This window comes from Natrialba hulunbeirensis JCM 10989 (assembly GCF_000337575.1).
GTDB classification, from domain to species: Archaea; Halobacteriota; Halobacteria; order Halobacteriales; family Natrialbaceae; genus Natrialba; species Natrialba hulunbeirensis.
Genome location: NZ_AOIM01000040.1, coordinates 1 through 51,155, shown reverse-complemented (window position 1 = coordinate 51,155; position 51,155 = coordinate 1). Strand labels below are relative to the sequence as shown.

The window sequence follows — 51,155 nt, the reverse complement described above, 5'->3', positions numbered from 1 at the left end:
CTACAACGGCGCGAAAAACGTCGGACTACGATACATGCGAAAGCGACAACACAGACTGCGTTCCTCGCCCACGTCGGGGAGCGCAGACGCACCAGTAGACGTGCGTATAAATGGTGGGATGGTGAACGGCGACGGCTATCGGCTAACTGCCGAGAGTTGATCGCTGGGAGTCCACATCAAAGCCCCACCCTCAACCAGCGAACCGCGTATGCGGTGAGCGAAGTAGGGTGGGGTCGTTTACTATACCGGGTCGTGCAACGAGAACAGTGTCCAAACTGCCTCGAAGGTGCTGCTGTCGAGCACAGTCGCGAAGTAACGGAATCCGGCCTCAAACGGATATTCGAGTGTCAACACTGCGGAAACGACTGGGTCGTCGTCTTTTGAGTGCGCTCGCCGTCTCGCTGTCTGCTGGGGGAGAACGCCAGCGGCCGGCAACGGCAAGTCAGACACGTATGCCGTTCTCTCTCGAAATGAACGGACGATGTATCAGGACTTGCTACTCGCAACCGACGGCAGCGAGGGCGCGACACAGGCAACCAAACACGCGATCGAACTCGCCTACCGACTCGAGAGCACGCTGCATATTCTCTCGGTCTCCGAAGAAGGCCCACACAGCAGCGAAAAACGCGACGAAATGCGGTCTGATCCGCAATCGGAAGCCGAATCGGCAGTCGCCGACGCAGAACACGCAGCCACCGACGCGGGTATCGAGACGACGACGACTGTCCGACAGGGTGTCCCGCAGGAGGAAATCGTCGACTTCGCCGACCAGCAGGGGATGGACATGATCATCGTCGGCACCGTCGGCCGCTCGGGACTCGACAAACTGGTCGTCGGCAGCGTCGCCGAGGAGGTCGTCCAGAACGCGACGGTTCCGGTCATCACTGTCAGAGAGACGGACGCAGAGTAAGCCGCTCTTACTCGAGCATACGGAAGTGATAATTAACGTGCCCGAGGCGAACGCTCCGGTGTGACCGTGCGCGCGGGTCGCTCGTGCCCACACGACGGTCGCCGCCGTCCAACCCGGCACGCGCGGCCAGTTCGTCCTCCCAACGCAACGCCACGCCCGGTGGTGAGTCGGCGATGAGCGACCGCAACCGCGACCGCAACCGACCAGCTGCAGCCACCACCGACGGCCCCACGATTCTCGTCGTCGGCGACTCCCATCGACTCGACCGCACGGCGGACACGCTCGCCTCGGTACTCGAGTCCACTGCAATGAGACAGGCCCCGCGTACCGACGTGGCACGCGAGTATCTCGCGACCACGACCGGCGCGCAGGCGGCGGCCGACCCGCCCAGCCCGGTCCACTGTCTCGTCTGCGAGTTCAGCACCGACGCGACCGAGGAGTCGCGGCTTGCCGAACTCACTGCACTCGAGAGCGACGACGCGGGGGACGGATTCGTGACCGACCTGCCGCCGATCGTTGCGCTCGCGGCTCCCGACGACGCGGAGGCGGCGCTCGACGCCGGTGCGACCGACGTGTTCACGCCGGCCGATCCGGCGGCGGTGGTCGCAGCTCGCGTGAAGTCCGTGGCCGATCGGCAGCGCGCCGTCTGGGAGGCGGAGCGAACGCGGCGAGAGCAGCGCTCACGCAGTGAACGCACACAGACGATTCTCCAAAACACGACCGCACCGATCCTGGTCCTCACGGAGACCGGCGAGATTCGAACGGCGACGCCAGCTATCGAATCACAGACCGGCCACGCGCCGCCGGTACTCGAGGGCGAACGACTCAGCGCGTTCGTCCACCCCGATGATCGCGAGCGGCTTCGCCACGCTGTCGCGGCTGTCGCCGACGGCTCGGTGGGTGCAACTGAGCGCGTCCGGCTCCGGCTCAGAACCGCTGGCGGCACCTGGCGCGTCGTGGAACTGGTCTGCGTCTCCCGCCTGTCGGACCCGACACTCGAGGGTATCGTCGCCACGGTCGAGCCGGCGCGGCTGGCACACGACGGTGACGACCCTGCCGAAACAGACGAGCGCACAGCACTCGATGGCCTCCCGGTCGCCTGCTGCTCGCTCGGCCCCGACTGGGAACTCCAGTGGGCGAACGACGCCGCCCGGCGGTTCCTCCGCGGCGCTGGGAACGAGCAATCAGACGGGGTACGAGCGCGGGGGGCACTCGAGGACACGGTCATCTGGGACCTCCTCCCTGCGGCGCTCCGGGAGACGTTCTACGAACGGTTGCACGAAGCCAGCGCGACCGAGACGCCGGTGCAGTTCGAGACGCCGTCTCCGGCCGAGTCGTCGGTGGTGGACCCCGCGCCAGCGTCGACCGAGGCAGACAATCAGTCCAACGACACCGGTCGACTTCTCGTGACCGCGGCTCCAGACCGGAACGGAGTCACACTCAGTATACACGAGTCGCGTAGCGATACTCTGGGTGAGACGACCGCGCCACCGCTTCCCGCTGCGGACCGCGAGCGGCTCGCACTCCTCTCGGAACTCGTCGACGCGCTTCAGGACGGAGTCGCCGTTCTCGACGATGACACGGTCGAGTTCGCGAACACGGCGCTGTGCGAACTCGCGGACACGGACTCGCTGGCGGGCACCGCAGTCGAAGCCCTGTTCGATGACGACCTTGCCGCAGCAGTTCTCGAGCGGGCGAACGCGCCGGTTATCCGGTGGATGGACGCGGTCGAGGGCGAACTGCTCGGATCTCGCGGCGACCGCCAACCGGTCGACGTGCTCGTGACGCCGCTTTCGGCGGCGGACCGGACGCTCTGTGTCGTTCGTGACCGCCGCCAGTCGGCCGCTGGCTCCCTCTCGCGCCTCGCGGCAATGCTCGACTCGCTCGACGCGGTCGACTCACGAACGGCGGTGTACCAGACGGTCGTCGACGGCGTTCGGGCAGAAGCAGGCGGCGAGTTCGCTGGCTGGTATCGACTCGAGAGGGCCGAGGAAGCCGAGGAGGCCGCGGAGGCCGCGGAATCGGCGGGTGCTGACACTCCGGACGATCCACGGTTTCGGCCCGTTGCAATCGCGACCGGTCCCAACGTGCCCCGGATCGATCCACCGCCAGTTGAGCGGGATGCGCTGGCGTTCGTGAACGACGAGGGCGACGAGAGCGACGAGGATGGCGAGGGTGACGAGGGTAGCGAGGACGACGATGAGAATGAAGGCAGAGAGGACGATGAAAACGACGAGAGCAGCGAACCCACCGACCCACCCACCGTTCGACTCGTCGACGACACCACCGCATCGTCCTTTCTCTCCCGGTCCGGACTCCGCGCGGCACGCGTCCTCGCCGTCCCGATCACCGACGAGGATGTCGTGGTAGTGACCGGCAGCGACCCGCTCGCGTTCGACGCGCTCGACACCGAACCCGTCGCCTCCCTGGCCGCCGCCGGGAGCGTCGCACTCGAGTCCACCCTCGCGCGCGAACGCAGTCGGGAGTCTCACCGCGAGCGCGAGCGACTCGCGGGCGCGCTGTCGGTCGCCGACGCGGTCATGGCAGCAGAACGGGAACTGCTCGCGGCTGAGAGTCGAGATGCCGTGGAGCAGCGGCTTTGTGAGGTGGTGGGCAAGTTGCCAACGGCGGGTGAAGTAGGTGTGGGAGAGGTGGGAGAGATGGGGAAGATTGGCGAGAGAGCTGAGATGAGCGAGGAAGATGAGTCAGACAAGGTGAGCGAAGCGAACAATATCACGCCTGCGTCCACGCCGGCACCAGTATCCGAATTCACTGCTCCGACCACGACCCCGTCTCTCGTCTGGTTCGGTCGCATCGATGCCGGCTCCGAAACCGTCACCCCGCAGGCCTGGGCCGGCGACCGCGCCGCCGTCCTCGACGCCGGCGGCGACGCAGACCGGCCGTCGCTCACCGTCGACTCGAGTACCGTGCTTCCAGCCGCGCGGACGGGTGCGACCCAAACGCCAACCGTCGTCGATGATTACACGGCGCTCGCCGATTCCGAACTCGACTCGACGGGGCGGGCGTGGTACCGGACGCTTCGTGACGCCGGTGTCCGCTCGGTAGTGAGTGTCCCGGTGGAGTACGGTGGGATCAGCTACGGCACGCTCACGGTCTACGCCGACCGGCCGGACGCATTCGACGAACGCACACGCCGCGCGTACAGCCATCTAGGCGACGTTGCGGGCTACGCCATCGGCGCACTCGCGCGAACGCAGGCGCTACTGACGGATCGCGTCACCGAACTCGAGGTCGTCCTGCGCGAGTCGAACGATCCGCTGGCACAGGTTGCCTCGCGGCTGGGGCGTGGACTCGACGTACGGGCGGTCGTCCCACGGTCCGGTGGTGGATCGACCGTCTACTGCACGACCCGGAACACGGACGCCGACGGCGAGACGGATGCAGCGCCGACCGGGGATAGTGACAGTGTGGACGTGGCCGAAGACGGGGACGCGAACAGGCGTGTGAACGCGGACGAGCCGCTCTCACCGCGTCTCGAGTCGGCTACCGACCTCGAGGGCGTCGCGAGCGCGCGCCTCGTTGGCGACGAACCAGACCAGACCGACCACGGTGACGACAGTGTCCAACCCGGCTCGCCGCTCGAAGTCGTACTCGAGTCGGAGTCGCTCGCGGACGTGCTCGCGGCACACGGTGGTGTCCTCCACTCGGTGATGCCGCTCGACGGCCGGACGCGGCTGGTGCTTACGGTTCCGGGGTCCGATTCGGCGACGACACCGGTCAGATCGATCGTCGAGCGCCTCGAACGGGAGGCTGTGAGTGCGCGATTGCTCGCCCGGCGCGAGCGAGATGCACGGCCGCGGTCGGTGCGTGCGTTCGATGCCGAACTGCGAGAGCGACTCTCCGACCGGCAGTGGCGGACACTCGAGGCGGCGTACTACGGCGGCTTCTTTGCGTGGCCGCGCGAGAGCACCGGCGAGGAGATCGCAGACTCGCTTGCCGTCTCCCAGCCGACGTTTAGTCGTCATCTTCGAGCGGCACAGCGAAAGCTGTTCGAACTGTTGTTCGATCAGTCGGCGTGACGGTCACGCGGGCGTCCGCATAGGCTGGGAGAGACCGCGCGAGAGTCTCCATTTTCGAGGTGTAATACTATATTACCGGGTATAATCCCTGGTATCGCCCGTCTCAGACAGGATCGTGTCGCGGATAATTTCCTGTTTCTTTCACCGGCGAACAGTCACGGTAATCGACGGCTGAATAGGTATAGCATCGGAATTCTGGTCGATGTGGGTATCTAGCTCCCACGTCCATATTGGTCGCGTCGAATTTCGTAGCCAATGAGTGAGCGTCCGGTAACGACAACTTACGGCAATCATCCACACGGATGGGGGAGTGATGCGTGAGCCTCGATCTCACCGACACCGAGCCGTCGGCTGAGACCGAGTCGGAACCGAAGACGACGACCGACAGCCCCACGTCGCCGCCGGACGAGAACCGACGCAGCGTCCTCCGGTCGCAGGCGGACGGCGGTGTCGTGGCACAGCTTCGCCTCGAGCACGCCGACCTCGTCCTCCGGCCGACGCTCCGGCGGGCACTCGAGAACACCGTCGAACCGGAGTACTGGACGACGACGGACCGCACGGTCCTCTTCGTCACCGTCTACGGGTCGGAGTTCGACGGCTTCGAGGGCGCGCTCGCGGAGGATCCGACGATTACGGATCCCGTACTGGTCGATCGCTACCCCGACAGGCGAGTCTACCGGGTCACGCTGACCGAGCGCGCGCTGACGTTCATGCCGATCGCGACCGAGACGAACGGCCGGGTACTCGAGATCACTAGCACGCGCGATGGCTGGCTCGTCCAGTTGCGATTCCCCGACCGCGAGTCGCTCGTCGCGTTCAACGACGAGTGTCGCACGCGCGGTATTTCCGTCTCGGTCGAGCACCTTCGCGTCTCGGACGACGAGGACGACGGCGTCGTGGCACTCACGGAGAAACAGCAGGAACTCCTGCTGGTCGCCTACCAGGAGGGGTACTTCGACGTGCCGCGCGGGATCTCACAGGACGAACTCGCAGACCGGCTGGGTGTCTCGAAATCTGCGGTTTCACAGCGCCTTCGCCGTGCGATCGGCGAACTCTGTGGCGCGACAATCGCGTAGCGACGCTGCGTGTCGGTGGGTGTTCGTACGGATACGCTCCTTGTTGGTGATCAGCAGTCAGCGGTTAGTGGTCAGCGGTCAGCGGTCAGCGATCAGCCATTAGTGACGACCATCGACGAGCGAGTGCGGAAACAGGAACAGGTGGTACTCGAGTACGAAAGTGCGACGATGCGACGATACAACGATGTGATGATCTGACGATGCGACGGTACGGCGGTGAGAAGGCCGTTACTCGTCGTCGTCGCCGTCGTCTCGCATCTCGCCGAGCTGGGAGACGAGCTCGTCGGTGGAAACGTCAGACTCGAAGGACATCTGACCGTCGTGGTCGTTCTGATGGACGTTGACTGCTTCAACGTCTTCGTCGTCGTCGGTCGTCTGTTGCTGCTGCTCGGATTCGTCGTAGCTACCAAAACCCATAGGATACCTGGGTCGGGAGCGCCCATAGGTGTGGCGGTTCGAACCTGCTCTGCAACGGGTTCGCACGTGCTTTTCGGCTGAATTGTTGGCTCACTTCAGTCGGAGGTACTGGCGGTCATACTCCGGTTCGCCCTGCCGTGGGTGGATCGTGATGAACGACTCTGGCGGTAACTCGGCGAGACGCGCGGGCAGGTTCTCGAGTTCGGAGTGCCAGCCGACGTCGCCGCGGCGCGGGGCGATGGAGATGATCAGGTCGTCGTCTTCGGTCTGGCTCTCGAGTCGCGGCAGGAGTCGCCCCCAGTTATCGATCTCGTCGAACTCGGCAGGGGTATCCTCCTCGACGAGGCCGAACAGCTGTTCGTACTGGTGGGCAGCGCCCTCGACGACGATCACGTTCAGTTCGGCACCGAGAGTGGAGGCAAGCCGCTTGACGATGTGGACCGCCTCGTAGAAGCCCTCGTGGTGGTCCGCACCGAGCGGGACGACGACGAAGAGCCGACGTGTCGTGTTGATCGGATGGCCGAGTCGAGAGATCAGGACCGGAAGCGTCGTCTGCTCTAAAACCTGGTCGATGATACTGCCGAAGATTCGGTGGCGGAAGCTCTCGCCTGCGTCCCAACCCATGAGGATCTGATTCGCCTGCACCTCGACGGCCCCCTGGACGACACCGGAGGCGACGTTGTGGTTGACACGGGTCTCGGTCTCGACGGGGACCTCCGCGGCGCTGCCGGCGGCCGCGAGCTCGTCGAGTTCGGACTGGACCTCGGCAACCTGTTGCTCCGTCGGTGACGAGCCGTCCGGCTGGACGACGGTCATCACGTTGACCGGTTCGGTCCCGCGGTCTCCCTTGAGTACGAACGCGAGTTCGAGGAGCCGTTGCTGGAGGTCAGCGTGGTGTGAGAGCGGCAACAGGATCGAGGGATCGCGGCCGTCGTCACCGTCCTCGCCGACCTCGCTCTCGTAGGCGAGACTCGTCGCGGCGCGTTCGGTGATCCACGGGCTCAGAATCGCCGTCACGAGCAACAACAACACGACGGCGTTGAGAATCTCGGAGGTAAACAGCCCCATATCGAAGCCGATGAGAGTAATCGCGAGCGCGGCCGCGGCCTGGCCGGTCGACAGTCCGAAGATGACGTTTCGCTCGTTTGGCGTGTAGCCCTGGATCGTCGAGACGAGCAGTGCCGCTGCCCCCTTCGTGGCGACCATGATCCCGACGATCAGGGCCGTGATCTGTAGCGTTTCGGGACCGGCCAGAATCACGGTCGGGTCAACGAGCATCCCGACGTGAAGCAGGAAGAAGGGGATAAAGAAGGCGTTCCCGACGAACTCGATCCGGTTCATCAACGTTCCGCCCTGTGGAATGAGCTGGTTGATTGCGATCCCGGCGACGAACGCGCCGAGGATGGCGTCCAGTCCGAGAATCTCCGCGAGCGTCGCCGCGGCGAAGATGGCGACCATGACGAAGAGGAACTCGAAGTAGCTCTCCTGACTGAAGTTCTGGAAGAACCACCGCGAGACCGGTGGAACGACGAGCCAGGCACTCCCGAACAGGAGGACGATAGAGAGAGCGACCTCACCGAACAGCAGGAACGAGAAACCGTCCTCGACAGCGCCAGTCACAACCGCAAGGACCACGAGCGCAAGCGTGTCGGTGAAGAGAATACCGCCGAAGACGGCCGCAACGGCCCGGTTTTTCGTCACACCGAGCCGGTTGACGATCGGGTACGCAAGCAGCGTGTGCGAGGCGAACACTGCCGACAGCAACAGTGCACCTTCGAGATCGAGTCCGAGAATCGTATGCGTCGCGAACGTGCCGACAGTAAACGGGATGAAGAAACTCGCCAGCCCGAACAGTGTCGCGTTCTCCGGCGCCTCCTTGAACGTCCGAATATCGAGTTCCAATCCGACAGTAAACAGGAGATAGACGAGACCGACCTCACCGAGCAGTTCGATCGCGTCCGAGTGTTCGACGATCTCGAGTGCATCCGGTCCGATGAGGGCACCGAAGAGAACGATGCCGACGATGCCGGGCTGGCCGAGTCGTTTGATAAGCAGCGGGCCGACGAGGAACACGATCATCGCGGCCGTGAACACGAAGATCGGCTCCTCGAAGGGAATCGACACCGGTTCGACGACGAGTGGTGAGAGCATCGATAGATCGACTGGGTAGCGTGGGGCGACAGCGACTGCTCGGTAGTTCCGGCAAGTTATGCAACTTTTGTCGGCGTTCGGCGGGAAACGGCGTACTCACTGCGACAAACTGGTGGGGAAGCTAATAAAATGCAGGATTCCGTTCGAAGAATATCGATACGTGACCAGTTTTCGGACTGGATACGGATTCGAAACTGGATAGTCGACATATTTCGTCGACGATACCGCCCTAATCGTCTCTTTTTTCAGGCAGTTACGGCTGGTACGTAGCGGTGTGTGGTCCGGGACGGGCCACCAACTGACACCGTCTCGAGACGGTCTGTGGGCACTCCATACCGTCGGTTGGGCAACGGATACAGCGTCGTTCGGCGCGCCATACTCGAGTCGCCCGCCCGCGTTTGGTTGACATACTCCCGAGAGTGGATGAATTTGATGTGGATTATCGCAGTGATCAGCAGCGAAGAGAACGATTCTCAGGAAGTCGTTCACGAACGTAGAACAATCGGTGGTGAGCCGCTGTGAACGGTGTAGTGGGGAAGTGATAGCAACCGTCTCAGGGGGCTCGTTCAGTAGTCAATCTATAGTAATGGGTTCGGCTTGCTTGAGAAGCAACCATGTCCGCGCACCGTTTCAACGCCCGCCAGGCCGGGACGGGTGGTCGCCCGATCCGCCGTCGGTTGTCCGTCCAGCCTCGGTCCTGTGTCCGGTCCGACTCCCGGTCTCAGTCCCGCGCTGTCTGCACTGCTCACGAGAGACGAGACAGTCAGGAACCGCTCGACGCAGCCACGCACTCGCTGACGATGAACAAGGTGATCGACTAATGTGTGGAATTATTGGTCACGTCGGCACCGACGACGCACTGGATACGCTCCTGACCGGCCTCGAGAATCTCGAGTATCGCGGCTACGACTCCGCCGGTATCGCCGTCCAGAACGGTGCTGGTATCGCCGTCCAGAAACGCTCTGGCAAGGTCGAGGAGCTCAAGGACTCGATCGGTGACAGACACATCGAGGGCAACGTCGGCATCGGCCACACCCGCTGGTCCACCCACGGACCGCCGACCGACGAGAACGCCCATCCACACACAGACGGCACCGAAGACGTCGCCGTCGTCCACAACGGCATCATCGAAAACTATGCCGACCTCAAAGCGTGGCTCCGCGAGCGCGGCCACGAGTTTACGAGCGACACCGACACCGAGGTCATCCCCCACCTCATCCAGTACTATCTCGACGAGGGCATGGAGAGCGAGGCCGCCTTCCGGCGCGCCATCGACGAACTCGAGGGCAGCTACGCCGTGACCGCGATGCTCGACGGCGAACACGTCCTCTACGCGGCCCGCAAGGGCTCTCCGCTCGTCGTCGGCGTCGAGGACGAGGAGTTCTTCCTCGCCAGCGACGTGCCGGCGTTCCTCGAGTACACCGACACCGTCGTCTACCTGGAGGATGGCGACGTGGCGATTATCGACGAAGCGGGCGTCGAGTTCACCGACCTCGCGGGCGACCCGATCTCGCGCGACCTCGAGACGGTCGAGTGGGATCCCGAGCAGGCCGGCAAGGGTGAGTACGACCACTTCATGCTCAAAGAGATCCACGAGCAGCCGACCGCGCTCGCCCAGGCCATCGAGGGGCGAATCGATCCCACCAACGGGCGAATCGCGCTGGAAGACTTCCCGCCGGGAACGTTCGACGGCGTCGAAAACGTCCAACTCATCGCCTGTGGCACGTCCTACCACGCAGCCCTGTACGGCTCGCTCGCGCTGAATCAAGCCGGAATCCGTGCGACGGCGCTGCTCGCGAACGAGTACAGCGTGACGGCACCGCCGGTCGACGACGAGACACTCGTGATCGCGGTCACCCAGAGCGGCGAGACGGCCGACACCCTGAGCGCGCTCCGACAGGCGACCGACGCGGGTGCCGATACGCTCACCGTCACGAACGTCGTCGGCTCGACCGCTGCCCGCGAAGCCGATGACACCCTGTTCATCCGTGCCGGCCCCGAGATCGGCGTCGCAGCGACCAAGACGTTCTCCTCGCAGGCCGTCATGCTCACGCTGCTCGCCCAGCGGATCGCCGCCGACTCACGTGGTGCGCCCCCAGCAGACCTGCAGTCGTTGCTCCCCGACCTGGCCCAGATGCCAGGCCAACTCGAGGACCTGCTCGCTACCGACGACGCCGCCACCATCGCACGCCAGTATCAGGGCAGCCAGTCGTACTTCTTCATCGGCCGCGGCCTCGGCTATCCGGTTGCACTCGAGGGCGCGCTCAAATTCAAGGAGATTACCTACGAGCACGCGGAGGGCTTTGCCTCGGGCGAACTCAAGCACGGTCCGCTCGCGCTGGTGACGCCCGATACGCCGGTGTTCGCGGTCTTCACCGGCGAGGAGGACGAGAAGACGCTGAAAAACGCCGAGGAAGCCCAGACCCGCGGTGCGCCGGTCATCGCGGTCTGTCCGGAGGGACACCGCGCGGTCGAGGTCGCAGACGAGCACCTCGAAATTCCCGCGAGTGACGCCGAACTGGCTGGACTGCTCGCGAACGTGCAGCTCCAGTTGGTTTCCTACCACGCGGCGGCCTTGCTCGATCGGCCGATCGACAAGCCGCGGAACCTCGCCAAGAGCGTCACCGTCGAGTAGGCGGGGCGCTGGTTAGTGCGCTTTTAGCTGACGGACGGCGCTACGGGACCGTAGAAACCGATCGCCACCGGAGCCGAGGCCACCCCCGTAGCCCCCGCTCCGTGCAGCGCCGGGTGATCGTGACCCGCACTCGAACGATGTCGAACTCGAGTCGGCTGGAAGAGCGACGATCGAGCAACGGTGTGGTACTGACCGACACTCCTCCACAGTGACTAGCCGGAGCGGATTACATAAAATCGGTCCCTGGGAACGTCGGCTTCGGTGGTTTCAGGGGTTTCGGTGATGTTGGCGGAAGAACAGGTCCGCGTTCGCCTTACCGATCTCGCTCGACCACTTCACCCGGCCTCGACGTCGCACCGGCGTCGAGTTTCAGGCCAGGCGTCAGACTCGTGTTGATACCGGTCTTGACCTCGTCGCCGGCGACGACGCCGAACTTCCGGCGTCCCGTCGAGAGTCGCTCGCCCTTGACGGTGAACTTGATCGCCTCGTCGTCGTGGCGGAGGTTGGCGACCGTCGTCCCCGCACCGAAGTTGACGTTGCGGCCGAGCACGCTGTCGCCAACGTAAGAGAGGTGGCTAACGGACGTGCCACGCGAGAGCACGCTGTTTTTGATCTCGACCGCGTTGCCGACCGACGCCCCCTCGTCGACGAGCGTCGCCCCACGAACGTACGCGTTCGGTCCAACCGTCGCACCCGAGCGGATCAGCGCCGGTCCCTCGATCACGACCCCCGGCTTCACCGTTGCACCTTCTTCGACGACGACATCGCCCTCGAGTTGGGCTGCATCACTGACCTCGCCCTCGATGCGCCGGTTGAGGTCGCCGAGCTTCCACTCGTTGGCCTCGAGGAGTTCCCACGGGCGGCCGACGTCCATCCAGCGGTCGGTCGTAACCGGCGTGACCGCGAACTCGTCGATGACGCGGGCGAGTACGTCCGTGATCTCGTGTTCGCCGCGTTCGCTGGCGGGGACCTCGAGCCACTCGCGGGCGCGCTCGGGGAAGGCGTACGCGCCGGCGTTGGCGAGGTTCGTCGGTGGATCGGCGGGTTTTTCGACGATATCGACGATGGTGTCGTCCTCGGTGCTCAGTACGCCGTAGTTGCTCGGGTTTTCGACCTCGACGGCACAAACGGCCGGGCAGGCGTCGAAGAGCGCGTCGATCGCGGCGGGGTCGTAGAGGTTGTCTCCGTTGAGAACCGCGAAGGAGCCGTCGAGATGTTCGCTGGCAGCGTTGACGGCGTCCGCGGTGCCGTCCTGGCCCTCCTGGACGGCGTAGGTGATCGGGACGCCGCGGTAGCTGTCCTCGAAGTGCTCTCTGACGGTGTCGGCCTCGTATCCCACGACGAGGACGATTTCCTCGGCCCCGGCGTCGATCGCGGCGTCGACAGTGTGGGCGACGAGCGGTCGGTCGGCGACTGGTAACATCGGTTTCGGGACGGATCCGGAAAGTGGCCGAATCCTGGTGCCCTCTCCCGCTGCGAGAACGACTGCTTTCATGACCCTGACCTACGGCGATGCGGGGGATAAATATACAGCATCTAATCGACCGGCTGGGGCGCGAGAAAAACCGTTCACGTGAGGCGGAGACGGTCAATACGCCCGTCGTTGCCGTCGTTGTACTGACCGCAAGTCGTTCCGATTGGGTGGTGGAGTCGTTTTCGTCGAGTGTCGTGTGCGACCATTGTGGCCCTGACGGTGATTCGGTCAGCGGGTGGATCCGACGAACGCCTCCCGGTCGAGAAATTCCGCCAAAATCACCCGGTAAAACGAGCCATTACGTTCAGGAAATATTGAATTTCGCGACGTAGAACCGGTTACAGTGTCGATTTCCACAACCAGATGGAGCCGGGTAAATTCGGCATAAACGCCGGTGTTACCGTCCAGAAATCGAGTTATGCAGTCTATATTAAATACCGTTCTGTGGCTACGGCCTGATGATGTCGACGGAACCAACTGATGCGAAGTGGACGCCGATGACGTCTCGCCAGCAAACGAGCGCCCCCCGCTGTGTCAACTGCGGCAACCAGGTCACCCGTCAGTTCGCTCGTGTCTTCGGAGACAATCGCGATGTCGTCCACGCCTGCCCAGACTGTGCGACGTATCGCGAGATGAAGACCTCCGATTTCATCCCCGAAGAGGAGCGGTAGACGTACACATCGGTCGAAAGACCTAACAGACGCCAGAAGACGCGGCTCCGTGGCAGGATCGCCCGTCTGCGTTCCCGTCCCATCACCCGGCTGGGAAACTCGTGCTCATCGACTTACCCATTCCGTCTGATGGACGGTCACTGCCCCTTCACCGTTCTCGCTTCCTCCTCTCCCGTCCTCCACTGCTCTCGTTCTCAGTTCACACGCTCGACTCCCACCGCCGCTGCACAGTTCCACTCACACCCCAAGACGAGTCGGCAGGCCGAGCGAGGCAGAGACCACGAGGATCAAGAAGAGCTACCAGCCAAGAAACCGGCCGAACACACCGCTGTCCCGCTACTGCTCGGCTACCCCGACCGCGTCGATCGCCTCCTCGACCAGTGCTTGTGCCTCGTCGAAGACGCGCTCTGCGGCCGCTGCAGAGCGGGCTTCGGCCGTCACCCGAACGAGCGGCTCCGTCCCGCTCGCACGGAGCAAGAACCAGCCCTCGTCCGTTTCCACCCGGACTCCGTCCAACGTGTCCACATCGTCGTAGGCCTCGGTCACGCGCTCTTGTACGGCTGCCATCACCGCTTCCTTCTCCGCTACCTCGATCGACGTGCGCCGGATCGGATACTGCTCGATTTCGCCCGCAAGCTCGGAGAGTGGCCCCGCTGTGTCGACGAACTCCACCAGCTTACAGGCCGCGAGCGGACCATCCGGACAGAGCGTCTCGTCCGGCCAGATCCAGGCCCCGCTGGGCTCGCCGCCGAAGGTCACGTCGTCCTCGGTCGCGCGCTCTGCCACGTAGACGTCACCGACCTGCGTCCGCGTGACTGACGCACCAACGGCCGCGAGCACGTCGTCAACCGCGAGACTCGTATCGACCGGCGCGGCGACCCGGTCGCCGTCGCTCGCCGCCTTACGCGCGAACAGCGCGAGCAATGCGTCCTTCGGGACGAACGTCCCCGTCTCGTCGACCGCCATCATCCGATCCGCGTCGCCGTCGTGGCCAATCCCGAGATCCGCGTCGGTGTGTTCGACCATCGCGGCAAGGGACTCGAGTGTCTCTGCGTTTGGTTCGCTCGGCCGACCGGGGAACGAGCCGTCGGGCTGGCCGTTCAGCGTTTCGACGGTACAGCCGAGGTCCGCGAGGACGGACGCAGTAATTCCGCCGGCTCCGTTGCCGACGTCGACGATGACGTGTGGAGTGCCCTCGATAGTGACCGCCTCTGCGAGCTGTGCTGCGTGGAGTTCGGTCGCGTCCTCGTACTGGCGGCGCGTGCCGAGTTCGTCCCAGGCGGCGAGATCGTAGTCAGACTCCTGGATTCGGCGTTCGATTTCGTCGCGCTGGTTGGGGCCGAACGCCTTCCCGGAGGGCGTCCAGAGCTTGAGGCCGTTGTCCGTCTTCGGGTTGTGCGAGGCCGTCACGACGATGCCGGCGTCCGCGTCGAGGTGCTCGATCGCGCGGGCGACAGTTGGCGTCGCCGCAACCCCAACCTCGATCACGTCCGCGCCACACTCTCGCAGGCCGGCCGCGACCGCGTCGACCAACAGTCTGCCACTCTCACGGGCGTCTCGTCCGAGGACGACCGTCTCGTACCCATCCGAGGCAACCGCTCGACCGACGGCGAGTGCGAGGTCTGCCGTGACCTCCTCGCCGACCGTTCCACGGATGCCACTCGTTCCGAACATACCGGTCGTGACGCGATCCAGCGCCTTACTATGTTGTGGTTAACAGCGCTCGCTCACACAAACTACCGGTATCAACCGTTTGGCTGTGAAGAACGGAGAGCCAACTTTCGGTTAGCACACCCCTATGATTCTGAACCGTCGAAACGGTATAGAAGCGCCACGAGGTACGCCGAGGCAGTTGACTATGAGTGCCACTGACTCCGAGCCCGACGCCGAACCAGACCGAGACCCAGAGCCGGAACTCGAAGCAGCAGCTGACTCCGAATCAGAGTCCGAACCGAACACCCCCCTCACCGACCTCCCTCCAAGCGCCAAACTCGTCTACAAGGTACTCGAGTACGAGGGCTCGCTCACCCAGGAGGAACTCGCCGCGGAGTCGCGGCTGTGCTCGCGGACGGTTCGGTACGCGCTCGGCAAGCTAGAAACTGCGGGGCAGGTCGATAGTCGGGTCTGTTTGCAGGATGCGCGGCAGTCGAAGTACCGGATCGTCGAGCAGTAGGTGTGTGGGACGTCGAACAGTCGCGTCGAACGGGTCACCGATACTTTCGGTACCGATCCACCACCAGATCGAACCCGAACGCCCCCGACGTGATCACGTAGTTCGTCACCAGCCGGGGGTTGAACTTCGCCTTGTAGCGGTTGATACTCGGTACACCTGCCCCGACGAGGTCGTAGTACTCGAGTCCGTCCCGGAGGCCGTCGCGCATGACGTGCCAGTCGAGGAGGTCGTTGATGGCGAGGTCGGTGCTGACGGTGGTGTCCGCATCGGGTCTGACGCCGCCCTGCCACCGGTAACGGGTCGTCTCTGATTCGACGACGAGGATACCGCCGAGAAACTCGCCGTCGACGCGACAGACGTAGGGACGAATCGAGCCGTCGGGAAGCGTCCGGTGTAGTGACCGGGCGAAGTCGGGGCTGAGGTGGAACGCGCGTCCCTGATTCTCGTAGCGGGCGGCGACCTGGTCGACGATCCGTTCGACGTCGTCGGTGTCGCCCTCCGCGATGGTGTAGGCGTCCGCGTCGGCGTTTCGGATGTTGCTCCGTGCATCGCTGCTGAAGCGGTCGAGGAGGTCGTTCTCTGTCCCCTCGAGGTCGACAATGTACGTGTACTCCGGCTCTACGTCGTACTCGTTCCAGACGAACGGGCGAACGTCGGCGAACTCGGCCGCGACGAACCGTGTGTACAGCGGCGAGAGTTCGGTCTCGAGCCAGTCAAAGCAGCCCTCGAGGAAGCGCTCGATCCGCCGGTCAGCCTTGCGCTGTTTGAGCTTGTCGACGTTCAACAGCGCGGGGCCGAGGTAACACGACCACGACTGCGGGGCAGGCGAGAACGCGCCCGTAACCGGTCCCCTGGTGAACTCGAAGATCGGAAAGATGCCAACCGCCTCCTGGCCCTTGAAGCCGACGAGGAGGTGCGGCGTCGTCCCCGTATCCTGCGCCTGCAGCCGGATCGCAGCTGCGCGAAAGAACGGGTTCGTCCCGTCCGAGCGCTCGACGTACCGGTCCCACTCGTCGGCGTCCTGCCACGGGTCGAGTTCGGTGACCTCGATACTCATAGATACCCCAGGTCAGAGAGGCGGTCCTCGACCGCCCGGTCGTCAGTTACGGTGATCTGGCCGGGTTCGTAGGCCGGATACTCCGTGCGCGAACTCTCCTCGATCACCGGGAGCGTGGTCCCGTCCATCCCGGCGTCGACGGGCACGTCGAACAGCGAGCAGATCGTCGGCGCGATATCGAAGATCGTCGCACCCGCGACGCCGGCGCGTTCGTCGAAGGCCTCGCCCGTCGCCGCGACCACGCCCGTCTGCTTGTGGTTCCACGGCTCCATCGGCTCGCCGAACTGCGCCTGACCGAGGTCGGCGACGACGGCCGTATCGAAGTCGGCCGGGACGGTGACGATGTCTGGCGCGTGCTCGACGTATGGGCCGTCGAAGTAGGCCTCCCGCGGCGCGACGGCGTCGAACACCGGCTCGCCGTCCGGCGTTCGCACGTCCGCCAGCGCGTCGATCACCTCGTCTCGCACCCGCTCGTACTCGTCAGCCGGCACCTGCCCGTTCGGCTCGCGCCCCTCGAGGTTGATCCGTAACCCGAGCTCGCTCTTCGAGCGCATGTAGACCATCGAACTCGGGAAGTCGACCTGCTCGCTCGCCGCCCGAATCATGTCGTTTGGCACCCGCTTCCCGATCGGTTCCTTGAGGCCAACGTACTCGAGTGCACTCGCGACCCGCTGGGTCGTGATCCCCACCTTGGCCGCGGCGTTCATCGCCCGTTCTACCGCGCCCGCCTCGTGGTCGCCGGCGTCCTCGCCCTCGAGAAGGTCGTTCTCCCAGGCGGTCGACCAGTTTGGCATTCCCTCGCCGCCCTTCTGACCGGACAGATAACCCTGATCGCGCAGGAACTCGTTGACCCGGAACTCGGGGCCGGAGACGGGACCCATCCCGTGGTCGCTGACGACCAGAATGTTGTCGGGGTCGGTCTCCTCGAGTGTCTCGGCGAGCTGTCTGTCGACCTCGCGATAGACTGCTTCGATCGCCTTCTTGTCGCCCGGACGCTCGTGGAAGACGGAGTCAGTGAGCTGGAACTGGAGAAAGCCGAATCCGGGCTCAAACCGTCGACAGAGGTAGCGAAACGCCTTCCCGCGGAGTTCGAGGGTCCGTTCGTAACCCTCGATTGACCGATCCGGTTCGGGACCGCTCTGAGGGTAGATCTGATACTCACCGCAGGCGAGTTTGACGTCCTCGAGTATCCCTTCCGGATGGCAGTCGGGGTCTTCGGGTGCGGTCATCCCCGGAATCAACGCGCCGTCGAACTCCCGCGCGGGGTGGGTGACCGGCACGTTGACGACGACACTCGAGATGCCGTGGTCGGAGAGCAGTTCCCAGACGGGGCGTTCCCGGACGTGCGTCGAGTTCACCACGTCCCAGTCGTAGCCATCGAAGGAGAGGAAGTCGAAGACGCCGTGTTTGCCGGGATTCTTCCCGGTGTACATCGACGGCCAGGCGCTTGCCGTCCACGGCGGAATCTGAGACTCGAGTGGCCCGCTGGCGCTGTCTTCGAACAGTTGCTGGAGCGTCGGAACCTCGCCCTCCTCGAACAGTCGGTGAAGAATCGGTCGGCAGCCGGCGTCGAGACCGACGACCAGCAATCGAAGCCCAAGTTCGTCTGTCGAATCGTCCATGGGTGACATGTTTCGGGAGTCGGGCTTTGTTATGCGAGCGCTTGGCCGGCTGTAAGCCCGGTCTGCAGCAGCCAACGGTCGACAGTCAACGGGCCGATCCAGCGCCGTAAGTTCTGCTTTCGCGACCACTGTCGGCTGTATCGGCCGCATCACTAAGGCCCTCATCGGCGACCATGTGTGCGTGATGTGTGTATCGGTGACAAGGGCTGCGAGCTGGCTTCCGAACCGATGATTAGCGGCACGCCATCGCTGCTCGTGGCGTCGCTGCCGACCCAGCAGCCAACCGGCATCGAACCGTTCGTCGGTCGCTACGCCGACGACTTTCACTTCTACGGCTCCGGGAAGGTCGCGCTGCGCGACGGTCTCGCCGGACTCGTCGACGCCACCCGACAGCAGAACGTCCTCGTCCCGGCGTACCTGCCGGATGGTGTCGTCGAACCACTTCGTGAACTCGGACTCGAACCGCGCTACTACGCCGTCGAACCGACACTCGCTCCCGATTTCGTCGATCTGGAACGGCGACTCGACGACGATACCCTCGCCGTCATGTCGGTGAACTACTTCGGCTTTCCCCAGCCCGGACTCGCGGAACTCGAGTCCATCGCCGCCGACGCCGGCTGCTATCACATCGACGACAACGCCCACGCGCCGTTGAGCGTCGACCACGGGACGCTGCTCGGTACTCGCGGCGACATCGGCATTACCAGTCTCTGGAAGCTCTTGCCGATTCCGAACGGCGCGGTGCTCTACTGCAACGACGACTCGGTTAGCAACCGGTACGAGCCCTCGTCACTCGCGGGCATCCGCGGGAACGTCGACACCGCGGACTGCCGATACATCCTCAAATCGGTACTTCAGGAGTTCCTCGACACCGCACCGCCCGTTCGCCACTCGGTCGACGCGCTGCTCGCCAGACGGCGCGACGACTCCGACACACCGGCCGTCGGCACCCCTGCTGAGCGGTACGAGGCGTGGAAAACACCGATGTCGAAGCTCGCAGCCTACCTTGCAAGCGATATCGACCCGACCGAGATTCGGCAGACGAGACGGGAAAACTTCCGTACCTGGCGGCGCGTTCTCGACGGATACGACTCCCTCGAACCCGTCTTCGGCTCGCTTCCCGACGGCATCTGTCCGCAGGCACTTCCGGTTCGAACCGACGACGCCCGCGCGTTCATCGCCGAACTCGAGCGCGTCGGCGTCGACGGCGTCCACACCTGGCCGCGACTCGCCGGCAACGTCCTCGACAACCCCGAATACGGGACCGCAACGCGACTCTCGCGCGAAATCGTGACACTGCCGGTTCACCAGCACGTCGATCCGGCGGAACTCGAGTCGGTCGGTGGCGCGCTTCGCTGGGAGTGAGTGGGGTACGGTGGGTAGCGGGTAATCCGCAGTGGGTGGTGGATGATGGATTAGGCGCGGTGGGGTTCCTGTTCGTGCTCGCGCTCCGTCTCCGACTCTGTCTGGCCACTCTCTCCCCTCGTCTCACCCTCATCTGTCGCCAACGCGTGCAACTTCGCCCGCACCGGACCCGCGAGTTCGTACGACCGCACGTCCGTTCGATCGAGAATCGACTCCGTCCGCAGTTCCGAAAGCAGGCTCTGGACCGCCACCGTCGACCGGTCGACCCTGCTCGCGATCTGTTCCGTCTCGAGTGCCCCTTCGCGCGCGAGCACCTCCAGCACGTGGGCGGCGGTTTCGACGGTGCAGCGCGAACCCTCGCTGGCACGGTGGAGCCGGTCGCCGATCCAGGTAGTCTCGAAGAGAGTGACGACATCGCGCAGATCGTACTCGTCCTGATCGTTGGCGACGATGAAGCGAGTGTGGGCGTTGTCACTGGCGTCGCCCTCCGCCTCGTCCTCGCCGTCGACGGTCACGTAGCCGAGTTCGACCGGCGTGCCGCCCGCCTGCACGATTGTGTCAGTCGACGACTCCGCTTCAGCGGCGGCGTCGGTGTCTGAATCAGCAGCGATACCGTCAGAAGCAGCCCCAGCAGCAGTCGCGTCGCGCTCTAGCGCTCGTACTCGCGACCGCAACCGATCCCGCTGGGACCGCAAACTCGCGACCGTCTCCGAACGCGACTCGAGTGTCCCCTCGAGCGACTCGATGCGTTCCTCGCGGGACTCGAGTTGCTCGCGTAGCTCGTCGCGCTCGGTCTCCAGCGCATCTCGCTCGTCCGCCAGTTCGTCCCGTTCATCCTCCAGTTCGACCACCTCCTCGTGCAGCCGCCGCAACTCCTCATCGCTTCCGCCGCCGAGCTGCGTCTGCACCGTACTCCGACCGCTCAGCGCGTCGGCCATCTGCTTTGCCGCACTCGAAACGTCGCGGGCCGACTCGAGTTCGTCCTCCAACGTCTCGATTCGTTTCTCCTTCTTCTCGAGTTCGGTCTCGAGTTCGTGGATGCGGTCCTGTTCGCGGTCCTTGCGCTCCGAGATATCCTGTAAGTCGCCGACGAGCGCGTCGGAGACGGACTTGAGTTCGGGGCGCTCGAAGTCGTCGAGTCCGGGTGTCGCACCGGCGTCGAAGGTGCGTTTGCGGCGGAACTGAACCTTGCGGACATCGATATCGGTCCAGTCGGTCTGGACGAACGCCTGGCCGTCGTCGAGGTCGGAGACCATCTCCGAGTACTCGGTGTCGATAATCCGGCCGACGACCTTGGTGTCGTTGTCCCAGGTCAAGCGGTGCCAGACGAGCCAGTTCGCCTGCGTGATGAAGTCCTTCTTGACGTCGGCGGGGCGCTGGCTGATGCCGAGGATGCCGAGGCCGTGTTTGCGCCCGCGCTTGCTGATCTTGATCAGGAGGTTGCCGGTCTCGCCGACGCCGCCGCCCTCGGGGATGTACTCGTGGACCTCCTCGACCACGAGGAGGAACGGCTTCTTGAGTTTCTTTTCCTTGACGAACAGCTGGCGTGCGATCTTGCGCAACAGCTCGTTTGCAACGTCCTCGTCCAGATAGCCCGAAACGTCGAGAATGACGGGGACGTTCTCCTCCAAGGCGAGGGTCGCCATTTGTTCGGCGTGTTCGGGCCCGATCTGGATGTCACACTCCTCGTCGGCTCCGGCGTGGAGCATCTCGTACTCCTCCTTGAGGCCGTAGTACTCCCCGTCGGTGTCGACGATGAGGAGAGGGAAGCCAGCCTCGAGCAGTTCCTCCGCGATGACGGAGGCGGTGTTCGACTTCCCGGACCCGGACTTGCCGGTGACGAACCCGCGGCCGGTCAGCAGTTCGACGACCGGCAGGTGTAGATCCGTGCCGTCGGCCGTTTCGCCCACGAGCACCTCGCGTTGCTCGCTCACCGCCATCCCACCCCGACTGCGCGCGACTCGGTCATTATCAGTACAGTCCGAACACGCGACCTTGAATATTGGCCTCTCCGTGACAGTCCGTCTGGACGACCGATTCTCGCCACGCTGGCACCCCGAATCGTGGTGTGTTCATACACAACACACCTGAGAAAGGATTATGTCACTGCCGCTCAACGTATCGATCGTTCCGATGATCCCGACCACGCCACCGTGCACTCGCCATCCGGCAGCCGTCGCTGTCGGCAAGGCAGTGCTTGCGTCCATCTCCAGTGTCTATCTCACTGGAAATGGATCTCTTGGTGGTCGTGGACGGGACCGCTGACGGCACCACGCCGTCGATTCGACCCCGTCCGCACCGCGCACGTGTTCGCCGGTCGGGGTCGCCGCGACTGTTTCTGTGTCTCCTTGGATGGAGACCGTCGGTCTCCGTGACGCCGACCAGCGACACTGCGCGGGGCACACCGCTCCCGCAGCATACTGGGCTAGCACCGATCGTCGCAGGGACTCGGCAGCGACGATCCAACTCGAGTTCGACTCTCGACGGGAGCCTCATGAACAGTACCCAGACTGCAGTCGTGGCAACGCTCACCGTTCGCGTGCCGATCAACGCGGCCGGCAGCCTCGCCGACGGCGCAACTGCCGTCGTCGAGCGAATCGACGCCGTCGACCGACTCGAAGAGGCGACCGTTCGGGGACTCAATCCGGCGCTGAACGAGACGACGGTCGACCTCCGTGTTCGCCTCGTCCTGGCACCGACGCCCGTCGACGAGCGTCCCGACGCCACAACCGTGCGAACCGAACTCGAAGATGGCGTTGGTATCAAAGCAGTCGAAGACGTGCGGACGGAAATCGTCGAGACGGCAGACGCGGATAGACCGCCAACACAGACCGCTTCGGTGGTTGATTAGCCGTCAGTGGCGGTGTCCGAGCCGCCAGCGGTATCGCTATCGACAGCAGCATCAGACTCTCCACTGCCATCGTCGGCAGAACGATCTCCGCCGCCAGCATCGACATCCCGCTCGACAGTCTCCTCACGCACCGTCATCCCCTTTCGGCCGAGATGCTGCAACTGCCGCCGAGCGAAATCTTCCTCGCGCGTCCCGCGCGTCGCGAGCACGTAGACGAGCGCGCCACCTGCCGGCCGCATCGTCCGCCCCGCGCGTTGCGTTCCCTGCCGGCGTGAGCCGCCCAGTCCGGAGGCGACAATCGCCAGATCCGCCGTCGGCAAGTCGATCCCCTCGTCACCCACGCGCGAAACGATCAGCAGGTCGCGCTCGTCGCGACGGAACTCCTCGAGTAGCCGCCGGCGTTCGTGGTGGGGAGTCTCCCCACTGAGGAAGGGGACGTCGAGCGCGTCGGCGAGGTCGCGGCCCTGGTCGAGGTAGTCAACGAAGACGAGCGCCTTCGAGTCGGCGTGTGCCGACAGGAGATACCGCACTTCGTCGACCTTCCCGCGATTTCGGGCGGCGATCCGGTATCTCTCGCGGCCGTCGGCGGAGGCGTAGGCGTTCGACTGCTCGTCGTCCCCCCACGGCACGTAGCGGATCTCGAGTTCCGGTTCGGCGACGAAGCCGGCCTCGAACAGGGCCTGCCAGTCGGTGCCGATCGGCGGCCCGACGAGCGTGAAGATCTCGGTCTGGCGGTCGTCCTCCCGGATGGGGCTGGCCGAGAGGCCGAGTCGGTGCCGGGACTGCAGATGCGTACTCCGCCGGTAGACGTCCGAGGGCACGTGCTGACACTCGTCGAACACGACGAGACCCCACTCGCGGTCGTCGAACAGCGACCGGTGGCGGTCCATCCCCGCAATCTGGTAGGTCGCGATCGTGACGGGGCGGACGTTCTTCTGTCCGCCGTGGTACTGACCGATCTGGTGCGGCCCGAGCGAGGTGTACTCCTCGATGGCTTCGGCCCACTGGCGCGCGAGGTCGCGGCTCGGAACCAACACCAGTGTTTCGCCGCCAACGTGGGCCATCGCTCCCATCGCGGCTACTGTCTTCCCGCTTCCCGGCGGGCCGACGAAGACGCCCTCGCCGCCCTCTGCGAAGCGGTCGACCCACGTCTGCTGGTAGTCGCGCAGCGAGACACCGAGTTCGATGTCCAGTTGCTCACCGGATGCCAACTCGCGGTGGTCCTGTACCGGATAGCCCGCCTCGTAGAGAACCCGCTTGATCGCCGCCTCCGAACCCTCTCGGACCCAGTCCTCGGTCTCGGAGATAGGGGCGTGGACGTGTTCTTCGTCGAGTTTCTGGCGGGCGACGTTGCCCATCACTTCGGGACTCTTGGCCTCCAGTACGGTATAGCCCTCCTCGTGCGTCGTCAGGCGGAACTGGTGGGCCCGGTCCCACTGGCTCTCGACCCAGTCCTCGAGTGCCCCCGAGCGCTGGCCAAGCGCCTGGCGCATGGTTCGGGCGAGTTCGTCGAAGGAGTCGTGTGGGGCCTGCCAGACGTCCTCGGGCCTGACAACGTAGCGATAGCCCTCCTCGCCGTTGCCGTCCGCGAGGTGAGCGAACTGCGCGAGTTGAGCGCGGGTGAACTGATCGGGGCGGTCGACGATAATCTCCCGGCGCTTCGGGAAGACGACCACGCGCTCGCGATCGGTCAGGTCCTCGAGTTCGCTCGGATACCAGACGACGGGGTCGGTCGAGACGGAGAGACGCTCGAGTGCACCCTGCGCTGAGAGCGCGTCGAGTTCCTCGCTAATCGCCTCGTGGGGCCGGTCGAGCGCGCGGGCGACGGCGCCGGCGGTGAGGACGGGACGGCCGGCTTGCTGGCAGGCGTCGTGAAAGGACTCGAGTGAGAGCGACTGGCTGGTCGTCCCATCGGCTGGGGGTGACTCGCCGGTGCCCCCGTCGTCGGAGGAGGTGTTTGACGGGGTGTCGGAGGAGTCATCAGGGAGATGCTCGCCGCTTCGTGTCGCTGACGAACGTTCGTCGGTCACTGCAGGGCCGTAACGGTGGTGGGAGTAAACCGATTTCGCCTTGCCTCGCCTCGCCTCGCCTCGGATCGTCGAGTCGATGCCGTGAACGCACGCTGGTAGCAATCCGTGACAGTGCAACACTATATGCTTCGCGGCGTCGTATTTTCCCGCATGTTCCGTGCGATCCTCCCCGAGGGACAGATCATGTGCGAGGACTACGACCGAACGGACGACGGGCTCAGGTTGTACGACGGAGAGGGCGAGTTCATCGCGTTCGTCCCGTACGCGAACCTCCACGCGTTGCTCAACGAGGACGTCTACAACGAAAGCGAGCGGTCGATCATGTAACCGGCGACTGATCGATCGCATCGAGCTGTTCCCGGTAGCGGTTTCTGACGGTCACCACGGTCGTCTGCGCTGTGTCAGCGACCGCGCGCTGCGGGATGGTTTCGTCACAGAGCAAGCCGGCGGCGTAGATCGCTGCCGCGGCGAATCCGGTCGGTGACTTTCCGGAGTGGAGTCCCAGATCGGTCGTCTGGTCGATGATCTCGACCGCTCTGGTTTCGACCTCCTTGCTCACGTCGAGTTCCGAACAGAACCGCGGCACGAACTGGCGGGGGTTCGTCGGTTCGAGATTGATGTCGAGTTCGTCCGCGATGTAGCGGTAGGTGCGGCCGATCTCGCGCTGATCGACCCGCGAAACGGAGGTGACCTCCTCAAGACTGCGCGGAATGCCTTCCTTCCGGCAGGCGGTGTAGAGCGCACTGGTCGCGACGCCCTCGATAGAGCGCCCGCGAATGAGGTCCTGCTCGAGTGCCCGTCGGTAGATCACGCTCGCGGTCTCCTTGACCGGCTTCGGGACGCCGAGGGCGCTGACCATGCGATCGATCTCAGAGAGTGCGTACTTGAGGTTGCGTTCGCCCGCGTTCTTCGTGCGAATGCGTTCCTGCCAGACGCGCAGACGGTGGAGTTGGCCGTGCTTATCCGCCGACATTGAGTGGCCGTTTGCGTCCTTGTTGCGCCAGTCGATCGTTGTCGTCAGCCCCCGGTCGTGCATGGACTGCGTAAGGGGTGCACCGACGCGGGAGAGTTCGTCGTGTTCCTGGGCGTTGAACGCGCGCCACTCCGGACCGTAGTCGATGGGGTCCTCGGTCAGTACGAGCCCGCACTCACCACAGACGCGCTCGCCTCGATCCGGATCGTGTATGACGGTATCCGTTTCGCAGTCTGGACATAATCCAGGCTCCGATTCCTGGACCTCGCTTCTGGTGTGGTCGATGATGGACTGCGTCATCAGTAGTGGACGGAAGCCGTGCAGCCACTGTAAGGGGTTCACATGGTTTCGAGAGAAACCCCGACTTACTGCGTCTCACATCGTGTCCCGGCGACGGCAGGGGCGAGGATAAAGCCACTCCACGCACGCCGTCGCAGCGACCGGGCGACAGCGACGAAAACGGATCGCTGCCTGAGCAGCGAGGGTCCCCGCTCGGGTCGGGTCACTCATTGGCGATCCGGCGAGCACTCGAGTGTACAGACAGACCATCGGAACGGTACCAAGGTGAGAAACGGAGCCGAGACGCTTGCTCGCACGCGATCAGGTCTGCGAGTAAGACAACTGTTCTCCGTGTAAAGGTCGCTTTCGGGACCAAACCGTCAGGAGAATTTATGTCGCTCGAGCCAAACGTTTCGTAGCAGTGCTGTGTCGACGATCCGCATACCGACATCGTCCTGTGAATCGCCAGCGGCGTCGTAGCAACGGCCGTACGCTATCGGTACACGCGCCCAATCTCTCGATACTACCGGGGTCGCCGCGTGCCGTTGCGCACCGAAACACCCAGCAACAGCGACGCGACGGCCGCCGTGCGGGAAGTCTGTCCGTACCTACTTTGCAGCCGGTGCGAAACGTGGCCGTGCTTAAGAGTGTCTCTGTTGGTGTACAACTTGGTGTGTCAATCGTGACTGCGAATCGCCGTCTGAGCGTACAGGGGTCGCTGTCGGTTCGACAGCCTGGTGGTGGTTTCACCACCCAAAGCTGGCTCCCCGAAACCAGGGCTGTTCCGCCGGGTCGAACAGCCGGAGGGACACGATAATGTCCTCCGTCGATACCTCGCTTCCGGACGAACTCTCTTCTTCCGTAAGCGATACCGAGACCGATGATCAGCTGTCGAAAGACGTCATTTTCGAACTCCTGAAGAACCGCCGTCGCCGGGAAGTACTGACGTACTTACTCGAGGCCGACGAGACTGTCACCCTCGGCGAACTCGCCGAGCAAATCGCTGCCTGGGAGAACGATACCAGTGTCAACGCGTTGAGCTCTGATCAGCGAAAGCGCGTCTACGTCGCCCTCTACCAGACCCATCTCCCGAAGATGGACGATGCCGGAATCGTCGAGTACGATCAGGATCGTGGGCTGATCTCGCTGTCGGACAATGCCGACCTGCTGATGATGTATCTCGATACGGATGCACATCGACAGGACCGCTGGGACCGGTGGTATGCCGGCCTGAGCATTGTTGGCGGCGTCCTCATTGCTGCGGCACTACTCGGTGTCCCCGGACTCACTGCCCTCCCGACGCTCGCACTCGCGGGCGGTGTCGTACTCGCCTTTTTCGCGCTCTCGCTGGCTCACGCCGTGACGAACCGCGAGCACGAGCGGACTGTCGACGGGAAACTCTCGCGCATCGATTGACGGTTTCATCCACACGGCTGCCGCCGTGGGCTTTCGCCTCCTGATTCTGTCCGACGGCAGCGTTCAGTTCGACAATGAGCGTGCTGACTGTCACAACTGCTGATCTGTTCCGTCGACGGGTGTTCTCAGATTCGAACAGGATCAAGAAGGACTTTTATTCACCCCGCTCATAGCATGAGCTGGCTCCCGGCGACCGTCATCCAGTACCGGGACAGTTCGCGTGCCAGCTTGCTGTTCCACGCGCGGGAGCCATCTTCTCACGAGGTCGGTACGTCGGCGCTGTCTCTCTGTGACGGTGAGTTACAGCAAGAGCTGTATCGGTTGCCCGAACTGCACCGGCTCAACGAGCGCCATCAACTCACCGAACTGCATTCACTGAATCGAACTCGAGAGCGATGCGTCAGAGACGCCACGCTCACCCGTTACCGTTCCCGTTCAAAAAATACGCAAACCGCAGTTGAGCGCTGTTCGAACTGCTGTCGGCTATTTACTGGTTACGCGCGTTGTACTGCACGTCGACGGTTGCAGTCCCACACAGCGTGAAGTCGTCGATCGGCCCTTCGAACCAGTAGGCGTCGAGTTCGTCGTCGACGACGCCACGGACGAAACGGTCGTCGATGATATCATCATCGTCGATCGTCGCCGACTGGTAGTCCGACTTGACGACCGTTCCATCGATGCGGAACGAGTACGTGCTCGGTTCGTCGCTGTCACCGCCGTCGATGACGAGTGCGTGTGGCAGGAGTTCGGTCTCGCCGTACTCCGACGGGTCGATCTCCTCACCGTCGAGGAAGACCGCCGCCTCGCCGTCGGTAAACGTCACGTCCGTCAGCGCACCCGAGAAGCGGAACGTCTGCGTGGAGTCCGTCACCGAACTCTGGACTGTCGAACCGGAGACCGTGGTTGCTTGGTCGTCCGGATCCTCGTCTCCGTCGAACTCGATCGTGCCGTCGACCGTGATCTCGTAACTCGTTGGTGCGCCACGGCCCTCGATCTCGAGTACGTGCGGGAGATCCTCACCGTACTCGGACGGATCGACTTCCTCACCGTTGACGAAGACCGTTCCTGGCCCGTCGACGGTCAGCGTGAGCAGGTCACCGTCGAACCGGAAGGCGTCCTTCCAGTCGGCGACGACGCCGTATGCCACGCCGTCCTCGATACCCGCAGCCGCATCGATCGTCGCTCCCTCTGCCGTCGATGGCTCGACGTCGCCCTCGGCTTCGAACTCGTAGCGCGTGACATCCGAATCGTCACCCTCGACGAGCAGGAGGTTCTCGAGTGCGGGTTCATCGTCGTCCTCGTCCGCATCGTTGCCGTTCACTCCATCTCCCGTCTCGCTCGTCTCACCCGATGCGGCGTCGACGGCCGACGTCGGGGTCCCCTCGGGGACCGAGAGGTCGGGGGAACTCGAGACGTTCGAGCGATTGAGGCCGCCGCCCTGAACGCTGCCGCTGATTGCACCGCCGGACATCTGGGCGGTTGCGTTACCGCGCAGGATGATCGCGTGCGGGTAGCCCCCGCTTGCGAAGTGTGAATCCTCAATCGAGACGGTGCTGCCGGGCCAGACCCAGACTGGCCGGCCGCTGTCTTCGGTGTACCCACCCCAGCCGGGACCGTAATCGGTGTTGTCGTTGTACGCGACCGAGTCGACGATGGCGTCGTTGCCGCCGGCGACGCGGTAGGTGCTGACGCCGTTGTTCTTGCCGTAACAGTGTTCGAAGCGCGCGGAGCCGCCCGAAGCTGTGTTTGAACAGTAGAAGCCATTGTTTGGCCACCCCTGGACGTTGCAGTGGCGGAATGTGACGTCACAGGAGGCGTCGCGGTGGTAGAACACCGCGCCGGGTCCGTGGACGAAACTTTCGCCTTCCTTGGTCGACCCATCGCCGAGGTAGACGTTCTCGATCAGGACATCCCCACTCGGTGCCGTGATCGAGATCATGAACCCGTCCCCACGGTGGAGTCCCTCGAATCCAACGTTGCGGATTACGGAGTTGCCACCCTCGACGAGGAGGACGACGCTGTTTCCGTTGGTCAGGTCGATCAGTTTGTTCTCGAAGCTTTCACCCTGTCCGATACGGATGACCTGTCCGTTGGCGGTGATCGTCTCGTAGTCGTCACTGTTTGCCGCGCCGGCGGTTGCGCCGAACGCAGTCGCTGCAGTCGTTGCCCCGGCCAGTTTCATATACGAACGACGGTCGAGTAATCCACTATTACTCTCGGTCGTCGCGTTGTTCCCGGATGAACCGTCATCCGGTACCGAACGTTCACGTGCCATGTACTACGGGTAATACAGAACTACCGCAATAAACTTTCCCTTTCCCAGGATCTAAAATTTACAGACAGTAGCTATGATCTGATTATTCGTTCACAAAACTATCTATGTTCGCGACCGGAACGAGACCGTATACGGGTATCTCTGGCAAGTAATAGGCTATTACCCGAAATCGCCGTGAATCTAGCAGCAACATTTGACGGGTAAATCAGTATTACCCTCAAATCCTAACACGTTCTGCACAATCAACTACCGTCTCGGTCGCGCGACCGACACACCCCATTCAGACAGTAGACGAGGTGGAGGAAGCAACCACGGTGTGAGATTGATGTACTCATTTGGAGTCCGATACCTCAGCGAGAGGCCCAGCGCGTGCAGAGGACGGAGCCCAGCTCCCGGTATTGATCAGGGGCAGGACCGGGGTCAGGACCAGGTCCAAGTCCAGCGTCACGGGGAAACGACCCAGTCGCTCGTACAGCCGTGTGAAAATGGAACGCAAAAGTGGACCGCAGCGTCGGGAGGGCCGTCGGTCAGCGGTGTATCGATCGGCGGTCGACACCGGGCAGCTATCGACAGACGCCAGCCCGGAGCGACCCGCCGTGGAGGGTCGCCGTCAGCGGGTTCCAGACGGTGAGCCACTCACCTCATCCCACAGCGGGCGAGTGGTTCGGAATCGTCGGAACCGCGGGGCCGGCCATCGCCGCCACATCCCCTTGGCAGCGGTGGCCAACTACCTGTCGCGCGTTACTCGTTTTCGTCTCTCGTCTCAGTTGGCGTCGCCGGCAGCCGCTTCCTCAGCACTCGTCGGCGTTCCATCCGGAATGAACGCGGACGGATCGGTGCCAACGTCGTCACCGAGCTGAACCGTCGAACCAGCGTTTTCGCCAACGCCGGCCTGCTCGTCGTAGTCGGTGTCGGTCACGACGACATCGGTCGGGTTGCCGTTCGCACCGGCGTCGATCGCGACGTTCTGCCCGTTCATCTCGAGTTGGCAGTTGTCGACTTCGATCGTCCCGGGTGCCCAGGCCCAGATCCCACGGCCCTGGTAGCCCTCCTCGTTGATGTAGACACTCGAGTTCGTGACTTTGCTTCCCGCCGTCGCGAGACGGAAGTGGGAGACATAACAGTTCGCAGCGAAACAGCGGTCGATGTGGACCGTGCCGCCGCCGGCATTTCCGGGTGCGGACGCGTAGATTGCGTTGTCCGCGAAGCCCTGAATGTTGACGTTCTGGAAGTCGATGTGACCAGCGTGGTCGGGATCAACCCAGAAGGCGGTCTGACCGTGACCGCTGGAACTGCCGTTGCGGTCGTCGGAGCCATCACCGAGGTAGACGTTTTCGATGGTACTCGAGCCACCGGAGTCGGAGATACCGAACGTCGCGGAGCCGGAACCGGAGGTGTTCTCTCCGGTGAAGCCGACGTTCCGGACGGTCCAGTCCTCACCGTGTGCGGTGACGATGATGTCCTGACCGGTCGTCATGTCGATAAGCTTGTTCTCCCAGGTCTCACCGGAACCGATCGTAATCGTCTGGTTTTCGGCTTCGATGAGTTCGTAGTCCGTCTGGCCCGTTGCCGTACCGGCTACGCCAAGGGTCGTCGCTGCGGTTGCGACCGCTGCGATGGATTGGACGTAATTGCGGCGGGTTAAGCCTGAATTACGGCCGGTAGTCGGAGTATTCTCCGTATCGGACGGACGGGAATTCTGCGCCATACACTACCGTAACATCACCTTATACTCATAAACCTTTCCTTGGAGTTGGGAGTTAAATTTATAGATAGTATTACGAACAGTACTGTATCGATCACAATGAAAGACGATTCGCTCACGAAAATACGAACGAAAAACGGTACAAACGGTTCCCGTAATCCCCTGTTTCCGAATAAATAGCTGTTTAATCGAGGAGTGACGGCCGCTATCGGCTGTATTGGTGGCTGCTGTCGACTGCCGTTCGAATCGGGATGGGCAATCGTTTATCGCCGAAACGGTCGGTCCAGTTCCTGGTTACCCACACCACATCGGATCAATATGGGAACTCTCTCACTCGAGACGCGAGTGAATGGTGATTACAGACGACAGTGAATCGAAGACGAGAGTGTCAGCCGCTCCAACGCGACCTATGCTGGCGCGTCGCTCCCGCCCGATGCGTCCACGGCGTACATCTCGAACTCGCTGTTCGAGATTACTTTGTTCACGCCCGGCTGCTGTGAGGCGTCCTCGAGTGCGGCCTCACTGTAGTGCAGTTCCTGATAGACGTCAACCTCTCTGGTGACGTCGTACTCAGTGACGATGAAGTAGTAGTCGAGATCGTTGTAGGCGCCGGTGTAGTTCCCGGCCTCCCACAGTTCGGGATCGACCTCACCGCTTGCCGTGCCTGCGCCCGAGAGTGGCGCATCACGTTCGAGTCCGTACAGTCCGTGGTCGTACCGGAACGGATCGTAGCCGAGTCCGACGTGTGGGCGGTCCTCCGCGCCGTGGTCGAAGGCGGTTTCGTAGCCGCTGAACTTCTGGTCGGTCACGTGTTGGCCTGGGTTGTAGATGATCGGAGACGCGTACACCGTCATCAGCCCGAGAACGAGACACGCACCGAGTGCGACCGCAGCGATTGCGTTCGAACCCGGCATCGTGATGTATCGCGAAAGACCACCAATCGCGTGTGCGATGGCAATCGCCCCGAGGATGGTCAACAGGACGTAGATGAACCCGACCTGCCGGAACGCCATCGTCGGCGTCCCGACGAAGTAGACGAGGAAGATCCCGCCGAGCGGGACGAGTGCGAGCGCGAAGTAGGTGACGAGCGTCGACGTGTCGCGATCGGTAGTGGTCCAGCCGAGCCACATAACCAGCACGAAGAGACCGGCGGCGAGACCGATTACGGCGGCGTCAAGAAAGAGCAGGACGAACATTTCCCCGAGGCTGCCACCAATCTCCGTGAGCGAGCCACCGCGCTGGTCGACCGTCTCACCACCGCCGATATCGGCGGAGAACATACCGTAGACGAGTCCGGAGACGGCGCTCTGGAACCGTTCGTTCGTCACCGCCCAGAGTGTGAAGATCGCACCGAGGACGACCGCGTGCGTGTATGTCGTCGGGTGCTCAACGACGGGGTGGTCCTCGTAGCGCCAGCGAGCGAGGTACTGCAGGCCCGCAACCGTCCCGACGAGGACGACGACGTTGATCATCTGCTGTGGGTGGACGAGCAGGAGTACGATCCCCGAAAAGTAGATGAGCAGACTGAACGGCGAGAGGCCGAACGGCAACTGTTCGATCGTCGACCGGCGGTGTAAGTAGGCGACGAACGCGAAGATGACAACCGGCACCAGAAACAGCGCGTTCGAGTTCGTGTGTACGCCCATGTGCGTCGCGATGTTGTTGATCGGCAACACCATCCAGGAGACGATCGCGGCGACGCCAACCGCGAGTCCGTTGCCGGTCATATCCCGAACCACGAGCGGGACGAACACCAGGAACGGGATAAACAGGATGACGACACTGAGCAACAGTGCCCGTTCGATTGGAATGCCTGCGAGGAAGTGAATTACCGTCGCAATCGAGTGAACCCCCGGATAAAACAGCTCGTGGGGCTGTAACCCACCATCGACGATGTCCCGCGTCCAGCCGAGGTGTGTAAGCGCATCACCCATGCCGGAGAACCGATAGTCTCGGATCAACGGCAGGCTCACGATTGCCGTCACCGTCGTCGCACCGAGCGCGATCGCAACACCCTGCTGGCGGCCACGACAGACGAGTGCCAACACGACCGCAATCGCGAGCGCGATCGCGAACCCGATCCAGGTCGCAGTTGGCGTTCCCGCAAAGATCGACGGCTCGTACCCTGTCGCCGGGTTCGCGCGTGCGATGACGAGTCCAACGGCGAGAGCGAGAAAGCCGCCCGCGAACGTGGTGTTGAGAACCGATCTGTTCATCGTATCACACCCAGAACAGGTTGATGCCGCGTATCGATACGCATCTCTTGGCGTTCCCACACCGAATTGGCGGTTTGTTATACGGAACTTATCAACGACAGTGGGTAAGAGACGATCAGGTCCGCATATCGAGAATTGTACCGTGGGGAGAACCCGTGAGCGTACTCGGTTCAGACGCCGGGTACGACGCTCATACAGTCCTCTTGGCGACAGAGACACGCACAAAACCGAACGGCGAGAGCGCCACCAGCCGAACAGGACTGCCGATCGAACTGACACTGTACGACCTCGTTGTCCCAACCCAGAGGGTCGGCTATGCATCGATTTCACAGTTGGCGACCGATCAACGGTTCTGATGGTTTTTGTAGCCGCTCGTGGTCGGTCGACGCGATACACTGCTATGTCAGCCATCACCGTCGATCCCCCAACCGTCTCCGGCTCGACACTCGAGTGCGACGTGCAACCGTCGTCGGATCTGCGGCGTTTTTTCACGGACGAACCGTTCCGCGTGAGCTACGATCGGTCGCTCGAGAGCGTCCCGGAGGGAATTCTCGTGATTCCCGTCCTGGCGCAGGTCTGTCCCGTCGCCTGGGCAAACGGCGCGGACGTCTACGTCGAGGAGGTGGACGCGACGTTCGCGCGCGCACTCGAGGACGTCCAGGAGTCACTGTGTGCGATGCACGACTTTCTCGAGGGCGGGGAGCTGTACGCGAAACGAGTAACGGAACAGGAGCCTTCGGCAGCCGAACCCGGTGTTTCGAACGCCGACAGCGCCCTCCTCTTCACTGGCGGCGTCGACTCCACCTGTTCGTACGTCCGCCACCGCGAGGAGACTCCAACCCTCGTCAGCATCCGCGGCTGGACCATCACCATGGACCCCGCCGACGATCAGGACTGGAATCACCTGCGCGACCGTGTCAGCGACTTCGCCGCCGAGCGCGACCTCGACACTGCGTTCATCGAAACCAACGCTCTCTCCGCGCTCGACCACGCCATGCTGCTCGCCCACTACAAGCGCTACGTCGACGGCGCCTGGTACAGCTCCGTCGGCCACGGGCTGGGCCTCCTCGGCCTCTGTGCCCCCATGGCGTACGCCCGCACCATCGACGACCTCTACGTCGCCGCCACCCACTGGGACGGCATCGAACTCGAGTGGGGCTCGCGCCCAGATATCGACGACAACGTCCGCTGGACGGGGACGCAGTGCCACCACGACGCCTACGAACTCACGCGACAGGAACGCCTCGACGCGATTGCGGAGTACGTCGCAAGCGACGCGCCCGCACTGGAACTGCAGACCTGTAACACGCGGATGGACGGCAACTGCGGGCGCTGCGAAAAGTGCTATCGGACTGCTGTCGGCTTGCGGCTGTCGGGACTCGAGCCGACGGCGCACGGCTACCCGTTCGATGAGTCGGACTACCGCGAGCTGCGGACGGCACTCGAGCAGGGGCAGTGGGTGTTGGGCCAGGACGAGCGGTATATGTGGGAGGATATCCGCGAGCGGGTTCGTGAGACCGACCGCGAACCCGAGTCGGCGGCCGAGCGCGAGTTTGTCGAGTGGCTCGAGACGGCGGATTTGAACGCACTCGTCTCGGAGTCGGGGCCGCCGCTCTCACATCGGGTACTACGCGCGGGCGCGAGGAATGCGCCGACGCCGGTCTACAATGCAGCGTATCCGGCCTGGAAGGCGATGAAAACGGGGTTGCATCGAGTTCGAATGGGGCGATAGGGGGAGAGGGGAGCCGGCGCGTAGAATTTTATTCCAGACGGTCATAGCATACCCATGGAGTCTCCGCCCGAGAACTCGGCAGGTTCGACTCAGAACGAGATGCTCGATCTCGTGTTGTTGGCCATCTTCTGGCTACTCTTCGCGCTGCTTACGGCGACCGTTGCAGTCGTCGTCCTCTCGATAGCCGGCGTGGACGGAGATGCCTACTTCGCGGAAGTGTACGTTGGGATGGTGCTTCTCGGACTGGGCTGGTACGTTCTCGCCGGCAGACCGATCCGTGCGTGAGGGAGTACGCGCTACACACGGGCTCCGCCCGGCCTAAACCGGAGAAAAAGGGTTGTTACCTGTCCAGTTCCTCGTCAGGATCATCGTCTCGGTTGACCTCACCGGGCGTGATTTCGATGGGGTGTACCCCGCTTTCACCCTCCCTTGCCGGGTCGCGCTCGCCGCGGCCGCCTTCCTTGTCTCCGCCAACCGGAATCTTCGTCCGCAGCGAGGAGGCGAACGACTGCACCTGATCCGCGACCGTCTGGACCTCCGACTGGAACTCCTCGACGGAGCGCTCGACGTAGTGCACGCGATTGGACGGAATCCGGCGAACGATGTCGTTCCCTTCGTCGTCCTCGTCCGTCTTGATGATCCAGTGATCCTGGAAGTACGCAATGTGCTCGTTCGGGACCGTCTTGTTGACCGCGTCTTCGTCCGGTTCGTCGTAGACGATCGTTGCCTCACCGAGGTCGCGCTCGAGTTCGAGATCCTCGTCGACCATAGCGGATGAAGGGACTCGAGTAGGGTAGCCGCTGTGCTTGCAAGGCGCTGTCCCTAGAGAATCCGGACAGTTGCGTCGTGAGGGTGGAACGGAGCGTGGAGAGAACAGTACGGTGACAACCAGCGCCCTTACTCTGTTTCCTCCCGTTCCGCAGAACACCCAAAGCTTCGCCAGATGCTGAGTGTCGATCCAAGGTCCATCCGCGGGTCGCCGATTAGCCCCCGCATCTCGACACAGTCATGCTCGTACTCACGCAGGTCTATCGTCCGACCCTCATCTCGGGACTGCGTGTCTAACCAGGTACGGATCATGTACGCACCAGCCTCGGTTGGGTAGTCTTCGAACGCGCCGTCGGACCAGGTGTCGTTCCCCCAACCGGCCGTGTCTTCATCGGCTGACGGAACTTCGACTGAGTCGTGGTACACACGCTCATCATCGTCGGTGATCTCTACGGAGACTGTATGGGATTTCTGAACGTAGTTCACAACCTGAAGCTGTTCCAGTCGCATCTCGTTCGGTGAGCGCTCACCAGTGAGACAGCCAGCAAGTACCAGCGGCGAACAGACACCAACTGCTCGAAGCGCCTGCCGTCTGGTGTGCGGGGACATACAGGAAAAATAATCGATCGGAGGTATAAATTTCCCCGTCACCAGGTGGGTAATGGGCGACGAGACCGCAGGTAGCAGTGATCGAGAGACGAGTGTGCTACTCCATGTACCCAAGCCCCTTCAGCCGGTCCTCGACGTCGGTGAAGTCCTCGTCGACCGAATCGGCTGTCTGGGGCTGGTCGACCGACGTTCGCTCGACTTTCGTCTTCGACGGCGTCGCCGACGCGTCGAACGCGTCGAACAATACCCGCCCGTCGACGTTCTGGGGAACCGGCTCGCCGATTCCGTGTAAGAGCGTCGGCGCAACGTCAACCACGCGCGCGCCGCGGAGCGTGGCCCCGGGTTCGATCGACGGCCCGCGGCAGAGGATGATCCCCTCGTTTCGGTGGCTCGCGGCGTACGTTCCGGTATCACCGAACGGCTGGTCCGTGATCGCGTTACGACAGTCGTAGCCGTCGACGCCGTTGACGACGAGATCCGGCGAGTTCGGATCGGTCGGGAACAGTTCGTCGCCGTCGTCGACTCTGAGCACCGGCTCGCCGTCCTCGTCGGTGATCGACTCGAAGAGGTCCACCAGCTCCGACTTGACCCGCGGCACCTCCGACGGCGAGACGATACCGTTCACGAAGCGCTCGCTGTCGTTGATGTAACAGTTTCCGGCACCGTGGACGAACGCCGTCGTCTCCTCGTAGTTCACGTCGTAGAGGGCGTGGTCGCCCGGAATCTGCTCGGCCACCGAGTCCACCAGCTTCCGTGGCAGCGTCGAGACGAGCAACTCCTCGGAGATGCCGACCTTTCCGAGGAGATCCGTAATGCGGTCCCGGGAAATTCCCAGGCTCGCGAGCGCACCCCGCGTCCCCTCGTCCTCGCGTCGCACCAGGTAGCCCTCACGCTCCAGAATGTGATTGACGTAGACGAGTTCGTGAATCGGCCCGAAGCCGTGGTCCGAGACGACATAAAGGTCCGCCTCGTGTCGGTCGGTGTACTCGAGTACCTCGCCGAGGATCTCGTCGAGTTTCTGGTAGTGGGCGAGGATCCGGTCCATATCCCAGATGAGGTGCTGGAACCGGTCGGGGGCGGTGTAGACGAAGAAGAACAGCCGCCAGTCGTCGCCGGCGCGGTCCATCTGGAGGTCCATGAGTTCGCGCCGCGTCGCGAGCATGTCGTCGACGGCGACCTCGAAGTCGTCGAGCCGGTCGGCGTACTCGGGGTAGTCGAGACTGATCTCGTAGTCGGGGATCTGGGATTCGATCTCAGATTGGAGGTCGGTGGGGGCGGCGAACTGCTGGTCAGTCGAGGGCGTCATCATGCCGGTGACCATGCTCCCGCCGTCCTCGGGATCGCGTGCGGGGTAGGTCATCGGCACGTTGCCGACGTGGGCCGGCGAGAGCAGTTCCCAGAGTGTCGGTTGCTTGATGTCGTGGCTCGTGTACATCTCGTGTGAGTACTCACTCGAGAGGTTCTGGAAGCCGTAGACGCCGTGTTTGTCCGCCCAGACACCGGTCGCGATAGAGGGCCAGGCGAGTGGCGTCGTCGGTGGGCGGGTGCTCTCGAGTGTGCCGCTTGCACCGTCCTCGCGCAGTTTGGCGAAGTTGGGCAGTTTGCCCTCGTCGCTCCATTGTTCGATCAGTCGCCACGGGACGCCGTCGAGTCCGAGCACGAACGCTTGCCCGGAGGGGTGAGTAGATCCGCTCATGATTGTCGAGAAGCCTGCTGTCGTGGAGGTGGCCCGATGAGCGCTTTGTTATAGGGAACGTTCACGGACCGATCAGACGAAAATAACGTTGTTCGGTGACGTTACCGGCCTCGAATCGGGACCGTGCGACGACGTCGAGCAACGCAGACGGGACAGGTGTGTAGGCGAGTGTGGACGGTGTTTGCCCTCCATACCGGCCGTAGCCTGCCGACAGCACGACAAAAGCAACCAATAACAAAACCGGCAGGTCGAATCCGTCCGGCGTATGATACGATCGCGTGGTCGTGGTGGCACAGATGGGTAGCGTCGTCTGCTCGCTGGATGCGGAACTCGGGTGGGGGTTTCACGATCTCGAGCCACTCCCCACAGAACGCGTCGAGGCCGGACGGCGCGGCTGGTCGACGATGCTCGAACTGTGTGAGGAATTCGATATTCCGGCGACCTGGGCCGTCGTCGGCCACCTCATGCTCGAGGGTTGTGACGGCGTCCACGAGGACCACCCCGCACCCGACGGCTGGTTCGAGCGCGAACGAACGGACTGGTGGGACCGGCCCGACCTCCGCTTCGGCCGTGATCTCGTCGACGACCTCCTCCAGTCCAGTGTCGACCACGAGTTTGCCAGCCACTCCTTCTCGCACGTACTCTTCGGTGCACCCTCGACCGACCGCGAACTCGCCGTTGCCGAACTCGAGTGCAGTCTCGAGATCGCCGACCAGTGGGGCCAACACGTCGACTCGTTCATCTACCCGCGAAACGACGTTGGTCACCGGGACGTGCTCGCCGAGTTCGGCCTCAACGCCTACCGCGGCACATCACCGACGTACGACGGCGTCCGCGGGCTGTTCGACTCGACTGTCCGCGACCAGACCATGCTCGTCGAGCCAACCGTCGACGAATACGGCCTGGTGAACGTCCCCGCCTCGATGTTTCTCTTCGGCTTCGAAGGCCCCGCACGAACCGTCGCCGAATCCATCTGGCAGGACCCGATGGTCCTCCAGGCCAAACGCGGCATCGACGAGGCCGTCCGAAACGACGGGCTCTTCCACATGTGGCTCCACCCGAACAACCTCACCCACCCCCGTGACGACCACCGAATGCGGGCCATACTCGAGTACCTGTCCCGGCGGCGAGCGGAGACAGATCTTACGGTGGAAACCATGGGCGACGTTGCTCGGCGGGTGCGCGTTCCGCGCGGCGTCGACGGCGGGACGGTTGCCGCAGACGGTGGAATCATGGGAGACAATTGATGCGGCCAGTTTGATAGCGCGTTCGCGCTCTCGGCCATCTGGTATCCAGTGCGTGCAGAGAGTACGACGGCGATAACAAAGCCCGCATACGGCCGGGTATTGGCTACGATGCTCTCGTCAACAATTGGCCGACTGACCGGCTCCGACGACCTCGCGCTCGGGGTACTCGGCGTCGGCAACATCGGCATGGTCCATCTGAAGTCTGCGCACTCGATGCCCGGCGTCGAGGTTCGCGCGGTCGCCGACGCACTTCCCGAGAACCGCGCCCGAGCAGAGCGCGCCGGCGTCCCCCAGACGTACGACGACTATACGACGCTCCTCGAGCGCGAGGAGCTCGACGCTGCCGTGATCGCACTGCCGCCATTTCTCCACGCCGACGCAGTCGAGCGAGCCGCCGTAGCTGGCGTCGACGTCTTCGTCGAAAAGCCCCTCGCGCGCTCGACCGAGGAGGCAGACCGCATGCTCGACACCGCGCGCGAGGCCGGCATCGCCGTCGGCGTCGACCACACGCTTCGCTACCAGCCCGACATGATCGGCGTCAAGTCCGAGTTCGAGGACGGCACCGTCGGCCACGTCCCGTACGCCTCGATTACCCGGCTCAACGACGGTCCCCTGGGACGCCCGCCCGTCGAGAACGCACCCCCTTCGTGGCCGCTTGACCCCGACGCCGCCGGTGGCGGCTCGCTGCTCGAACTCGGCATTCACTGTTTCGACGTACTCGAGTGGCTCTTCGGCGAGCTCGAGGTGCAGGATGCATCGACCGATTCGACGCTCGACATTCCGGTCGAGGACGCGGCGACGGTACTCCTGCGAGCCCCCGAGACGGAGACGTCGATCACGCTGCACTGTGGCTCCTACCAGTGGGAGCAACTCCCCGAAGTGAACACCAGGCTCCGGCTCGAGGGGATCACCGGGACGATCAGCAACCAGGATCACCTCCCGCAGAACTTCTACGCGGGTGCGGCGAAATCAGCGCTGACCAACGTCCTGCGCCGGTTCACCGACGACGAGCCCGACGTTTTCGGCCCTACGTTCTATCTGCAGGCCCACTACGAGGCGCTCTCGGCGTTCTGTGAGGCGATTCGCGAGGGTGAGCGGCCACCAATTGACGGCGAGGACGGCCGGCGCAGCCTCGAACTCGCCGAAACTGCCGCCGAGTTGGCCGCCGAAAAGAACACTGCAGAACTCGATCCAGTGGAGGTGACCCGGTAATGGATCGGTCGAACACCGTCCGTGCCACACTCGTCGACGCGAGCGACCACCGTGGCGGCTGGACCCCCACCCTCGACGCACGCCTGTCCGCACTCGAGTCCCCCGTCGGCGAGGCACTCGGTCCGGTACTCGAGTCCGTCGCGGACGAGCCCGACCGGATCACCATCGTTCCCGACGCGCACTACCCGTTTCACCCCTCGTCGGGGATGGTCACGGACCCCGCCGTGGTCGGCGCGGTGCTCGAGCAGCTCTCCTGGCGGACCGACGCCACTCTCGCCGTGGCCGGCGCGAGCACGGAATACATGCCGTTCGAGCGAACGGCAGCGTATCTCGGCTATCCCGATCTCTGCGAGCGAACCGGCGCGGAACTCGTCGACCTCGCGCCGGAGAGCGGTGACGGGGACACCACGAGACACGTCTTCCCGGTCGACGACCGCTCGGTCGCGGTCTCGGTTCCGGAACGACTCCGCGAGGATACCGTGCTGGTAGTTCCGTCGCTGCGGCCGACCGACGAAGGGCACGTCGCCGGTGGGATGCGAACGCTCGGCGGCTTCGCGGACGCGGTCGCCGAGCCGGCAGCGACCGCCGTCGCCGCGACACGCGCGATCGAACCCGCCTGTTGTCTGCTCGACGCGACGACGGTCTACGGTGACGAACCCTACGCGGCCAACGCGCTGTTCGCGGGCCCGACGCCCCTTGTCGACGCGCTCGGCGCGTCGCTGTTCGACACCGGATTCGACGACCGCGCGATCGAACTCGCCCCCGATGCGACCGAGACGGCGACCGGCGTGGAACCCGACTCAGGCTCGGCACCCCAGATTCGCGTCGACCCTGTCGGCCGCGCGGCGACCGATCCCACGGTCGATTTCGAGGCCCAGCTCGACACACTCCGAACGCGCCTTCAGGGAGGGACGCTGCCGTCGTCGGACGACACACACCCCGCCGTCTCGATCGCCTACCGACTGTACGCTGCCGTCGGCGGCGACGCAGTTCCGCCCCAACTCGAGTTGCGGGGTGGTAGCTAATGGCGACGGAGACCCCATCCGGGCCAGACACTGGCTCCGAAACGGGACGGGCGAGCACGGCGAGCGCGACGAGCACCGACGACAGCGGGCGTGTCGCAGCCGTCACCGGCGCGACTGGCTTTCTCGGCACCGCGCTCTGCGAGCGTCTGCTCGCCGAGGGCTGGACCGTTCGCGGTCTCTCCCGCCCGACATCGGATCGCGGCGATCTCGACGACGTCGAGTGGTACGTCGGCGATCTCTTCGAGCCGGAAACGCTGCGCTCGCTGGTCGACGGAGCCGACGCGGTCTTTCACCTCGCGGGGATCGGCCTCTGGAGCGCCGACGCCGAGACCGTCGAGCGAGTCAACCGCGAGGGCACCGGGAACGTGCTCGACGCCTGTCGTGCCGGTGACGTGGGCCGACTGGTCTTCACCAGCACGGCCGGCACACGGCGGGCTGTCGAGGACGATGAGTTCGCAACTGAGACAGATATCGCCGAACCGATCGGAGCCTACCAGCGCTCGAAGGCGACCGCCGAGCGCTTCGTCGACCGGTACGCCGCCGACAGTAACGGTTGCGATGACAGTGGCGGTGACGGCGACGCCGTCACCGTCCACCCGACCTCGATTTTCGGCCCGGGCGACGCCGATTTCACGGCCCAGCTGCTCTCGATGGGGCTCGATCGAACCATGCCGGCGTATCTCCCCGGCGGGCTGAGCATCGTCGGCCTCGAGGACGTGATCGACGGCATTCTCGCCGCCTACGAACACGGCGGGAACGGCGAACACTACATCCTCGGCGGCGAAAACCTCACCTACGACCGCGCCGTCGACCGGATCGCCACCTTCGCCGGTGGCTCACCCGCCCGCCTACCCGTTCCGGCGGCTGCCATCCACGCTGCAGGCCCGGTCGCCGAAGTCGTCGGCACCGTTACTGATCGGCAGGGGTTCCCCTTCGACCGCCAGATGGCCAGACTCGCGACCGACCGAATGTTCTACAGTTCCCGCAAGGCCCACGAGGAACTGGGCTACGAGTACCAGCCGCTGGAAGCGCATCTGCCCGCTGCACTCGAGTGGTATCGAACCGAGTGCCAGTGACGGCCCACTGGCGCTCCCGGTGGGACGGTCAGTGCGAACATGAACGGGCATAGAAAGCGGTGTTTGGCGGGGTAGTGGCGTTCTACGGACGGACCAGTACCCTTTTCGTTGGCGTCTCACAACCGTCTACTATACGATGGTCGTGCGCGAGTACTTCGACTCCGACATCCGGTTCTACTACGCGGTGGGAGTGTTCATTATTCTCGTCTACTGTCTCGCGATCGCCGGCGCGGCACTGTTGGACCTCGCGATCGTCGACCGACGGCTGCTGCCGCTCACCGCCGGCTTCTTCATGTTCATGTTCGTCTACTTCATCTCGATCAGCATCCAGTTGCTCGAACCGGATGACGTGTAGTCGAAAACGGTCGCTTCACTCAGTATCCTCCCCGCCTCACGCAACCCGCTCGTACACCTCGAGCAACCGGTCTGCCGTCCGATCCACACTGATCTCCCTTGCCGCCTCTCGCCCGTCCGAGCGCTCGCCGGACTCGAGTACCCCCCGAAGTCCGTTGATCAGCGCTTCGTCACTGTCCGCGACGACGGAGTTCGAGACGCCATCGAGACGCTCGCGAACGTCACCCACGTCGACGGCAACGACGGGGAGGTTACATGCGAGAGCTTCTTTCACCGAGTTCGGCGACCCCTCACTGTGAGAGGTCAACAGCAGGGCGTCGGCGGCGTTCATGTAGTCCGGCACCGTCTCGTGGGGCACGTCGTAGACCGTGTGCAGGTGTACTGGATCGTCGAACAGGCCGTTGACCGCGTTGACGACCCGTCGCGCACGTGGGTAGTTCTTCACCTCGCGCTCGGGGGTGTAGGGAAAGAGCACGTGGTAGGCGTCGGGGTCCCAGCCAACCGCCTCCTGGGCCGCCTCCTGGGGCACGGGCTGGAACTTCTCGAGGTCGATGCCGTCCGGAATCACGGCACACTCTCGGCCGAGGTGGGTTCGCATTGCCTCGGACATGACGACCAGTTCGTCACAGAACGGCGCACAGGCGCGACTAACGGGTTCAACCGGCCCATACACGTCAGACCCCCAGAGAGAGAGCACGACGGGTGTGCGCCGCTGTGCGACCGCCATCGGCCCCGTCAGGCCGTAGTGGGCGTGGATCAGATCGTAGCCGTTGCCCGACTCCTTCAGGACCGAGGGGAAAAATTTCAGGTACTCGAGTGGGCTTCGGGACGTCCCGCCGTCGACCTCGCCGGCGACCGAGAGCGTCGAGAAGGTGACGCCGCGACGTTCGAGCGCGCGCATCTGCTCGGTCATGAACGGCGCCTCGGCGTTCGTCGTCAGCGTGAGGACGTGCATCTCGGGAGTAGAGAAAGGCGCCCTCGGCGTTTTGTTATCCGCAACTTTTTCTGAACGGTCGGTTTGAGTGAAATGTGCAGAAATCGGCAACGACAGACGTCCTACTGTACTTGTACGATTACAAAGCAGCACAAGCGTCTACCTCTGTGCGATGCGAATTCTCGTCTTTGCGAACACCCCTGCGCACGTGCACCTGTACCGTCACGCCGTCGATCGGCTCGAGGCGGCCGGCCACGACGTGCTCGTGTTGACCCGGGAGTACGCCTGTACGACCGACCTACTCGAGTTCTTTGGGCTCCCCTATCGCCGCTACGGTACCCACGAGACACGCGCGCCGTCGAAGCCGGAACTGGCCCGCGAACTGGGCGAGCAGTTCGGCCGAATCATCTGGGAATCGCGACGGTTCGATCCCGATGTCGTCTTCGGCCGCGGCCCCTACGCCGCGCTGGCGGGGACAGTCACCCGCACGCCGACTGTCCTCGTACTGGACGACGAACCGGGCGATTTCAACCACACCGTCTCGCGGCCGTTCGCCGACTGCATCATTTCGCCGGACGTCACGCGCCGCGATCTCGGCGACGACCACTACACCTTCGAGGGGTTCAAGGAGTGTGCCTATCTCCACCCCGACGTTTTCGAGGCGGATCGGGGGATTCACGAGTACCTCGCGATCGATCCCGACGAGCCGTACGCGCTGGTCCGATTCAACGCGATGGACGCGCTCCACGACGCCGGGATCGAGGGCTTCTCGCGGGCACAGCGGCGGGACCTCCTCGAGCATCTGAGCGAGCACGCGACCATCTTCGTCTCGGACGAGAGCGGAACAATGGACTTCAGCGATCTTCCGGCCCGTCCGTATGACCTCCATCCGGCGCTGATCCACGACGCGATGGCGGGTGCGGACCTGCTCGTGGCCGATACGGGGACGATGGTCAACGAAGCCGGGCTGCTCGGAACACCCGCGCTGCGCTTCCAGGGCACCGACGACCACGAGTACGGTGAGTTCGCCGAACTCGAGCGCGCGGGTCTCGCAGAGCAGTTCGACGACTACGCGGCTGTCCGCGATCGGGCTGTTGAGCTAGTGACGACGGACGCAGCCGCCGGCGAACGCTGGCAGCAACGGCGAGCGGAGTACGTCGGCGACCTCGTCAACCTGACCGACCTCATCGTCGCCGTCGCCGAGGCCCGCGGTGAGGTGGGGGTACTCGAGCCCGACGTGCGCGAGGCGTTGCAGCCGCGGGCACCGATGCAGTAGCACGGTGTAGAGACGGAGCTGAACGGTGGGCGGTTGCCAAAGAACGAATCCACGAGCCCAACGACGGGGGAGAAAACGAGTTACTCGAAGGAGCGTGCCGGACTCGGTTCGGCAGGCTGTTCGATGCTGGTGTCGGTTTCGGTTTCGGATTCTGTGTTGCTGTCGCTGCCACTGTCAGTGGTATCGGCAGTGTCTGTGCCTGCTGCGTCTGTGCCTGCGTCTGCATCAGCTGCAACACCGTCGACATCAGCCGCAGCCACCGACTCGGACCCAGACCCGGACCCGGACTCGGACTCAGTCGTCTCCGCCTGCGCCGACTGCGCGACCGCCTCCGAACGAGCCTGCTCCCGACCCGCGCTGTCCTCGTACCAGGTACACTGCAGGTCCTCGTTCTCCTCGGCGTCCATCGCGATCGCGACGCCGAGCGAGACGAGGCCCACGAGGATCGTCAGGATCGACGCGAGCGCGCCCGTGAAGCCACCGCGACCACGGGCGGCCTGCGCGATCGAGCCCGCGAGACCGCTGCTCCCGACGGCAAGCCCTGCCGTTCCAGTGCTATAGAACAGCGCCGCCGGATGGAACCGTTCGATCACGTACTGGCGCTTGAGCCGCCAGTAGAAGCTCCCCAGCAGGAGCAACGAGACGTACCGGATGAACGGCACGTACCGGATGCTGCTCTCCTCGTCGCCGTAGATTGCGGACATCGAGACGTCCGCAACCCGGCAGTCGTTGACGTTGAGGTGCGTGAGGATGTGGTTGAGGAAGCCGTACTCGTCGGTAATCTCGTCCAGGTCGAGTTCCTCGATCGTCTCTCGGGAAATCGCGGTGTAGCCGTTCTGCGGGTCGCTGATCGTCCAGTAGCCCGAGGCGAACTTCGAGAGCCCCGAGAGAATTGCGTTACCGACGAAGCGGAACGTCGACATCCCCTCGCGGTCGTCACGATAGAGCAAGCGGTTGCCCTTCGCGTAGTCCGCCTCGCCCGTGACGACGGGGTCGATGATCCGATCGAGGATCGTGGGATCCATCTGGCCGTCGCCGTTCATCACGGCGACCACGTCGATCCCGTCGGCCGCGGCGCGCTCGTAGCCGGTCTTGACCGCGCCGCCGTAGCCACGGTTCTCCTCGTGACGGATCGGGACGACGCGGCGGTTGTCGCCGCCGTCGGCGACCGCGTGGGCTGGTTCCGATTCTGATTCGGACTCCATCTCAGCAGTACCATCACGCTCGCCGTCGGCGTTCAGACGCTTTGCAACCCGCTGAATTTCCGCCCAGCTTCCGTCCGGCGAGGCGTCGTCGACCGCGTAGATCCGATCCACGTACGACGGCACCGTCTCGATGACCTCACCGACGAACGGCTCCTCGTTGTAGGACGTGACGACGACGCCGATCGAGTTCCCGTTATACATCGGTCCCACCGTCGGTTCGATTCACCGCAGCGTCGGTCGTCTGTTCGCTCGCTCCATCACCATCACCATCACCGTCACCCTCGACCGCCTCGATAACAGCCTCCGTACGGCCGTCGTCCTTCTCACTGCTCCCGTTGCGGCTGCCGGTGTCACCCGTCGTGAACGCGTCGGTGCCTGCTGCCGGGGGCTGCCCATCCACCGACCCCGCGAGCGTGTAGACCCGATGACCGGCCGACTCGAGTACACCCCGATCCAGCGCGTCCCGGCCGTCGATCACGACGGTCGGCTCCAGCGCACTCCAGTCGATGTCGTCGAACTCCTCGTGTGGCGTGACGACGACCGCGGCGTCGACCGACGCGGATTCGAACGCGTCGATCGAACACGGCTGTGCGCCGTATTCGGCCGGGTCGACCAGCGGATCGACGCCCGAAACGTCGGCACCGCGGTCGCGTAGCTGCTCGATAACACCGATCGCGGGCGACGCGCGCGTCTCCTCGACGCCAGGGCGGTAGGTGATCCCGAGGACTGCGACCGACGCGTCCGCCAGCTCGGTCCCGGTCTCGGTCGCAGTCAGTTCGGACTCGAGTCGGTCGACGACGACCGACGGCATGGTCTGGTTGACCCGCCGAGCAGTTCGCGTGAGGTCCATCGGTTCGTCCATCCGCGAGAGCAGAAAGTGCGGGTAGTAGGGGATGCAGTGCCCGCCGACGCCGGGGCCGGGGTCGTGTAGCTGGCACATCGGCAGGTCGTTTGCCGTCTCGATGGCCTCGCGGACCGAGATGTCGAGTTCGTCCGCCAGGCGGCCGAGTTCGTTCGCCAGCCCGATGTTGACGTCGCGGTAGATCCCCTCGAAGACCTTGACGGCTTCTGCGGTCGTCGCGTCAGCGACGGGGTGGACCTCGTTCTCGGAGAGTTCGTCGTAGAGTACCGTCGCGGCGCGGGTGCTCTCGTCGTCGACGCCGCCGACGACCTTGGGATACGCGCCGCGGATATCCTGCAGCGCGCGCCCGCTCGAGGTTCGTTCCGGGCAGAACGCGAGCCCGAACTCGTCGGTGTCGAGGCCGCTCTCGGCGGCCAGGAACGGCTGGAGTACATCCCGGCAGGTGCCCGGCGGCAGGGTCGACTCGGCGATCACCAGATCGCCCGGCGAGAGGCCGGCCGCGATATCTGCGGCGACGGATTCGACGGTCGTCAGGTCCGGTTCGTTGTCGTCGTCGAGTAGCGTCGGAACGATGATGACGTGGATCCGCGCCTGTGCGGCCGCAGCGGGACCGTCCGTTGTCGCTTCAAACCGTCCCTGGCCGACCTGTTCGGCGACGAGGTCGGCGAGTCCCGGTTCACCGATGACGTGGCTCTCGCCGGCATTGATCGTCTCGACGACATCTGGATCGACGTCGACGCCGGTTACGTTCCCGGTCGTCTCGGCGTAGACGGCCGCGAGCGGCAGCCCCATCTTCCCGAGACCGTAGACGGCGACTGGGACGTCGCCGCCGGTTAGCGCCGCTCGCTGGTCCGTTTCGGTTATCTCTGTGCGGTAGAGCGCAGTGGTGCGTTCTGCCGCTGGTGACGTGTCGTCCACACGCATCAGGCTTCCACCTCCCGTTCGCGCTCCCGGCGCGGCGTCTCATCGTCCGCGAGCGCAGCGATATCCTGCACCGTCTGGAGCGCCATGACACCGTCTTCTGCCGTGACTGCCGGTTCGACGCCGGTCTGGACCGTCTTGACGAACGACTCGAGTTCGTGTCGCAGCGGCTCGCCGTTGTCGACGCGCGCGTTCTCGACGACGCTCTCGTGGCGATACCGGTTCGGGCCGTCGTCCGTGAGATACTCGGGGTAGGAGTCGCGGTAGATCAGCACGGACTGCTCGAGGTAGTCGACCTCGACGAGACACTCCCGCGCCGTGACGGTGAGTTTACGCACCTTCTTCTGGGTGACGCGGCTGGCCGTCAGCGAGGCGACCACGTCGTCGTACTGCATCGTCGCAGTCGCGTACTGGCCGTCGTCAGTACCGATCGCGTTGATCGTCGACGGCGGCCCGTCGAGAATCGAGCCGACGATATCGACGTCGTGGACCATCAGATCGAAGATGACGTCGTCTCGCGCGGTTCGGTCGACCGGCGGTCCGAGCCGTTCGGCCTCGAGGCTGATCACGTCCAGATCGTCGATCAGTTCCATCACCGTCTGTACCGCCGGGTTGAACCGCTCGATGTGGCCAACCTGTAGGACGAGGCCGGCCTCTCGGGCCTGTTCGGCCAGCTCCCGGCCCTCTTCGACGGTCTGGGCGATCGGTTTTTCGACCAGCACGTGGACGCCAGCGTCGAGACAGGTCGAGACCGTCTCGTAGTGGGCGTGCGTCGGCACGGCGACCGTGACGACATCACACTCGCTGAGCAGCGCGTCGAACTCGAGTGCGGCCGTACCGTACTCGGTGGCGACCTGCTGGGCGACGCTCGCGTCGTGGTCGGTGACGCCGACGAGGTCGACGCCGGGGAGTTCGTTGTAGACGCGCGCGTGATTCTGTCCCATGGAGCCGACGCCGATGACGCCGGCGCGAACCGGCGTTGGTGACGTGGCAGCGGTCGTGTGTCGCGTTCGTTCCGTACTCATAGATTGTAGTGGTCGTGGACGGCTTCGACGACGGTGCGGCGCTCCTGTTCTGAGAGGGAGGGGTGCACGGGCAGCGAGAGCACCGTCTCGGCGGCGTGCTCGGCGTCGGGGAACGAGGCAGCCGCGGTGCTCACCGTCTCGTAGGCCGGCTGGCGGTGGATCGGCGGATCGTAGTAGACGGCCGAGTCCACGTTCCGCGCCGCGAGTGTCTCCGCGAGCGCGTCGCGCTCGTCGGGCTCTTCGACCTGCACCGTGTACTGGTGGTAGACGTGACCGGAGCCGTCCGGGACGGTCGGCGTCTCGAGTGGCACCGCCTCAAGGTGCTCGTCGTAGTAGGCCGCGTTCGCCTGGCGTGCGTCATTGAACTCGAGTAGTCGCTGGAGTTGGACGCGGCCGATGGCGGCGGCGAGGCTTGTCAGTCGGTAGTTGTGCCCGAGGTCGACGTGGTCGTAGCCGCCTTCACCGGGGTCGCGGCCGTGGTTGACGTATCGCCTGACGCCGTCGGCGATGTCGTCGCGGTCGGTCGTGACGATGCCGCCCTCGCCGGTCGTCATGTTCTTCGTCGGGTAGAACGAGAAGCAGGCGGCGTCGCCGAGGCCGCCGACGCGTTTGCCGTCGACGGTCGCGCCGTGGGCCTGGCAGGCGTCCTCGAGCACGAACAGGTCGTGGTCGTCGGCGATGGCACAGAGTTCGGGCATGCGCGCCGGCAGGCCGTAGAGGTGGACCGGAAGCAGACCGACGATGTCGTCGCGCTCGTCGAGGACGCGCTCGACGGCGGCCGGGTCGAGCGTGTACGTTTCGGGGTCGATATCCGCGAAGACGGGCGTCGCACCCGCGAGGCGGATCGCGTTCGCGCTCGCGACGAACGAGAACGGCGAGGTGATGATAGCGTCGCCCTCCTCGACGCCGAAGGACTCGAGTGCGGCGTGGAGCGCGGTCGTCCCGTTGGAGGTTGCGACCGCGTGCTGGGTGCGACAGAAGCCGGCGAACTCGCCCTCGAAGGCCCTGACTTCCGGGCCGTCGGCGAGCATGCCGTCCTCGAGGACGGCCTCGACGCGCTCGAGTACGGTGTCGCTCAGGGAGGGGTCAGCGATGGGGACGTGCTCGACCGGCTCGGCGGCCTGCTGACTGTCGCTCGTTTCGGTTCCGGCGGGAGCACTGGCGTTGGCTTCGGTGTCGACGCTGGTGCCAGTCTCGGGGCCGGTTCCGGTTCCGGTTCCGGCTCCGGTTCCGCCGTCGGTTGCCCGTTCCGTCGGCTGCGTCCGGTCGTGCTCGCGGTTGCGGTCGCGATCCGTGTGATTCGTCGAGTCCGTGGAAGATGGAGGTGATCGGTCTGTCATTCGAGCTGATTCGGTCCCTCGAGTGGGGCAGGAAGCGGTCTGATCGTCGCCGGTGCGCCGAGTGCGAGGCTGTTCGCCGGTACGTCGTCCGTGACGACCGCGCCGGCCGCGACGAAGGCGTTCTCACCGATCGTGACGCCGGGCAACAGCGTCGCGTTCGCGCCGATCGAGGCCCCGTCTTCGATCGTCGGGCCCTCGAGTCCGGCGTCGGTACGGACTGGATACTCGTCGTTGGTCATCACCGCAGCCGGGCCGACGAACACGTTCGAGCCGATCTGCGTGTCGGTCGGCACGTAGACGTTCGTCTGGAGGCTGACGTTGGAGCCGATGGTCGTCCGGCCGTCGATGACGGTCTTCGTGCCGACGAGCACGTCGTCGCCGATGTCGGTCGACTCGCGGACCAGAATATCGTGGCCCGTCGTGAAGCCGTCGCCGACGGTCACGTCGCCGTAGACGATCGAACCGGCCCTGATCGTCGCGTCGTCGCCGAGCAGCGTCGGCTCGTCGAAGTCGCCGTAGCCGACCGTCGCCTCGGGG

The 51,155-nt window shown here is 64.1% G+C and carries 39 protein-coding genes and 1 pseudogene; 19 read left to right on the top strand and 21 right to left on the bottom strand.

Annotation, left to right across the window (positions count from 1 at the left end):
• The 4 genes and pseudogenes from C483_RS21195 to C483_RS16160 form a co-directional block, all read left to right on the top strand.
• Nucleotides 1–160 (top strand): annotated as a pseudogene (locus tag C483_RS21195) (RNA-guided endonuclease InsQ/TnpB family protein); the annotation flags it as partial.
• Between the two features lie 321 nt (nt 161–481).
• The gene (locus tag C483_RS16170) at nt 482–910 is read left to right on the top strand and encodes a universal stress protein (RefSeq protein ID WP_006654438.1); all 429 of its coding nucleotides are present in this window, start codon (nt 482–484) and stop codon (nt 908–910) included.
• A 173-nt stretch (nt 911–1,083) separates the two neighbouring features.
• Complete coding sequence (locus C483_RS16165) at nt 1,084–4,950, top strand: bacterio-opsin activator domain-containing protein (RefSeq protein ID WP_006654437.1); 3,867 nt, start codon at nt 1,084–1,086, stop codon at nt 4,948–4,950.
• A gap of 317 nt (nt 4,951–5,267) precedes the next feature.
• Nucleotides 5,268–6,026: a helix-turn-helix domain-containing protein gene (locus C483_RS16160; RefSeq protein ID WP_006654436.1), complete on the top strand. Its 759-nt coding sequence runs from the start codon at nt 5,268–5,270 to the stop codon at nt 6,024–6,026.
• Between the two features lie 228 nt (nt 6,027–6,254).
• Here C483_RS16160 and C483_RS16155 read toward each other — a convergent pair whose 3' ends face one another.
• Both C483_RS16155 and C483_RS16150 read right to left on the bottom strand, forming a co-directional pair.
• Nucleotides 6,255–6,443, bottom strand: a complete 189-nt coding sequence (locus C483_RS16155) for a DUF5786 family protein (RefSeq protein WP_006654435.1) — start codon at nt 6,441–6,443, stop codon at nt 6,255–6,257.
• A gap of 90 nt (nt 6,444–6,533) precedes the next feature.
• Entirely contained in the window at nt 6,534–8,594 is a 2,061-nt protein-coding gene (locus tag C483_RS16150) for a cation:proton antiporter (RefSeq protein WP_006654434.1), read from the bottom strand.
• Nucleotides 8,595–9,414: 820 nt separating this feature from the next.
• On the opposite strand from C483_RS16150, the gene glmS reads away from it, so the two are divergent.
• On the top strand, nt 9,415–11,229 hold the full coding sequence (glmS, locus tag C483_RS16145; RefSeq protein ID WP_006654433.1) for a glutamine--fructose-6-phosphate transaminase (isomerizing): 1,815 nt from the start codon (nt 9,415–9,417) through the stop codon (nt 11,227–11,229).
• Between the two features lie 313 nt (nt 11,230–11,542).
• Here glmS and glmU read toward each other — a convergent pair whose 3' ends face one another.
• The gene (gene glmU, locus C483_RS16140; RefSeq protein WP_006654432.1) at nt 11,543–12,724 is read right to left on the bottom strand and encodes a bifunctional sugar-1-phosphate nucleotidylyltransferase/acetyltransferase; all 1,182 of its coding nucleotides are present in this window, start codon (nt 12,722–12,724) and stop codon (nt 11,543–11,545) included.
• A 440-nt stretch (nt 12,725–13,164) separates the two neighbouring features.
• On the opposite strand from glmU, the gene C483_RS16135 reads away from it, so the two are divergent.
• A complete protein-coding gene (locus C483_RS16135; RefSeq protein WP_049912840.1) occupies nt 13,165–13,374 on the top strand; it encodes a DUF7563 family protein in 210 nt (69 codons plus the stop codon).
• 336 nt (nt 13,375–13,710) lie between these two features.
• On the opposite strand, the gene glmM is transcribed toward C483_RS16135, so the two are convergent.
• Nucleotides 13,711–15,048: a phosphoglucosamine mutase gene (gene glmM, locus C483_RS16130; protein ID WP_006654431.1), complete on the bottom strand. Its 1,338-nt coding sequence runs from the start codon at nt 15,046–15,048 to the stop codon at nt 13,711–13,713.
• A gap of 184 nt (nt 15,049–15,232) precedes the next feature.
• Between glmM and C483_RS16125 the strand changes: the two genes are divergently transcribed.
• Nucleotides 15,233–15,547, top strand: a complete 315-nt coding sequence (locus C483_RS16125) for a hypothetical protein (RefSeq protein ID WP_006654430.1) — start codon at nt 15,233–15,235, stop codon at nt 15,545–15,547.
• 34 nt (nt 15,548–15,581) lie between these two features.
• Here C483_RS16125 and C483_RS16120 read toward each other — a convergent pair whose 3' ends face one another.
• Nucleotides 15,582–16,604 carry a lipid II:glycine glycyltransferase FemX gene (locus C483_RS16120; protein ID WP_006654429.1) on the bottom strand — a complete coding sequence of 341 codons (1,023 nt, stop codon included), beginning with the start codon at nt 16,602–16,604 and terminating at the stop codon, nt 15,582–15,584.
• Nucleotides 16,601–18,226: an alkaline phosphatase family protein gene (locus C483_RS16115; RefSeq protein WP_006654428.1), complete on the bottom strand. Its 1,626-nt coding sequence runs from the start codon at nt 18,224–18,226 to the stop codon at nt 16,601–16,603. Before C483_RS16115 ends, C483_RS16120 begins: the two co-directional genes overlap by 4 nt.
• Before the next feature lie 228 nt (nt 18,227–18,454).
• Here C483_RS16115 and C483_RS16110 point away from each other — a divergent pair, with 228 nt between their 5' ends.
• Nucleotides 18,455–19,591, top strand: coding sequence for a DegT/DnrJ/EryC1/StrS family aminotransferase (locus C483_RS16110; protein WP_006654427.1), 1,137 nt, complete (start codon nt 18,455–18,457; stop codon nt 19,589–19,591).
• Between the two features lie 50 nt (nt 19,592–19,641).
• Here C483_RS16110 and C483_RS16105 read toward each other — a convergent pair whose 3' ends face one another.
• Entirely contained in the window at nt 19,642–21,531 is a 1,890-nt protein-coding gene (locus C483_RS16105) for an ATP-binding protein (RefSeq protein WP_006654426.1), read from the bottom strand.
• Between the two features lie 554 nt (nt 21,532–22,085).
• Here C483_RS16105 and C483_RS16100 point away from each other — a divergent pair.
• Nucleotides 22,086–22,442 (top strand): hypothetical protein, encoded by a 357-nt coding sequence (locus tag C483_RS16100; RefSeq protein WP_006654425.1) that lies wholly within the window; start codon nt 22,086–22,088, stop codon nt 22,440–22,442.
• On the opposite strand, the gene C483_RS16095 is transcribed toward C483_RS16100, so the two are convergent.
• Nucleotides 22,439–24,472 carry a DEAD/DEAH box helicase gene (locus C483_RS16095; RefSeq protein WP_006654424.1) on the bottom strand — a complete coding sequence of 678 codons (2,034 nt, stop codon included), beginning with the start codon at nt 24,470–24,472 and terminating at the stop codon, nt 22,439–22,441. The genes C483_RS16100 and C483_RS16095 overlap by 4 nt on opposite strands.
• A 150-nt stretch (nt 24,473–24,622) precedes the next feature.
• Between C483_RS16095 and C483_RS20545 the strand changes: the two genes are divergently transcribed.
• The gene (locus C483_RS20545; protein ID WP_169331434.1) at nt 24,623–24,799 is read left to right on the top strand and encodes a hypothetical protein; all 177 of its coding nucleotides are present in this window, start codon (nt 24,623–24,625) and stop codon (nt 24,797–24,799) included.
• Here the strand turns inward: C483_RS20545 and C483_RS16090 are convergent.
• Complete coding sequence (locus C483_RS16090; RefSeq protein WP_006654422.1) at nt 24,792–25,745, bottom strand: transcription initiation factor IIB; 954 nt, start codon at nt 25,743–25,745, stop codon at nt 24,792–24,794. The genes C483_RS20545 and C483_RS16090 overlap by 8 nt on opposite strands.
• A 795-nt stretch (nt 25,746–26,540) precedes the next feature.
• Between C483_RS16090 and C483_RS16085 the strand changes: the two genes are divergently transcribed.
• A complete protein-coding gene (locus C483_RS16085; RefSeq protein ID WP_006654421.1) occupies nt 26,541–27,140 on the top strand; it encodes a DUF7344 domain-containing protein in 600 nt (199 codons plus the stop codon).
• A 487-nt stretch (nt 27,141–27,627) separates the two neighbouring features.
• On the opposite strand, the gene C483_RS16080 is transcribed toward C483_RS16085, so the two are convergent.
• The 3 genes from C483_RS16080 to C483_RS16070 all read right to left on the bottom strand — a co-directional run bounded on the left by C483_RS16080 (nt 27,628) and on the right by C483_RS16070 (nt 33,336).
• Nucleotides 27,628–29,322: a hypothetical protein gene (locus C483_RS16080; protein ID WP_006654420.1), complete on the bottom strand. Its 1,695-nt coding sequence runs from the start codon at nt 29,320–29,322 to the stop codon at nt 27,628–27,630.
• A gap of 856 nt (nt 29,323–30,178) precedes the next feature.
• Entirely contained in the window at nt 30,179–31,123 is a 945-nt protein-coding gene (locus tag C483_RS16075) for a hypothetical protein (RefSeq protein ID WP_006654419.1), read from the bottom strand.
• Between the two features lie 404 nt (nt 31,124–31,527).
• The gene (locus tag C483_RS16070; RefSeq protein ID WP_006654418.1) at nt 31,528–33,336 is read right to left on the bottom strand and encodes a hypothetical protein; all 1,809 of its coding nucleotides are present in this window, start codon (nt 33,334–33,336) and stop codon (nt 31,528–31,530) included.
• Between the two features lie 400 nt (nt 33,337–33,736).
• On the opposite strand from C483_RS16070, the gene C483_RS16060 reads away from it, so the two are divergent.
• Nucleotides 33,737–35,068, top strand: coding sequence for a hypothetical protein (locus tag C483_RS16060; RefSeq protein WP_006654417.1), 1,332 nt, complete (start codon nt 33,737–33,739; stop codon nt 35,066–35,068).
• 54 nt (nt 35,069–35,122) lie between these two features.
• Nucleotides 35,123–35,353: a hypothetical protein gene (locus C483_RS16055; protein WP_006654416.1), complete on the top strand. Its 231-nt coding sequence runs from the start codon at nt 35,123–35,125 to the stop codon at nt 35,351–35,353.
• A gap of 55 nt (nt 35,354–35,408) precedes the next feature.
• Here C483_RS16055 and C483_RS16050 read toward each other — a convergent pair whose 3' ends face one another.
• The 3 genes from C483_RS16050 to C483_RS16040 all read right to left on the bottom strand — a co-directional run bounded on the left by C483_RS16050 (nt 35,409) and on the right by C483_RS16040 (nt 38,141).
• Entirely contained in the window at nt 35,409–35,837 is a 429-nt protein-coding gene (locus tag C483_RS16050) for a hypothetical protein (RefSeq protein ID WP_006654415.1), read from the bottom strand.
• A gap of 128 nt (nt 35,838–35,965) precedes the next feature.
• Nucleotides 35,966–36,445, bottom strand: a complete 480-nt coding sequence (locus C483_RS16045; RefSeq protein WP_241431526.1) for a hypothetical protein — start codon at nt 36,443–36,445, stop codon at nt 35,966–35,968.
• A gap of 97 nt (nt 36,446–36,542) precedes the next feature.
• Entirely contained in the window at nt 36,543–38,141 is a 1,599-nt protein-coding gene (locus tag C483_RS16040) for an alkaline phosphatase family protein (RefSeq protein WP_006654413.1), read from the bottom strand.
• 296 nt (nt 38,142–38,437) lie between these two features.
• On the opposite strand from C483_RS16040, the gene C483_RS16035 reads away from it, so the two are divergent.
• The 5 genes from C483_RS16035 to C483_RS16015 all read left to right on the top strand — a co-directional run bounded on the left by C483_RS16035 (nt 38,438) and on the right by C483_RS16015 (nt 43,056).
• Entirely contained in the window at nt 38,438–39,388 is a 951-nt protein-coding gene (locus C483_RS16035; protein WP_049912835.1) for a polysaccharide deacetylase family protein, read from the top strand.
• A gap of 108 nt (nt 39,389–39,496) precedes the next feature.
• Complete coding sequence (locus tag C483_RS16030) at nt 39,497–40,600, top strand: Gfo/Idh/MocA family protein (protein WP_006654411.1); 1,104 nt, start codon at nt 39,497–39,499, stop codon at nt 40,598–40,600.
• Nucleotides 40,600–41,625 carry a DUF362 domain-containing protein gene (locus C483_RS16025; RefSeq protein ID WP_006654410.1) on the top strand — a complete coding sequence of 342 codons (1,026 nt, stop codon included), beginning with the start codon at nt 40,600–40,602 and terminating at the stop codon, nt 41,623–41,625. Before C483_RS16030 ends, C483_RS16025 begins: the two co-directional genes overlap by 1 nt.
• Entirely contained in the window at nt 41,625–42,701 is a 1,077-nt protein-coding gene (locus tag C483_RS16020; protein WP_006654409.1) for an NAD-dependent epimerase/dehydratase family protein, read from the top strand. Before C483_RS16025 ends, C483_RS16020 begins: the two co-directional genes overlap by 1 nt.
• Nucleotides 42,702–42,837: 136 nt before the next feature.
• On the top strand, nt 42,838–43,056 hold the full coding sequence (locus C483_RS16015; RefSeq protein ID WP_006654408.1) for a hypothetical protein: 219 nt from the start codon (nt 42,838–42,840) through the stop codon (nt 43,054–43,056).
• A 36-nt stretch (nt 43,057–43,092) separates the two neighbouring features.
• Here C483_RS16015 and C483_RS16010 read toward each other — a convergent pair whose 3' ends face one another.
• The gene (locus C483_RS16010; RefSeq protein WP_006654407.1) at nt 43,093–44,010 is read right to left on the bottom strand and encodes a glycosyltransferase; all 918 of its coding nucleotides are present in this window, start codon (nt 44,008–44,010) and stop codon (nt 43,093–43,095) included.
• Between the two features lie 151 nt (nt 44,011–44,161).
• Between C483_RS16010 and C483_RS16005 the strand changes: the two genes are divergently transcribed.
• Entirely contained in the window at nt 44,162–45,265 is a 1,104-nt protein-coding gene (locus tag C483_RS16005; protein WP_006654406.1) for a DUF354 domain-containing protein, read from the top strand.
• An 80-nt stretch (nt 45,266–45,345) separates the two neighbouring features.
• Here the strand turns inward: C483_RS16005 and C483_RS16000 are convergent, their stop codons facing one another.
• From C483_RS16000 to C483_RS15980, 5 genes are all read right to left on the bottom strand, one after another.
• A complete protein-coding gene (locus C483_RS16000; RefSeq protein WP_006654405.1) occupies nt 45,346–46,671 on the bottom strand; it encodes a glycosyltransferase family 2 protein in 1,326 nt (441 codons plus the stop codon).
• Nucleotides 46,664–48,256 carry a nucleotide sugar dehydrogenase gene (locus C483_RS15995; protein WP_006654404.1) on the bottom strand — a complete coding sequence of 531 codons (1,593 nt, stop codon included), beginning with the start codon at nt 48,254–48,256 and terminating at the stop codon, nt 46,664–46,666. Before C483_RS15995 ends, C483_RS16000 begins: the two co-directional genes overlap by 8 nt.
• The gene (locus C483_RS15990; RefSeq protein ID WP_006654403.1) at nt 48,256–49,278 is read right to left on the bottom strand and encodes a Gfo/Idh/MocA family protein; all 1,023 of its coding nucleotides are present in this window, start codon (nt 49,276–49,278) and stop codon (nt 48,256–48,258) included. Before C483_RS15990 ends, C483_RS15995 begins: the two co-directional genes overlap by 1 nt.
• On the bottom strand, nt 49,275–50,618 hold the full coding sequence (locus tag C483_RS15985) for a DegT/DnrJ/EryC1/StrS family aminotransferase (protein WP_006654402.1): 1,344 nt from the start codon (nt 50,616–50,618) through the stop codon (nt 49,275–49,277). Before C483_RS15985 ends, C483_RS15990 begins: the two co-directional genes overlap by 4 nt.
• The coding region (locus C483_RS15980) for an acyltransferase (protein ID WP_006654401.1) at nt 50,615–51,155 on the bottom strand (541 nt) is incomplete at its 5' end. The genes C483_RS15985 and C483_RS15980, both read right to left, overlap by 4 nt.

Bases quoted from the DNA above. Each gene is read 5' to 3' on its own strand.
- C483_RS16050 (WP_006654415.1), bottom strand. From the start codon at position 35,837: ATGGTCGACGAGGATCTCGAACTCGAGCGCGACCTCGGTGAGGCAACG.
- C483_RS16060 (WP_006654417.1), top strand. From the start codon at position 33,737: ATGTCAGCCATCACCGTCGATCCCCCAACCGTCTCCGGCTCGACACTC.
- glmU (WP_006654432.1), bottom strand. From the start codon at position 12,724: ATGAAAGCAGTCGTTCTCGCAGCGGGAGAGGGCACCAGGATTCGGCCA.
- C483_RS16015 (WP_006654408.1), top strand. From the start codon at position 42,838: ATGGTCGTGCGCGAGTACTTCGACTCCGACATCCGGTTCTACTACGCG.
- C483_RS16110 (WP_006654427.1), top strand. From the start codon at position 18,455: ATGATTAGCGGCACGCCATCGCTGCTCGTGGCGTCGCTGCCGACCCAG.
- C483_RS16100 (WP_006654425.1), top strand. From the start codon at position 22,086: ATGAACAGTACCCAGACTGCAGTCGTGGCAACGCTCACCGTTCGCGTG.
- C483_RS16165 (WP_006654437.1), top strand. From the start codon at position 1,084: ATGAGCGACCGCAACCGCGACCGCAACCGACCAGCTGCAGCCACCACC.
- C483_RS16070 (WP_006654418.1), bottom strand. From the start codon at position 33,336: ATGAACAGATCGGTTCTCAACACCACGTTCGCGGGCGGCTTTCTCGCT.
- C483_RS16005 (WP_006654406.1), top strand. From the start codon at position 44,162: ATGCGAATTCTCGTCTTTGCGAACACCCCTGCGCACGTGCACCTGTAC.
- C483_RS16080 (WP_006654420.1), bottom strand. From the start codon at position 29,322: ATGAAACTGGCCGGGGCAACGACTGCAGCGACTGCGTTCGGCGCAACC.
- C483_RS16125 (WP_006654430.1), top strand. From the start codon at position 15,233: ATGAGTGCCACTGACTCCGAGCCCGACGCCGAACCAGACCGAGACCCA.
- C483_RS16120 (WP_006654429.1), bottom strand. From the start codon at position 16,604: ATGAGTATCGAGGTCACCGAACTCGACCCGTGGCAGGACGCCGACGAG.
- C483_RS16010 (WP_006654407.1), bottom strand. From the start codon at position 44,010: ATGCACGTCCTCACGCTGACGACGAACGCCGAGGCGCCGTTCATGACC.
- glmS (WP_006654433.1), top strand. From the start codon at position 9,415: ATGTGTGGAATTATTGGTCACGTCGGCACCGACGACGCACTGGATACG.
- C483_RS16025 (WP_006654410.1), top strand. From the start codon at position 40,600: ATGGATCGGTCGAACACCGTCCGTGCCACACTCGTCGACGCGAGCGAC.
- C483_RS16170 (WP_006654438.1), top strand. From the start codon at position 482: ATGTATCAGGACTTGCTACTCGCAACCGACGGCAGCGAGGGCGCGACA.
- C483_RS16115 (WP_006654428.1), bottom strand. From the start codon at position 18,226: ATGGACGATTCGACAGACGAACTTGGGCTTCGATTGCTGGTCGTCGGT.
- C483_RS16075 (WP_006654419.1), bottom strand. From the start codon at position 31,123: ATGGCGCAGAATTCCCGTCCGTCCGATACGGAGAATACTCCGACTACC.
- C483_RS16020 (WP_006654409.1), top strand. From the start codon at position 41,625: ATGGCGACGGAGACCCCATCCGGGCCAGACACTGGCTCCGAAACGGGA.
- C483_RS16030 (WP_006654411.1), top strand. From the start codon at position 39,497: ATGCTCTCGTCAACAATTGGCCGACTGACCGGCTCCGACGACCTCGCG.
- C483_RS15990 (WP_006654403.1), bottom strand. From the start codon at position 49,278: ATGAGTACGGAACGAACGCGACACACGACCGCTGCCACGTCACCAACG.
- C483_RS16000 (WP_006654405.1), bottom strand. From the start codon at position 46,671: ATGTATAACGGGAACTCGATCGGCGTCGTCGTCACGTCCTACAACGAG.
- C483_RS16135 (WP_049912840.1), top strand. From the start codon at position 13,165: ATGTCGACGGAACCAACTGATGCGAAGTGGACGCCGATGACGTCTCGC.
- C483_RS16090 (WP_006654422.1), bottom strand. From the start codon at position 25,745: ATGACGCAGTCCATCATCGACCACACCAGAAGCGAGGTCCAGGAATCG.
- C483_RS16085 (WP_006654421.1), top strand. From the start codon at position 26,541: ATGTCCTCCGTCGATACCTCGCTTCCGGACGAACTCTCTTCTTCCGTA.
- C483_RS15995 (WP_006654404.1), bottom strand. From the start codon at position 48,256: ATGCGTGTGGACGACACGTCACCAGCGGCAGAACGCACCACTGCGCTC.
- C483_RS20545 (WP_169331434.1), top strand. From the start codon at position 24,623: ATGTTCCGTGCGATCCTCCCCGAGGGACAGATCATGTGCGAGGACTAC.
- C483_RS16040 (WP_006654413.1), bottom strand. From the start codon at position 38,141: ATGAGCGGATCTACTCACCCCTCCGGGCAAGCGTTCGTGCTCGGACTC.
- glmM (WP_006654431.1), bottom strand. From the start codon at position 15,048: ATGTTCGGAACGAGTGGCATCCGTGGAACGGTCGGCGAGGAGGTCACG.
- C483_RS16045 (WP_241431526.1), bottom strand. From the start codon at position 36,445: ATGTCCCCGCACACCAGACGGCAGGCGCTTCGAGCAGTTGGTGTCTGT.
- C483_RS16035 (WP_049912835.1), top strand. From the start codon at position 38,438: ATGGGTAGCGTCGTCTGCTCGCTGGATGCGGAACTCGGGTGGGGGTTT.
- C483_RS16155 (WP_006654435.1), bottom strand. From the start codon at position 6,443: ATGGGTTTTGGTAGCTACGACGAATCCGAGCAGCAGCAACAGACGACC.
- C483_RS16105 (WP_006654426.1), bottom strand. From the start codon at position 21,531: ATGGCGGTGAGCGAGCAACGCGAGGTGCTCGTGGGCGAAACGGCCGAC.
- C483_RS16055 (WP_006654416.1), top strand. From the start codon at position 35,123: ATGGAGTCTCCGCCCGAGAACTCGGCAGGTTCGACTCAGAACGAGATG.
- C483_RS15985 (WP_006654402.1), bottom strand. From the start codon at position 50,618: ATGACAGACCGATCACCTCCATCTTCCACGGACTCGACGAATCACACG.
- C483_RS16150 (WP_006654434.1), bottom strand. From the start codon at position 8,594: ATGCTCTCACCACTCGTCGTCGAACCGGTGTCGATTCCCTTCGAGGAG.